Source organism: Grimontia sp. NTOU-MAR1 (assembly GCF_035758505.1).
Classification (GTDB): domain Bacteria; phylum Pseudomonadota; class Gammaproteobacteria; order Enterobacterales; family Vibrionaceae; genus Enterovibrio; species Enterovibrio marinus.
Genome location: NZ_CP142108.1, coordinates 2,478,906 through 2,536,576 on the forward strand (window position 1 = coordinate 2,478,906; position 57,671 = coordinate 2,536,576).

At 49.4% G+C, this 57,671-nt stretch carries 47 protein-coding genes, 10 tRNA genes and 3 rRNA genes (1 of these 60 only partly in view); 17 read left to right on the forward strand and 43 right to left on the reverse strand.

Annotated features, from left to right (window positions below):
• From VP504_RS11350 to rpmH, 31 genes are all read right to left on the reverse strand, one after another.
• Positions 1–372 (reverse strand): helix-turn-helix transcriptional regulator, encoded by a 372-nt coding sequence (locus VP504_RS11350; protein WP_062712247.1) that lies wholly within the window; start codon positions 370–372, stop codon positions 1–3.
• A 315-nt stretch (positions 373–687) separates the two neighbouring features.
• Entirely contained in the window at positions 688–2,523 is a 1,836-nt protein-coding gene (gene glmS, locus VP504_RS11355; protein WP_325891269.1) for a glutamine--fructose-6-phosphate transaminase (isomerizing), read from the reverse strand.
• Positions 2,524–2,537: 14 nt separating this feature from the next.
• A complete protein-coding gene (locus VP504_RS11360; protein ID WP_325891270.1) occupies positions 2,538–3,302 on the reverse strand; it encodes a DeoR/GlpR family DNA-binding transcription regulator in 765 nt (254 codons plus the stop codon).
• Between the two features lie 376 nt (positions 3,303–3,678).
• Positions 3,679–3,763: transfer RNA gene (locus VP504_RS11365), tRNA-Leu, on the reverse strand.
• A 45-nt stretch (positions 3,764–3,808) separates the two neighbouring features.
• Positions 3,809–3,895, reverse strand: a tRNA-Leu gene (locus VP504_RS11370).
• Positions 3,896–3,982: 87 nt separating this feature from the next.
• A tRNA-Met gene (locus VP504_RS11375) sits at positions 3,983–4,059 on the reverse strand.
• Between the two features lie 11 nt (positions 4,060–4,070).
• Positions 4,071–4,145 (reverse strand) — tRNA-Gln (locus VP504_RS11380).
• 36 nt (positions 4,146–4,181) lie between these two features.
• A tRNA-Leu gene (locus VP504_RS11385) sits at positions 4,182–4,266 on the reverse strand.
• A gap of 38 nt (positions 4,267–4,304) precedes the next feature.
• Positions 4,305–4,381: transfer RNA gene (locus tag VP504_RS11390), tRNA-Arg, on the reverse strand.
• Positions 4,382–4,386: 5 nt separating this feature from the next.
• A tRNA-Gln gene (locus VP504_RS11395) sits at positions 4,387–4,461 on the reverse strand.
• Between the two features lie 125 nt (positions 4,462–4,586).
• A complete protein-coding gene (gene glmU, locus VP504_RS11400; RefSeq protein WP_325891272.1) occupies positions 4,587–5,948 on the reverse strand; it encodes a bifunctional UDP-N-acetylglucosamine diphosphorylase/glucosamine-1-phosphate N-acetyltransferase GlmU in 1,362 nt (453 codons plus the stop codon).
• 330 nt (positions 5,949–6,278) lie between these two features.
• Complete coding sequence (locus VP504_RS11405; RefSeq protein WP_046303098.1) at positions 6,279–6,701, reverse strand: F0F1 ATP synthase subunit epsilon; 423 nt, start codon at positions 6,699–6,701, stop codon at positions 6,279–6,281.
• 18 nt (positions 6,702–6,719) lie between these two features.
• On the reverse strand, positions 6,720–8,123 hold the full coding sequence (gene atpD / locus VP504_RS11410) for a F0F1 ATP synthase subunit beta (protein WP_325891273.1): 1,404 nt from the start codon (positions 8,121–8,123) through the stop codon (positions 6,720–6,722).
• A gap of 35 nt (positions 8,124–8,158) precedes the next feature.
• The gene (gene atpG / locus VP504_RS11415; RefSeq protein WP_325891274.1) at positions 8,159–9,025 is read right to left on the reverse strand and encodes a F0F1 ATP synthase subunit gamma; all 867 of its coding nucleotides are present in this window, start codon (positions 9,023–9,025) and stop codon (positions 8,159–8,161) included.
• Between the two features lie 45 nt (positions 9,026–9,070).
• Positions 9,071–10,612, reverse strand: a complete 1,542-nt coding sequence (gene atpA / locus VP504_RS11420; RefSeq protein ID WP_325891275.1) for a F0F1 ATP synthase subunit alpha — start codon at positions 10,610–10,612, stop codon at positions 9,071–9,073.
• A 16-nt stretch (positions 10,613–10,628) separates the two neighbouring features.
• Entirely contained in the window at positions 10,629–11,162 is a 534-nt protein-coding gene (gene atpH / locus VP504_RS11425; RefSeq protein WP_002540814.1) for a F0F1 ATP synthase subunit delta, read from the reverse strand.
• A gap of 15 nt (positions 11,163–11,177) precedes the next feature.
• Complete coding sequence (atpF, locus tag VP504_RS11430) at positions 11,178–11,648, reverse strand: F0F1 ATP synthase subunit B (protein ID WP_002540813.1); 471 nt, start codon at positions 11,646–11,648, stop codon at positions 11,178–11,180.
• Positions 11,649–11,697: 49 nt separating this feature from the next.
• Complete coding sequence (gene atpE, locus VP504_RS11435; protein ID WP_002540812.1) at positions 11,698–11,952, reverse strand: F0F1 ATP synthase subunit C; 255 nt, start codon at positions 11,950–11,952, stop codon at positions 11,698–11,700.
• A 73-nt stretch (positions 11,953–12,025) separates the two neighbouring features.
• On the reverse strand, positions 12,026–12,829 hold the full coding sequence (gene atpB / locus VP504_RS11440; protein ID WP_002540796.1) for a F0F1 ATP synthase subunit A: 804 nt from the start codon (positions 12,827–12,829) through the stop codon (positions 12,026–12,028).
• An 8-nt stretch (positions 12,830–12,837) separates the two neighbouring features.
• Positions 12,838–13,227 carry a F0F1 ATP synthase subunit I gene (locus tag VP504_RS11445; protein ID WP_046303095.1) on the reverse strand — a complete coding sequence of 130 codons (390 nt, stop codon included), beginning with the start codon at positions 13,225–13,227 and terminating at the stop codon, positions 12,838–12,840.
• Between the two features lie 179 nt (positions 13,228–13,406).
• Entirely contained in the window at positions 13,407–14,300 is an 894-nt protein-coding gene (locus tag VP504_RS11450; protein ID WP_325891276.1) for a ParB/RepB/Spo0J family partition protein, read from the reverse strand.
• Positions 14,301–14,310: 10 nt separating this feature from the next.
• Complete coding sequence (locus VP504_RS11455) at positions 14,311–15,105, reverse strand: ParA family protein (RefSeq protein ID WP_062712225.1); 795 nt, start codon at positions 15,103–15,105, stop codon at positions 14,311–14,313.
• 22 nt (positions 15,106–15,127) lie between these two features.
• Positions 15,128–15,742: a 16S rRNA (guanine(527)-N(7))-methyltransferase RsmG gene (gene rsmG, locus VP504_RS11460; RefSeq protein WP_325891277.1), complete on the reverse strand. Its 615-nt coding sequence runs from the start codon at positions 15,740–15,742 to the stop codon at positions 15,128–15,130.
• Between the two features lie 6 nt (positions 15,743–15,748).
• Positions 15,749–17,638, reverse strand: a complete 1,890-nt coding sequence (gene mnmG / locus VP504_RS11465) for a tRNA uridine-5-carboxymethylaminomethyl(34) synthesis enzyme MnmG (RefSeq protein WP_325891279.1) — start codon at positions 17,636–17,638, stop codon at positions 15,749–15,751.
• Positions 17,639–18,056: 418 nt separating this feature from the next.
• Positions 18,057–18,503 carry an FMN-binding protein MioC gene (gene mioC / locus VP504_RS11470; protein WP_325891280.1) on the reverse strand — a complete coding sequence of 149 codons (447 nt, stop codon included), beginning with the start codon at positions 18,501–18,503 and terminating at the stop codon, positions 18,057–18,059.
• Positions 18,504–18,568: 65 nt separating this feature from the next.
• Positions 18,569–19,621, reverse strand: a complete 1,053-nt coding sequence (locus VP504_RS11475) for a GGDEF domain-containing protein (protein WP_325891281.1) — start codon at positions 19,619–19,621, stop codon at positions 18,569–18,571.
• A 167-nt stretch (positions 19,622–19,788) separates the two neighbouring features.
• Positions 19,789–21,153, reverse strand: a complete 1,365-nt coding sequence (mnmE, locus tag VP504_RS11480) for a tRNA uridine-5-carboxymethylaminomethyl(34) synthesis GTPase MnmE (RefSeq protein WP_325891282.1) — start codon at positions 21,151–21,153, stop codon at positions 19,789–19,791.
• Positions 21,154–21,273: 120 nt separating this feature from the next.
• Positions 21,274–22,893, reverse strand: a complete 1,620-nt coding sequence (gene yidC, locus VP504_RS11485; RefSeq protein WP_325891283.1) for a membrane protein insertase YidC — start codon at positions 22,891–22,893, stop codon at positions 21,274–21,276.
• Positions 22,894–22,895: 2 nt separating this feature from the next.
• Positions 22,896–23,156, reverse strand: coding sequence for a membrane protein insertion efficiency factor YidD (gene yidD, locus VP504_RS11490; protein WP_082111347.1), 261 nt, complete (start codon positions 23,154–23,156; stop codon positions 22,896–22,898).
• Positions 23,120–23,479, reverse strand: coding sequence for a ribonuclease P protein component (rnpA, locus tag VP504_RS11495; RefSeq protein WP_039850324.1), 360 nt, complete (start codon positions 23,477–23,479; stop codon positions 23,120–23,122). The genes yidD and rnpA overlap by 37 nt, the downstream gene beginning before the upstream one ends.
• Before the next feature lie 13 nt (positions 23,480–23,492).
• Positions 23,493–23,627 carry a 50S ribosomal protein L34 gene (gene rpmH, locus VP504_RS11500; RefSeq protein WP_002540783.1) on the reverse strand — a complete coding sequence of 45 codons (135 nt, stop codon included), beginning with the start codon at positions 23,625–23,627 and terminating at the stop codon, positions 23,493–23,495.
• 550 nt (positions 23,628–24,177) lie between these two features.
• On the opposite strand from rpmH, the gene dnaA reads away from it, so the two are divergent.
• From dnaA to gyrB, 4 genes are read left to right on the forward strand one after another with little or no spacing between them, the layout of a single operon-like run.
• Positions 24,178–25,563, forward strand: coding sequence for a chromosomal replication initiator protein DnaA (gene dnaA, locus VP504_RS11505; RefSeq protein WP_325891284.1), 1,386 nt, complete (start codon positions 24,178–24,180; stop codon positions 25,561–25,563).
• Between the two features lies 1 nt (position 25,564).
• On the forward strand, positions 25,565–26,665 hold the full coding sequence (gene dnaN, locus VP504_RS11510; protein WP_046303087.1) for a DNA polymerase III subunit beta: 1,101 nt from the start codon (positions 25,565–25,567) through the stop codon (positions 26,663–26,665).
• A 1-nt stretch (position 26,666) separates the two neighbouring features.
• Complete coding sequence (gene recF, locus VP504_RS11515) at positions 26,667–27,743, forward strand: DNA replication/repair protein RecF (RefSeq protein ID WP_325891285.1); 1,077 nt, start codon at positions 26,667–26,669, stop codon at positions 27,741–27,743.
• Between the two features lie 20 nt (positions 27,744–27,763).
• Positions 27,764–30,181 (forward strand): DNA topoisomerase (ATP-hydrolyzing) subunit B, encoded by a 2,418-nt coding sequence (gene gyrB / locus VP504_RS11520; RefSeq protein ID WP_325891286.1) that lies wholly within the window; start codon positions 27,764–27,766, stop codon positions 30,179–30,181.
• 100 nt (positions 30,182–30,281) lie between these two features.
• Here gyrB and VP504_RS11525 read toward each other — a convergent pair whose 3' ends face one another.
• The 4 genes from VP504_RS11525 to glyQ all read right to left on the reverse strand — a co-directional run bounded on the left by VP504_RS11525 (position 30,282) and on the right by glyQ (position 35,901).
• Entirely contained in the window at positions 30,282–31,169 is an 888-nt protein-coding gene (locus VP504_RS11525) for an alpha/beta hydrolase (RefSeq protein ID WP_325891287.1), read from the reverse strand.
• Between the two features lie 174 nt (positions 31,170–31,343).
• Positions 31,344–32,594 carry a valine--pyruvate transaminase gene (locus tag VP504_RS11530; RefSeq protein WP_325891288.1) on the reverse strand — a complete coding sequence of 417 codons (1,251 nt, stop codon included), beginning with the start codon at positions 32,592–32,594 and terminating at the stop codon, positions 31,344–31,346.
• A gap of 321 nt (positions 32,595–32,915) precedes the next feature.
• Entirely contained in the window at positions 32,916–34,982 is a 2,067-nt protein-coding gene (glyS, locus tag VP504_RS11535) for a glycine--tRNA ligase subunit beta (RefSeq protein ID WP_325891289.1), read from the reverse strand.
• Position 34,983: 1 nt separating this feature from the next.
• A complete protein-coding gene (gene glyQ, locus VP504_RS11540) occupies positions 34,984–35,901 on the reverse strand; it encodes a glycine--tRNA ligase subunit alpha (RefSeq protein WP_325891290.1) in 918 nt (305 codons plus the stop codon).
• A gap of 361 nt (positions 35,902–36,262) precedes the next feature.
• Here glyQ and VP504_RS11545 point away from each other — a divergent pair, with 361 nt between their 5' ends.
• A complete protein-coding gene (locus VP504_RS11545) occupies positions 36,263–36,820 on the forward strand; it encodes a TMEM165/GDT1 family protein (protein ID WP_325891291.1) in 558 nt (185 codons plus the stop codon).
• A 100-nt stretch (positions 36,821–36,920) separates the two neighbouring features.
• A complete protein-coding gene (locus VP504_RS11550; protein WP_325891292.1) occupies positions 36,921–37,184 on the forward strand; it encodes a hypothetical protein in 264 nt (87 codons plus the stop codon).
• A gap of 65 nt (positions 37,185–37,249) precedes the next feature.
• On the opposite strand, the gene tusA is transcribed toward VP504_RS11550, so the two are convergent.
• Positions 37,250–37,495 (reverse strand): sulfurtransferase TusA, encoded by a 246-nt coding sequence (gene tusA, locus VP504_RS11555; RefSeq protein WP_046303100.1) that lies wholly within the window; start codon positions 37,493–37,495, stop codon positions 37,250–37,252.
• 323 nt (positions 37,496–37,818) lie between these two features.
• Between tusA and VP504_RS11560 the strand changes: the two genes are divergently transcribed.
• Entirely contained in the window at positions 37,819–38,760 is a 942-nt protein-coding gene (locus VP504_RS11560) for a LysR family transcriptional regulator (RefSeq protein ID WP_325894038.1), read from the forward strand.
• Between the two features lie 59 nt (positions 38,761–38,819).
• On the opposite strand, the gene acuI is transcribed toward VP504_RS11560, so the two are convergent.
• From acuI to fadB, 3 genes are all read right to left on the reverse strand, one after another.
• Complete coding sequence (gene acuI, locus VP504_RS11565) at positions 38,820–39,800, reverse strand: acrylyl-CoA reductase (NADPH) (RefSeq protein ID WP_325891293.1); 981 nt, start codon at positions 39,798–39,800, stop codon at positions 38,820–38,822.
• 180 nt (positions 39,801–39,980) lie between these two features.
• Positions 39,981–41,144 (reverse strand): acetyl-CoA C-acyltransferase FadA, encoded by a 1,164-nt coding sequence (fadA, locus tag VP504_RS11570; RefSeq protein WP_325891294.1) that lies wholly within the window; start codon positions 41,142–41,144, stop codon positions 39,981–39,983.
• 27 nt (positions 41,145–41,171) lie between these two features.
• Positions 41,172–43,337: a fatty acid oxidation complex subunit alpha FadB gene (gene fadB / locus VP504_RS11575; protein ID WP_325891295.1), complete on the reverse strand. Its 2,166-nt coding sequence runs from the start codon at positions 43,335–43,337 to the stop codon at positions 41,172–41,174.
• Between the two features lie 253 nt (positions 43,338–43,590).
• Here fadB and VP504_RS11580 point away from each other — a divergent pair, with 253 nt between their 5' ends.
• From VP504_RS11580 to VP504_RS11620, 9 genes are all read left to right on the forward strand, one after another.
• Complete coding sequence (locus VP504_RS11580) at positions 43,591–44,217, forward strand: YigZ family protein (protein ID WP_325891296.1); 627 nt, start codon at positions 43,591–43,593, stop codon at positions 44,215–44,217.
• A 42-nt stretch (positions 44,218–44,259) separates the two neighbouring features.
• Positions 44,260–45,717: a TrkH family potassium uptake protein gene (locus VP504_RS11585; protein ID WP_325891297.1), complete on the forward strand. Its 1,458-nt coding sequence runs from the start codon at positions 44,260–44,262 to the stop codon at positions 45,715–45,717.
• 20 nt (positions 45,718–45,737) lie between these two features.
• A complete protein-coding gene (gene hemG / locus VP504_RS11590) occupies positions 45,738–46,262 on the forward strand; it encodes a menaquinone-dependent protoporphyrinogen IX dehydrogenase (protein WP_325891299.1) in 525 nt (174 codons plus the stop codon).
• A gap of 568 nt (positions 46,263–46,830) precedes the next feature.
• Positions 46,831–48,383, forward strand: a 16S ribosomal RNA gene (locus VP504_RS11595).
• Between the two features lie 67 nt (positions 48,384–48,450).
• A tRNA-Ile gene (locus tag VP504_RS11600) sits at positions 48,451–48,527 on the forward strand.
• Positions 48,528–48,631: 104 nt separating this feature from the next.
• Positions 48,632–48,707, forward strand: a tRNA-Ala gene (locus tag VP504_RS11605).
• A 352-nt stretch (positions 48,708–49,059) separates the two neighbouring features.
• Positions 49,060–51,945 (forward strand): 23S ribosomal RNA (locus tag VP504_RS11610).
• 123 nt (positions 51,946–52,068) lie between these two features.
• A 5S ribosomal RNA gene (rrf, locus tag VP504_RS11615) occupies positions 52,069–52,184 on the forward strand.
• Together the 16S, 23S and 5S rRNA genes with 3 tRNA genes alongside form the textbook arrangement of a ribosomal RNA operon.
• 15 nt (positions 52,185–52,199) lie before the next feature.
• A tRNA-Asp gene (locus VP504_RS11620) sits at positions 52,200–52,276 on the forward strand.
• Between the two features lie 240 nt (positions 52,277–52,516).
• Here the strand turns inward: VP504_RS11620 and VP504_RS11625 are convergent.
• Positions 52,517–52,810 carry a SemiSWEET transporter gene (locus tag VP504_RS11625; RefSeq protein WP_325891300.1) on the reverse strand — a complete coding sequence of 98 codons (294 nt, stop codon included), beginning with the start codon at positions 52,808–52,810 and terminating at the stop codon, positions 52,517–52,519.
• A 94-nt stretch (positions 52,811–52,904) separates the two neighbouring features.
• Positions 52,905–53,789 carry an HTH-type transcriptional activator IlvY gene (ilvY, locus tag VP504_RS11630; protein ID WP_325891301.1) on the reverse strand — a complete coding sequence of 295 codons (885 nt, stop codon included), beginning with the start codon at positions 53,787–53,789 and terminating at the stop codon, positions 52,905–52,907.
• A 154-nt stretch (positions 53,790–53,943) separates the two neighbouring features.
• On the opposite strand from ilvY, the gene ilvC reads away from it, so the two are divergent.
• On the forward strand, positions 53,944–55,428 hold the full coding sequence (gene ilvC, locus VP504_RS11635; protein ID WP_325891303.1) for a ketol-acid reductoisomerase: 1,485 nt from the start codon (positions 53,944–53,946) through the stop codon (positions 55,426–55,428).
• A gap of 67 nt (positions 55,429–55,495) precedes the next feature.
• Here ilvC and ubiK read toward each other — a convergent pair whose 3' ends face one another.
• Both ubiK and VP504_RS11645 read right to left on the reverse strand, forming a co-directional pair.
• Positions 55,496–55,756, reverse strand: coding sequence for a ubiquinone biosynthesis accessory factor UbiK (gene ubiK / locus VP504_RS11640; RefSeq protein ID WP_002535501.1), 261 nt, complete (start codon positions 55,754–55,756; stop codon positions 55,496–55,498).
• 142 nt (positions 55,757–55,898) lie between these two features.
• Positions 55,899–57,671, reverse strand: the 3' portion of a protein-coding gene (locus VP504_RS11645; RefSeq protein WP_325891304.1) for a multidrug efflux RND transporter permease subunit. 1,314 nt of this gene lie beyond the right edge of the window; 1,773 of the gene's 3,087 nt are visible here — the last part of the coding sequence; the start codon falls outside the window, past its right edge; it ends in the stop codon at positions 55,899–55,901.

Sequence of the window (57,671 nt, forward strand, 5' to 3'; positions counted from 1 at the left end):
TTAACTTCTTTGCGCTGATTTCGAGTAATTCACCAAGAATGATGCCATGTTTACGCTCTGATTTAGAATAGCAGTACGAGCCTCATGAGGCAGCTTGGAGAAATGTTCCAGCAAGCGATTAACATCCTGTTTGTACTGCACGTCGTGTAGTTCAACATCAGCATCACCATAAACGAACCATACCAATGGACGTTCAGTAATTTCTGCAATTTCTGATAACATTCTGACACGTGGCTCGGTTTTACCCGTTTCAATGTCCAGATATGTTTGGCGAGCTACTTCGAGTAGTTTGGCCATTTTCACCTGAGTGATCCCTTTCCACTCACGTGCTTCTTTGATACGTTTTGCTACTTGTGCTTTCGAGTCGATCATACTTCACTCCCTACGACTTACAGCTATCTGTTATGTAGTTGTGCTGTTTATCGACAATATGCACAATGCAGGCCAACTATTTGGGCATCGAATAATGCATTTAATATCAATTACTTATTTTTACATAAAATTGACATGTTAACATTTCTGGACTCAGTGTCTTATTATGACTGCGAAATGATTTGCAAAATGCAAATGAGACAGAGTCACCGACAGTTGCAAAAAGCAAATCAGACAGATCCTGTACTGTATACAAGACATAAAAAGGAGCCATACGGCTCCTTTTCGGTTTTTACTTCTCACTAATAAGCGGTTTTATTCCACTGTTACAGCCTTAGCAAGGTTTCGAGGCTGGTCGACATCTGTCCCTTTAATAAGGGCGACGTGATAAGACAAGAGCTGCATTGGCAAGGTGTAGAAAATAGGGGCACATACTTCATCAACATGCGGCATCGCCACGATAGTCATGCCTTCACTCTCTTCAAAGCCTGCATCTTTATCTGCAAACACATAAAGCTGCCCACCACGAGCACGAACTTCTTCAATGTTGGACTTGAGCTTTTCCAGCAACTCATTGTTCGGTGCCACCACAATCACCGGCATGTCAGCATCAATCAGTGCCAATGGGCCATGTTTAAGCTCACCTGCTGCGTAAGCCTCTGCATGGATATACGAGATTTCTTTCAGCTTCAGTGACGCTTCCATAGCGATAGGGTAGTATTCTCCTCTACCCAGAAACAATGCATGGTGCTTGTCCGCGAAATCTTCCGCCAGCAGTTCAATCTCTTTATCATACGCCAGCGCTTGCTCCATGGTCACCGGCAAGCGGTTCAATGCCTCTATGATGGTTTTTTCTCTCCCTGCATCAATGTTGCCTTTCTGTTTTCCCACTGCCGTCACCAACATCAACAATGTCGCCAACTGTGTAGTAAATGCCTTGGTAGATGCCACACCAATTTCAGCACCTGCGCGGGTCATAAACGCTAAATCGGATTCACGAACCAAAGAAGAGCCAGCCACATTACAAATGGTCATTGCGCCCATAAAGCCCCGCTCTTTGGCTTTACGTAGCGCGGCCAGCGTATCCGCGGTCTCTCCGGATTGGGAAAGGGTAATTAACAAACTGTTAGGACGGGTAGCAAAATTTCGGTAGCGAAATTCAGAAGCTATCTCAACATCACAACTCACACCAGCAATGTCTTCGAACCAGTAGCGGGCAACCATACCTGCATTGTAGGACGTACCACAGGCGACTATCTGGATGTGCTCGGCGCGCGCGAGAATATCTGCCGCGCCATGACCAATACTCTCCACCAGCACGCTGTTGCCATCAATGCGTCCTTCCAGGGTGTTGATAAGTGCTGAAGGCTGCTCAAAGATTTCTTTTTGCATGTAGTGGCGATATGGGCCCTTGTCAGCGGCATCATGCTCGATCGAAGACTCGTGTACCTGACGTTCAACACGCTCGCCATTCACATCGGTAATGCTGACTTCACGGCGGGTGATTTCCGCCACATCACCTTCTTCCAAGAAAATAAAGCGGCGGGTCACGTTTAGCAGCGCCAGCTGATCAGACGCCAGGAAGTTTTCGCCGATGCCAAGACCAATCACTAGTGGACTTCCCGAACGAGCAGCGATAAGCCGCTCTGGGTCACGTCTATCCATTACCACAGTGCCATAAGCGCCTTCCAGCTGTTTGACCGTGCGTTGGAAGGCTTCCATAAGGCAACCTTCCTGGCCCAATTCCCAATCCACAAGGTGGGCAATTACCTCAGTGTCAGTTTGGGATGTAAAAACGTAACCGCGGCCTTTAAGCAGCTCTCGGAGCGGTTCATGATTTTCAATAATGCCATTGTGAACGATAGCAATGTTATAACCCGACATGTGTGGGTGAGCGTTTGCTTCGTTTGGCTCACCATGGGTTGCCCACCGAGTGTGAGCAATACCGGTACCACCAAGAACTGGCGTTTCGACTAGAGCTTCCGCCAGATTCTGGACTTTGCCCAATCGGCGCAGCCGACGCAGTTGTTGTTCGCTGTCAGTCACCGCTAGACCCGCAGAATCATAGCCGCGGTATTCAAGTCTACGCAAACCTTCGAGTAAGATTTCAGCAACGTCCCTTTGCGCAACCGCGCCAACAATTCCACACATATTTTTCCCCGTATTTAGTCTGAGGCGCAGATCACCTCTGTGCCCGTCTCTTCAATAGCGAGTCTGGTGGTAGTATCAAGCTTACTGTCGGTGATCACTGTAGTGATAGCATCCCATGGCAATTCAAGGTTCGGAATTTTGCGGCCGATTTTATCGGATTCAATCAAAACCAAAACTTCCCGAGACACTTCCGACATGACCCTGCTCAGGCCGACAATTTCATTAAATGTTGTCGTACCGCGATTAACATCTATGCCATCGGCACCAATGAACAGCTGGTCAAAGTCATACGCACGCAATGCCTGCTCTGCGACCTGCCCCTGAAATGCTTCAGAGTGAGGGTCCCAGGTGCCGCCTGTCATTAGTAGCGTCGGCTCGTTTTCCAACTCCTTAATGGCCTGCGCCACATTCAGGGAATTGGTCATCACCACCAGACCACGCTTTTGATTAAGAAGCGGGATCAAAGCTGCCGTCGTTGAACCACTGTCCACCACAATGCGATTATGGTCGCGGATCCGGGTTGCCGCCATTTTTGCGATCGATAACTTTTGCTCCGAAACTTTTACTGCGTTTTCCGAAACCATTTCATGAGGAACCGGCACTGCTCCGCCATAACGACGCAGCAGAAGTCCATTTTTCTCAAGTTCAGCAAGGTCTTTACGGATCGTTACCTCTGATGTTTCAAACAGTGTTGAAAGCATATCTACGCTGACTTCGCCCTGCTCAGTCAGCATGGCAACAATCGCATGGCGACGTTGTTGAGTATTACGTTTCGACATGTAACCACCAAACTTTCGTTTCGAAAGATAATATAAACTTTAAATCAAAGATCAAGGATGAAATGCAATACATATCACTTTGAGCATGATCTGCAACACAGATTGAGAATTATACAGAGAGTTATACCAATCACAGTAGTTAGGTGATCAGAAATAGCGCAGGAAAAATGCTCGAGCACAAGGCGAAAAATTTCGATAAATAGTTATTCTACAATCAAATTTTTCAACGCAGTTATCGAGCATTTTAACAAGCTAAGATGAGCAGATATTTACTACGATTGGTATTACGCACTGAGAGCGCGAGAAATTGAAGTGAGAGAATGGGTTGCAAACTACAGATAGAAAAAAAGCAGGCTAAATAGCCTGCTTTCAATCATGGTGCGGAAGGAGAGACTTGAACTCTCACACCTTGCGGCGCCAGAACCTAAATCTGGTGCGTCTACCAATTTCGCCACTTCCGCAAATTGTTTTACCTAACCCATCTTGTTGAAGGCTTAAGTGATGTTTGGTGCGAAGGGAGAGACTTGAACTCTCACGTCCGTAAGGACACTAACACCTGAAGCTAGCGCGTCTACCAATTCCGCCACCATCGCAATTTTTTCGCCTGATATTGAGTTTATAACCCGCAGACACTGGTAGTGTGTCTTATCTGGCAGAAAGTCAGAGACTTTCGAAATAAGTGGTGGCTACGACGGGATTCGAACCTGTGACCCCATCATTATGAGTGATGTGCTCTAACCAACTGAGCTACGTAGCCAACCTGAAATATGGCTGGGGTACCTGGATTCGAACCAGGGAATGGCGGCATCAAAAGCCGCTGCCTTACCGCTTGGCGATACCCCAACAGCAACCACACTCGAAAGCATGATCTTTAAATAATGGTGCGGAAGGAGAGACTTGAACTCTCACACCTTGCGGCGCCAGAACCTAAATCTGGTGCGTCTACCAATTTCGCCACTTCCGCATACCTAATTGTTCATCTCACCTCTGGAAAGGAAGAGATGGCGCGTCCGGGAGGATTCGAACCTCCGACCGCCTGGTTCGTAGCCAGGTACTCTATCCAGCTGAGCTACGGACGCGTTGTTGGCTGGGGTACCTGGATTCGAACCAGGGAATGGCGGCATCAAAAGCCGCTGCCTTACCGCTTGGCGATACCCCAACAGAGGCGCGTATAATATTGCGGATTCAGAGGAGCGTCAACCCCCTATTTTTCGTTTGATGACGATTTAATCGCTTCAATAAAAAAACACCGCCTTTACGATGTTTTTTTACGCATAACAAGTGTTATTTCTGCTTAACAGGTCTCTTCCAGCCATCAATTACACGTGCTTTCGTGCGGGTAATAATGAGTTGGCCCTCTTCCACGTTACTGGTCAGTGTCGTACCTGCACCAATGGTCGCACCTTTTTTGATGGTCACCGGTGCCACCAGCTGACTATCAGAGCCGACAAACACGTCATCTTCAATCACGGTCTTGTGCTTATTGGCACCATCGTAGTTACAAGTAATGGTGCCCGCACCGATATTCACGCGCTCACCGATTTCCGCATCACCAATGTAAGTCAAATGATTCGCCTTAGAACCTTTGCCAATACGTGCATTTTTCACTTCGACGAAGTTACCCACATGTGTATCTTCCACCAGCTCAGCCCCCGGACGCAGGCGCGCAAAAGGACCGACTGTGCAGTCCTCACCAACGGAAGCACCTTCAATCACGCTGTATGGGCGAACAATAGTGTTGTCATCGATTTCACAGTCTTTCAGTACACAGCCAGTACCAATGACCACGTTGTCACCCAGAGTAACTGAACCTTCAATCACCACATTGACGTCAATTTCGACATCAGTACCACACTGTAGCTGACCACGCAGATCAAAGCGTGCCGGGTCACGGAGCATCACACCACTTTCCAACAACTTTTCTGCCTGAGCGGCTTGGTAAGCGCGTTCCAGACGTGCCAGTTGGATGCGGTTGTTGACGCCTTCTACTTCAATCGCGCTTTCCGGGTGAACTGCTTCGACAGCACGGCCTTCATCGTGGGCGATCGCAATCACATCCGTCAGGTAGTATTCGTCCTGTGCGTTGTCGCTTTTCACTTCGTTCAGCCAGCGGCGTAGATCACGTCCGGTTGCGACCATCACTCCAGTGTTTATTTCTTTGATCAGTTTTTGCTCTTGAGTGGCATCTTTATCTTCCACGATCGCCACCACAGGTCCGTTACGGCGAATGATACGTCCATAGCCGGCTGGCTTATCCAGTACCACAGTCAGCAATGCAATGCCGCCATCAGGCTGTGCATCCAACAGGTTTTCGACAGTTTGCTCTGAAATCAACGGCACATCGCCATATAGAATCAAAACCTGTTCATCATCAGCAAACTCAGGTGCAGCCTGATTAACCGCGTGTCCGGTACCTAGTTGTTCTGCCTGAAGGACCCAGTTTACCGGCTCTTCTGCCAGCGCTGCTTTCATGGCACCTCCACCGTGACCATAAACAAGGTGGACGTTTTTTGCGCCTAGTGAAGAGCAGGTATCGATAACGTGCTTAGCCATAGGTTTGCCAGCAAGGGTATGCAGTACCTTTGGCAGGTTGGAGTACATACGGGTTCCCTTACCCGCAGCCAGAATCACAGCACTGAAATTCATGGAGAATTGTCCTTGGTATTGAGGGTCTACTTCAAATAATGGCGCTTATTGTAACGGTTCGCTTTGTAAAACGGGATTCAAACCTATAAGAAATTCATAAATTTCCGTCATCTTGTAGCAATTTTCAGGCGATACCTCGCAGATAATCACTTAAGAAAACCCACACATAAATTCACATCAACTAATTGATAATTAACTCATAAAAACTGAACATATCTTTTTCTATCATGATTTAAAGACCGAAAAATTAGGCGATTTAAAAACGAGAAAAACAAGCATAAAAAAGGCGACCTCTCGGTCGCCATTCAGTCTTTGGGTGATACCTGGTACTCAGCGTGCCTTTTTGGTCAGCTCGATAACTCGTAGCTGGGCAATCGCCTTGGCCAGATCACTGGCCGCCTGAGCAAAGTCCATATCGCCATGTTTGTTGAGGATACGATCCTCTGCACGGCGCTTCGCTTCTTCTGCCTTGGCCTGATCCAGATCGACGCCGCGAATTGCGGTATCTGCCAGCACAGTGACTGCGCTTGGCTGCACTTCGAGCATACCGCCAGAAAGATAAATCACCTCTTCGTGGCCATGTTGCTTAGTAATGCGGATCATGCCCGGCGTGATAGCGGTCAGCAGCGGGGTGTGGCTTGGGTAAATACCCAATTCACCTTCGCTACCCGTTACCTGAATTGCTTCAGCACGGCCAGAAAACAGTTGTTTCTCTGCGCTTACTACATCCAGGTGAAAGGTCATCGCTGCCATGTCGCCTCCTACCAGCTATTACAGGTTCTTCGCTTTTTCCAGTACTTCTTCGATACCGCCACAGTACAGGAATGCCTGCTCAGGGATATCGTCGTACTCACCGCTCAGCAGACCTTTAAAGCCTGTGATGGTTTCTTTCAGCGAAACATAAACACCTGGCTGACCTGTGAAGACTTCTGCTACGTGGTAAGGCTGAGTCAGGAAACGCTCAATCTTACGTGCACGGGCTACTGCCAGTTTGTCGTCTTCAGACAGTTCATCCATACCCAGAATCGCGATGATGTCTTTCAGCTCTTTGTAGCGTTGCAGTACAGACTGCACACCACGTGCAACATCATAGTGCTCTTGACCTATAACCAGAGGATCCAGCTGACGTGACGTCGAATCCAATGGGTCGATTGCTGGGTACAGACCCAGTGCAGCGATGTTACGCGAAAGTACAACGGTCGCATCCAAGTGCGCGAACGTGGTTGCTGGAGATGGGTCAGTCAAGTCATCCGCAGGTACGTATACTGCCTGTACAGATGTGATAGAACCACTCTTGGTCGAGGTGATACGCTCCTGAAGAACACCCATCTCTTCTGCTAGTGTAGGCTGGTAACCAACCGCAGATGGCATACGACCCAGCAGTGCCGATACTTCGGTACCTGCAAGGGTGTAACGATAGATGTTATCGATGAACAGCAGTACGTCACGGCCTTCATCACGAAACTTCTCAGCCATTGTCAGGCCAGTCAGTGCAACACGCAAACGGTTACCCGGTGGCTCGTTCATCTGACCGTAAACCATCGCTACTTTCGATTCTGCTGGATTCTCAACGTTTACAACGCCCGCTTCCTGCATCTCGTAGTAGAAGTCGTTACCCTCACGAGTACGCTCACCAACACCTGCGAATACAGACAGACCAGAGTGTTGAAGTGCGATGTTGTTGATAAGCTCCATCATGTTAACGGTCTTACCAACACCTGCACCACCGAACAGACCGATTTTACCACCCTTCGCGAATGGACAAACCAGGTCGATAACCTTAACGCCGGTTTCCAGCAGTTCGGTTGCATTTGATTGGTCTTCGTAGCTTGGCGCTTCACGGTGAATAGAGTAACGCTCTTTCTCACCGATATCGCCACGCTCGTCGATTGAGTCACCCAGTACGTTCATGATACGTCCCAGGGTCTCAGTGCCTACTGGCACTTCAATCGGCTTACCAGTATTTTCTACTTCCAGTCCACGACGCAGACCATCAGACGAACCCATTGCGATGGTACGAACGATACCACCACCAAGCTGCTGCTGAACTTCCAGCACCAGACGCTCGCCTTCACGTTTCACGTTCAGGGCGTCATATACCTGAGGTACAGACTCCTGTAGAAACTCTACGTCGACTACCGCACCGATGATCTGAACGATCTTACCTGTAGCCATCGTTATTCCTCTAAAATAGTTCGTTGGCCCTTGCCTTACACCGCAGCAGCACCGGAGACAATCTCCGACAACTCTTGGGTAATTGCAGCCTGACGGGCTTTGTTATACACCAGTTGCAGTTCATCAATCAGATTCCCTGCATTATCTGTTGCAGCCTTCATCGCAACCATTCGCGCTGCTTGTTCACACGCGAGGTTCTCTACCACGCCCTGATATACCTGTGATTCAACATAGCGAACCAATAGGGTGTCCAGCAGTGGTTTAGGCTCAGGCTCATAGATGTAATCCCAAGCATGGTTGCGCTGCATCTCTTCGTCTTCCGACTTAGGCAAAGGCAGCAATTGATCGATCACTGGATCCTGCGTCATGGTGTTCACAAACTTGTTGTAAACCAGATACAGGCGGTCCAGTTGGCCTTCATCATATTTCTTCAGCATCACACCGACGGTACCGATCAAGTCTTCCAGTGAAGGGCTGTCACCCAGACCAGAAACTTGCGCGGATACGTTGCCGCCGTAGCTGTTAAAGAATGCAGTGGCTTTAGAGCCGATCAGTGCAGTTTCAACTTCTACACCTTTTTGGCTGTAAGCCTGCATATCTGTGATGGCACGTTTGAACAGATTGATGTTCAGGCCACCACACAGACCGCGGTCTGAAGATACGATGATGTAACCGACGCGCTTGGCTTCACGCTCTTCCAGATAAGGATGGCGATACTCAAGTTTACCAAGTGCGACATGACCGATCACTTTGCGCATAGTAGTCGCGTATGGACGGGAGGCTTCCATGGCGTCTTGCGAACGACGCATTTTAGAAGCGGCAACCATTTCCATCGCTTTGGTGATCTTCTGTGTACTTTTTACACTTCCGATCTTGTTACGAATTTCTTTTGCGCCGGCCATCGTTACTCTCCGTTATTAGAAGGCCGCTGAGCGGCCTTCTACGCATTACCAGGTTTGCGTTGCTTTGAAGTCTTCAACCAGCTTAACCAGTTGCGCTTCAATGTCGCCGTTGTAGTCGCCAGTTTCATCGATCTGTGCAACCAGCTCAGCAAACGTACCTTTAGCGTATGCAAGCAGAGCAGATTCGAAATCAGCCAGTTTGGTCAGCTCAATGTCTGCCAGATAGCCTTTTTCCGCAGCAAAAATCATCAATCCCTGCTCAAACACAGACATTGGTGCGTATTGCTTCTGCTTCATCAGTTCAGTTACTTTCTGACCGTGATCCAGCTGCTTCTTGGTTGCCTCGTCCAGGTCAGAAGAGAACTGAGCAAAGGCTGCCAGTTCGCGGTACTGAGCCAGAGCGGTACGAATACCACCAGATAGCTTCTTGATGATCTTGGTCTGTGCTGAACCACCTACACGAGATACTGAGATACCTGGGTCAACTGCCGGACGGATACCTGCGTTAAACAGTTCCGATTGCAAGAAGATCTGACCATCGGTGATCGAGATAACGTTGGTTGGTACGAACGCAGATACGTCACCCGCTTGGGTTTCAATGATTGGCAGCGCGGTCAAAGAACCAGTTTTGCCAGTCACTTCACCATTGGTGAACTTAGCAACATAATCAGCGTTAACACGCGCAGCACGCTCCAGCAGACGAGAGTGGAGGTAGAAAACGTCACCTGGGAATGCTTCACGGCCTGGTGGGCGACGTAGCAACAGAGAAATCTGACGGTAAGCAACAGCTTGCTTAGACAGATCATCGTATACGATCAGCGCATCTTCACCACGGTCACGGAAGTATTCACCCATCGCACAACCTGCGTAAGGCGCAAGGTATTGCAGTGCCGCTGCTTCAGAAGCAGATGCAACAACAACGATGGTGTTTTTCAGTGCGTCGTGCTCTTCCAGTTTGCGAACCACGTTAGCGATGGTTGACGCTTTCTGGCCGATAGCAACATAGATAGAGTAGATACCAGAGTTTTTCTGGTTAATGATCGCATCGATTGCCAGCGCCGTTTTACCGGTCTGGCGGTCACCGATAACCAGCTCACGCTGACCACGGCCGATTGGGATCATTGCATCAACTGCTTTGTAACCGGTTTGTACTGGCTGGTCTACCGACTGACGAGCGATTACGCCAGGTGCAATCACTTCTACAGGAGAAGTCAGTGCTGCGTTGATAGGACCTTTACCGTCAATTGGCTCACCCAAGGTGTTAACCACACGGCCCAGTAGCTCAGGACCTACTGGAACTTCAAGAATACGACCAGTACCGGTTACCTTCATGCCTTCCTGAAGGTCGGCATAAGGACCCATAACAACCGCACCTACAGAGTCACGCTCAAGGTTGAGCGCGAGTGCGAAACGGTTGCCAGGTAGTTCAATCATTTCACCTTGCATAGCATCTGCAAGGCCATGGATGCGAATGATACCGTCGCTGACTGACACGATGGTACCTTCGTTGCGTGCTTCACTAACAACGTTGAATTTTTCAATACGCTGTTTGATCAGATCACTAATTTCCGTGGAATTAAGTTGCATGCTCCAATTCCCCAAATCAAGACTGCAATGCATCGCTCAGACGGCGCATACGGCCGCTAACTGAGTTATCGATGATCAAGTCTCCAGCTCGAATCACAACCCCGGCAACCAGGGTCTCGTCTACACTACAGTTCAGCTTCACTTTTCGCTCAAGGCGGGCTTCCAGTTTGCTTTCAATAGCATCCAGTTGCGCTTGTTCCAGCGCGACAGCAGAGGTGACCTCGACGTCAACTTGCTTTTCTAATTCACGGCGAAGTGCCATGAACTGGACAGTTACTTCCGGCAACGCTTTTAGGCGCCCATTTTCAGCCATCACCTTCACCAGGTTCTGGCCGAATTCATTGAGCTGCTCACCGCACACTGAGAGAAAAATCTCAGTCAACTTTTCAGCTGAATAAGAGCCATCGAGAAAATCTGCGATGGTTTCATTGCGGGCAACTTCAGCAGCAAAAGCCAGCATTTCAGACCATTGGTCCAATTCGCCTTTTTCTACTGCCAGATCGAAGGCTGCTTTAGCGTAGGGGCGTGCGATGGTAGTCAGTTCAGACATAGCTGCCCCTCCTTCTTAAAGTTCTGCAGTGATTTTATCGAGAATATCTTTATGAGCATTTTCGTCGATTGAACGCTCAAGGATTTTCTCAGCACCGATTACGGCCAGAGTTGCAACTTGTTTGCGCAGTTCATCGCGGGCACGGTTGCGCTCAGCTTCCAGTTCAGCCTTTCCTTGGTTAAGGATATTTTCACGCTCAGAAGATGCTTCTTCGCGGGCTTCATCAAGAATTTGTGCTTTACGCTTATTCGCCGAATCGATGATCTCAGTTGCAGCGCGCTTTGCTTCTTTCAATTGATCAGAAGCATTAGCCTGGGCCAAATCCAGGTCTTTCGCGGCACGCTCAGCCGCCGCAAGACCGTCAGCAATTTTCTTCTGACGTTCTTCAATCGCTTGCATGATTGGTGGCCACACATACTTCATGCAGAACCACACAAACATGGAAAACGCGATCGCCTGGCCGATAAGAGTAGCGTTCATATTCATAACTGCTTCTCCATCTCCCAATAGTTAACTACAGGTATAATCAGGCGACTTAACCCAGCTGACCAACGAATGGGTTTGCGAAGGTGAACAGCAGTGCGATTACGATACCGATCATTGGAACCGCATCCAGCAGACCAGCGATGATGAACATCTTAACTTGCAGCATTGGAGCCATCTCTGGTTGACGAGCCGCACCTTCAAGGAATTTACCGCCAAGCAATGCGAAGCCGATCGCTGTACCCAGGGAAGCAAGACCTACAATGATGCCAACGGCAATTGCAGAAAAGCTCAATAAAGTTTCCATCACTATCTCCAGTTTCTTGTTGTCGGCTTATATGCCGGAAGGTCTAACAAAGTTGCTTACTAAAAATCTTTTATTAATGCGAATCTTCATGTGCCTGAGACAGGTACACAATGGTCAACATCATAAAGACGAACGCTTGGATGGTAATAACCAGAATGTGGAAGATTGCCCACGGTAATGAACCCAACCATTGCGCCCACCACGGCAGAAGAGCCGCAATAAGGATAAATACCACTTCACCTGCAAACATGTTACCGAACAGACGCATGCCGAGTGAGATTGGTTTCGCCAGTAGCGATACCACTTCAAGCAGCAGGTTGAACGGGATCATAAGTGGGTGATTGAACGGGTGAAGAGCCAGCTCTTTTGCAAAGCCACCTAGGCCTTTGATCTTGATGCTGTAGTATATCATCAAGAAAAACACGCCCAGCGCCATTGCCAGTGTGATATTTACATCAGCTGTTGGTACGACCTTCATATAAGGAATACCAAGCTGTTCCGCTGGATAAGGAATAAAATCGATAGGAACAAGGTCCATCGTATTCATCAGAAATATCCAAACGAAAATGGTCAGAGCCAAAGGCGCGATCAGTGGATTCTTTCCATGGAAGGTTTCGCGAACGTTTTCATCAACGAACTCCACCAACATTTCCACAAAACACTGAAGCTTGCCTGGAACTCCTGTTGTAGCTTTTTTCGCTACTGCGCGGAACAGCCATAGAAAGCCGATACCGATGGCAATAGAGAAAAACAGGCTATCAATATGCACCGACCAGAAGCTACCTTCCTCCACCAGACCAAGCTTGTCAGAAGACAGGTTGGTTAAGTGGTGGGAGATATAACCGGAGGGTGTAAGCGCTTCACCTGGCGCAGCCATAACTCATCCTATTTGTTGTTGTTAATGAATAAAACTGGCGCGAGGATATTAATTCCAAGTACCAGCAAATAGGTCAGTTTGAGGGGAACAAGTTCCACCTCGGCATACAGGTAAACAACGGAAAACAGCGCGACGGTAAGTAGAATTTTAAGCACTTCCCCGCTGTAGAAGGATGCCACAACGAGCTTTGCTGCTCTCGCTCCACTAAAGAGGAATGCACACAATGCAAAGGCTGCGTTGGCGATTACGAAAATGCCACCGCCTATGAGTGCGGAAATTCCCCAGTCGACATTGATGGTGGTGACCATCAAGATTGCCGTTGCTAACACGACGCACGCCTGTAACAGCAGCAACCTTTTCGCAAGCTTGCGACCTGGTCGCGTGAGCGTCGATACCATGTATTCGTTCCTCGATTCCTTTCCTCTTAGCACCTTGTCGTGCTGGGAAAACTGCGAAAATTATACGGCTCGCCCTTTTGAATGCAATCTCATCACATCAAAAAGGGAAACTAAATTTTACAACAGGGTAACCTGATCACAGTAAGCAAAAATATGTAACAAAAACCCAACGCGTCACGTCACAGTTCCTCACCTAGAATTGCAAGAATTTGCATAAGTTTTTCGTTCTGATCAAAGCTGATAACCAACTTACCACTACCACTCCTGCTTTGGGACAGACTAACAGATGTGCCTAGCTTGTCCGTCAGCCTATCCTGTAACGCCACCAATTTTGGCGATACGGGTTCCTGTGTTTTTTCTACCGCCGGGGTCAGGACTTTTTTGACTAAGGCTTCGGTCTGCCTAACTGTGAGTTTTTTATTGACGGAGACCAATGCAGCCTCGATCTGTGCATTGCCGTCTAATGCCAGCAAAGCACGCGCATGACCCATTTCCAACTGACGTCCAGACAACAGTTTCTTTACGCCAGCTTCAAGGCCGTTCAATCTCAGCAGATTACTGATGGTAGTACGGGATTTGCCCAGTGCTTCGGCCAGTTGTTGGTGGGTGAGAGAGAAGTCATGGATCAAACGATCTAGCGCCTCCGCTTCTTCCATGGCGTTAAGATCTTCACGCTGGATATTCTCAATCAGTGCGATGGCGCTCGCAGCTTTGTCATTTAGATCTCGGACCAGACAAGGAACATGGGTCAAGCCAGCGATTTTTGATGCTCTGAAACGGCGCTCACCGGCGATAATTTCGTACTGTTTGTCACCGAGGTGACGCACAACCAAAGGTTGGATAACGCCTTGTGCGCGAATAGACTCCGCCAGCTCTTCCAATGCTTCCTGCGCCATATCCTGACGAGGTTGATACACACCAGGACGCAATGCCGCTAATGGCAAATGCTGCAGCTCACTGTTGTTAACGGCTTCCTGAGTATCGTTATTCAGATCGACACGCGCTTGTGCCCTGGCACTGGTGGCCAGTAGCGCATCGAGTCCTTTACCCAATCCACGTTTGGTAGCGTTCATTCACGTTCCTTTAAGACGCGTTGGCAACAGCCTGCCTGGCCTGCTCTTCCCGTCGCAATATTTCACCGGCTAATGCCAAATAGGATTTGGCACCGCTGGAATATTTGTCGTAGTACATGGCAGGTTTGCCGTGACTAGGCGCTTCAGCCAAACGGACGTTACGCGGGATAACTGTACGGTAGACCTTGTCTCCAAAGTGTTTTTTGATCTGTTCAGACACTTCTGTCGCCAGACGATTTCGCGGATCGTACATGGTTCTGAGCAAGCCTTCCACATGCAAGTCAGCGTTCACTACGCTTGCAAGCTTACTGATGGTGTCCATCAGTGCGGTCAGGCCTTCCAATGCAAAGTATTCACACTGCATCGGCACCAGTACGGAGTTTGCCGCCGTCATGGCATTGATTGTAAGAAGGTTAAGAGAAGGGGGACAATCAATGAAGATGAAATCATAGTTTTCACGAATGTCGGCTAATGCGCTGCGCAGCCTCACTTCGCGGGCAAACACTTCCATGAGTTTGATTTCTGCCGCAGTAACATCACCATTGGCCGCTATCAAGTGATAACCGCCCGTCGTTTCTGTCACCACCACATCGTTAAACGGGGTCTCTTCAACCAGCAAATCGTAGGCAGTGGCATGAACGTCGTATTTATCCACACCACTCGCCATGGTTGCGTTGCCCTGCGGGTCTAGGTCAATTACCAATACCTTACGCTGAGTCGCTGCCAGCGAAGCAGCCAGGTTGATACAGGTCGTTGTTTTACCAACGCCTCCCTTTTGGTTTGCTATAGCAATGACTTTTCCCACAAGACGACCTCGCCTAATAATCCTATCTAGCCAAGACTACTAGATGACGTTGACCTTCCAATCCCGGAACAGTCAAAGGTTTGATATCTGTCACAGAACATCCGGCAGGAAGTTCATCAATTTCGACTTGATCCACTTGTCCCTTCAGAGCAAGAAACCTTCCTTGCGCTGAAGGCAGGTGATGACACCAGTTTACCATGTCACTCATAGATGCAAATGCTCGGCTTAATACGCCGTCAAATCCCTGTTCAGGTTGAAAATCTTCTACGCGGCTCTGTACCGGCGTGACATTGGTGATTTTCAGCTCATGAAGAACCTGACGGATGAAACGGATGCGTTTACCAAGACTATCGAGCAGCGTGAAGGATTTTTCCGGATTAACGATCGCAAGCGGGATACCGGGCAATCCAGGACCTGTCCCCACATCAATGTAACTTTGGCCATCGAGGTGCTGACTCACCACGATGCTGTCCATGATGTGTTTGACTATCATCTCATTTGGATCACGCACTGAAGTTAAGTTGTACGCTTTGTTCCATTTGTTGAGCATTTCAACATAGCCAATCAGTTGGGCTTGTTGCTCAGCAGGGATATTCATCCCTGCCTGTTCAATCAGTTGTGCTAGACGTTGTTCCACAGAAACTCAGGCCCCTTTTTTCAGCATGCCTTGTTTTTTCAGATGCACCAGCAGTATAGAAATTGCTGCTGGCGTAATACCGGAAATACGTGACGCCTTGCCAATGGTTTCTGGCCGACTGTCTTTCAGTTTTGCCACCACCTCATTCGACAAGCCTTTGATTTGTGAGTAATCCATATCCATTGGCAAGCGGGTATTTTCGTGACGGATAGATTTTTCAATCTCGTCTTTCTGGCGGTCGATGTAACCAGCGTACTTCACCTGAATTTCTACCTGCTCAGAAGCTTGAATGTCTTCATGCGCTGGCGAGAATGGTGGAATTTTCACCAGATCGTTGTAAGTCACTTCCGGACGACGCAATAACTCTTCACCGTTTGCTTCACGGGACAACGGCGTTTTAAGGATCGCGTTCAGTGCTTCAGCGTGCTCTGAAGTAGGGTGGATCCATGAACTGCGAAGACGCTGCGCTTCCTGCTCCATGTTTTCCAGTTTCTGGTTGAATCGGGCCCAACGTTCATCGTCAACCAGACCGAGCTCTCGGCCAGTTTCGGTTAAGCGCATATCCGCGTTATCTTCACGTAGCAACAGGCGATATTCAGCACGGGAAGTGAACATGCGGTAGGGTTCTTTGGTGCCCATGGTCGACAAATCGTCGATAAGCACGCCCATGTAAGCCTGATCACGGCGAGGACACCAGCCCTCTTTGTCCTGAGCAAACAAGGCGGCGTTTGTTCCTGCGAGCAAGCCTTGTGCTGCAGCCTCTTCATAGCCAGTTGTACCGTTGATTTGACCGGCAAAGAACAGGCCTTTTATAAACTTGGTTTCAAAAGTCTGTTTCAGATCTCGCGGATCGAAGAAATCATACTCGATTGCATATCCCGGACGGATCACACGTGCGTTTTCGAAGCCTTTGATCGAGCTAATGATCCCCATCTGGACGTCAAATGGCAGGCTGGTAGAGATCCCATTGGGATACAGTTCATTGGTCGTCAGACCTTCCGGCTCAACGAAAATCTGGTGTTTATCCTTGTCCGCAAAGCGCATTACCTTGTCTTCAATTGACGGGCAATAGCGTGGGCCAATACCTTCAATCACACCGGCATACATAGGACTACGATCTAGATTACTGCGGATCACGTCATGCGTTTTTTCATTGGTGTAAGTGATGTAGCAAGGGACCTGACGAGGATGTTCAAACATATGGCCCATGAAAGAAAACACAGGGCATGGGTCATCGCCATGTTGAGTTTGCATCACACTGAAATCAACCGTACGCGCGTCAATACGTGGTGGCGTACCGGTTTTCAATCGGTCAACACGGAATGGCAGTTCACGGAGGCGATCAGCCAGCGCGATCGAAGGGGGATCGCCAGCACGGCCACCGGAATAACTCTCAAGACCAATGTGGATTTTTCCGCCGAGGAACGTACCTACGGTCAATACCACCGATCGGGCACGGAATTTCAGGCCCATTTCGGTCACAACGCCAATAACTTGATCCTGTTCAACGATCAGATCATTCACTGCTTGTTGGAACAACATCAGATTTGGCTGGTTTTCCAATGCCTCTCGGACAGCCGCTTTGTACAGTGCACGGTCTGCCTGTGCTCGGGTAGCACGGACAGCAGGGCCTTTCGATGCATTCAGGGTACGGAACTGAATACCACCTTTGTCAATCGCACGCGCCATCAGACCGCCTAGTGCGTCGACCTCTTTCACCAGATGTCCTTTTCCGATCCCGCCAATGGCAGGGTTACATGACATTTGCCCCAATGTATCGATGTTGTGTGTCAGCAGAAGGGTTTGCTGACCCATACGTGCAGCGGCCAGTGCGGCTTCCGTACCTGCATGACCACCACCAACAACGATGACATCAAAGTTATCCTGGTAAAACATGGTGTGACCTCAATAAGGAATGTGTTGATCGGTTGATTGAGCAAAAGAGGATCATTCTACCGCTTTTCAGAAACGGAGAGAACCAAAAGTGTGATCTTTGATCGAGGGTGTGTCTATTAAAATATATAAAGATCTTTATATAGATCTTTATTTTGATCTCTTATTATGGAAGACGATCCTTGTGGGTAACTGATAAATGATCAACATGATCATGCGTTTAAGGAGGATCATTTTCTGTGTGTTTGCTTGGATCTAGTCTGGTACTGCTTGGGATCAAAATGGCATGTTATCAACAGGCGGGGAAATAGAGGAAAGTTGTTATTGGGATAACTATAGGTTAATCACCGATTAGATCTATAGTTATCCACAATGTGAAGATCACATTTTTGAATAAATTTTCTGTCTATATACCGCTGACTTATTCACAAAATGCCGATTTGTTCTGGGATAGCCATGATTCGGCTGCTTCTTCAGGGAGGGGGTGCTCAAGAATATCTATCTCCAGACGCGGGACGATAGTCTGGGCTCCTAACCCCTTTAGCAGTTCATCTGCTTGAATGCCGGCACCGCAAAACGTGTCGTAGCTGGAGTCCCCAATCGCAATCACTGCATACTTCAGAGCGCTCAAATCCGGGGTGCTGAACTTAAGGGCCGCCATCATTGGTGCGAGGTTATCAGGATAGTCACCGGCACCATGGGTTGATGTCACCAGCAGAAGGCTGGAAGCTGCTGTGACATCGGTAATTTCCCCTTCATTGATCACATTCACTGTGACGCCTTCTCGCTCAAGAAAATCGGCAAGATGATCGCCTACATATTCGGCGCCGCCCAGTGTGCTGCCTGTGATCAGAGTTAATTCAGACATAAGCTTGTTCTCTAACGGATTATTGATGGCCGTTAGTATTGAGTGGTGAGATGTTATACGTCAAGTCAGCTTGGTTGGTAGTGTTCGTTGCGATAAAGGGCATTTTTCCCTTTAGGTGAAAGGGTTTGTATCTTGTTTTTGCCACGTTTTTTGGCATTGCTTACGGCACTAAAAGCAGTGTCAATCAGTTGGAATCCCGCCAGACAGCTTTCGTTGGATGTGGTCACCCCGAGGCTTGCGGTACGTTTTACGGCCGTGTTATCGAGCAAAACCACACTGCGCCCGATGACCAATTTCAGTTGCTCGGCCACACGGACGGCTTCATTGGAGGAAGTGTTTCTCAATAGAACGGCGAAGCTATCTGCACATAGACGTCCAATAGGGGTGTCGGGTGGTAATTGTTCCCTTAATAAATTGGCGATGTGGACAAGTACCTGATCACCTGTAGGCCTTCCATGCATTTCATTGATTTGTCTGAAGTCATCGAGATCGATGGCGATGATAGATAGGGGCTCTCCCCGCCTCTGTGCCTGATAGAAAAGCTCATCAGCCTGATTATATAAACTTTGGCTATTTGCGGTTTCTGTCAGAAGATCTTCGTGCACCAGTTTTCTTGATGATTCATCAATATTATGAAGATCCACAAGGTAAAAATCGGTTAATGCCACGGAGGCAAGTACCAGGATCAGAATGACACACAGGTAAGCCGCTCGGGCATCGGTGTCTGTCAGCGCTAGAACGGGATCCGCAGAAGGAACTGTTTTTGCAAGGAAAAGTAAGAAGATAGCGATAAGTGATAAGCCGTAACGGGGCAAACGTTCATTGGGGTCAAATACCAACATAACGGTGGTAGGTACTACCAGCAACAGCAGTTCGGTTTCAAAATTGGCCGACAGTACGAATAGGGGAAGGAAGAGTTGCTGTAGGAAAAAGGTCACGAATATCCAATATTTCGCCATCCATAGAATACCCTCCCGGATCAGTAAAAAAGAGATCAGGTAGAGTGTGGCAAACAAGCCGTTTAATACCGCTGCGCTGGCACTGCCAAAGGCGAACCAGAATAAGGCTGAGAAAAGCAGCGTGCCACCTGCACAGAGGCAGGTAAGCAGATTCACCATACGAAGGTGATGTATCTGTAGTTTATCGCAGCGTGTTATACCCAAGTTAAGAATGGGGTTGAGGCTGTTTATCATCGCTTTAGCTGGTAGAAATGAGTTTGAAACAAGTGTAGCAAAATCGGGATGATTCGAAGGTAAAGAAGCCACCGGAAGGTGGCTCGAAAGCATTATTTGCCTATACAGAATGAGCTAAAGATCCTGCCGAGAAGATCGTCTGAGCTGAATTCTCCGGTGATCTCTGAAAGATGCTGCTGGGCAATGCGGAGCTCTTCCGCGAGGATCTCTCCCGCCATGTAGCCCTCGAGCTGATCTTTCCCGATATCGAGGTGTCGAGCGGTTGCATCCAGCGCTTCCAAGTGGCGGCGACGGGCCATAAAACCTCCTTCTGTCGCGCCGGAGAAGCCCATACAGGCTTTCAGGTGCTCACGCAGGGCATCGATACCAGCTCCTGTCTTCGCGCTTAAGCGGACAAGGGTAGGCTGGCTGGCATGGCAAATTCCCAGTATTTCTCCTGTCATTTCTGCCTTGTTGCGGATAACCGTCATACCGATGTTGTCTGGAAGGCGGTCGATAAACTCCGGCCAGATTTCTTCCGGCGATGTTGCGTCAGTCGTGGTGCCATCTACCATAAAGAGCACGCGGTCCGCCTGTGTAATTTCATCCCATGCGCGTTCGATACCAATACGTTCCACTTCGTCGGAAGCATCACGTAAGCCTGCTGTGTCGATGATGTGCAGCGGCATGCCATCAATGTGGATATGCTCACGGAGCACATCACGGGTGGTGCCGGCAATGTCAGTCACAATGGCGCTTTCTTTACCGGAAAGGGCATTGAGCAGGCTGGATTTTCCCGCATTCGGACGGCCGGCGATCACCACTTTCATGCCTTCACGCATGATAGCGCCTTGGTTTGCGGCTTTACGCACATCATCCAGTGAGCGGATGATGTTGTTGAGATCCGCGGCGACTTTGCCGTCAGAGAGAAAATCGATTTCCTCATCCGGGAAATCGATCGCCGCTTCCACGTAAATGCGTAGATGGATCAGCGCTTCCACCAGCGTATTAACTTTGCCCGAAAACGCGCCCTGAAGGCTTTGTAGCGCGCTTTTGGCCGCTTGTTCTGAGCTAGCATCAATCAAATCTGCAATCGCTTCTGCCTGCGCGAGATCGAGCTTGTCATTCAAAAAGGCGCGTTCGGAAAACTCGCCAGGACGGGCAGTGCGAACACCGTCGATATCTACAATACGCTTGATCAGCATATCCATGATGACTGGGCCACCATGGCCTTGCAGTTCCAGCACATCTTCACCGGTAAACGAATTCGGCGCCTGAAAGTACAGGGCAATCCCCTGATCAAGCGCGTTGCCCTGTTCATCGTTAAACGGCAGGTATTCAGCGCGTCGTACTGGAAGTCCACGTCCGGTGACCGCCAGGGCAACTTCTTTGGCTTTTGGGCCGGATACGCGGATGATACCCACACCACCGCGTCCTGGTGGTGTCGCCTGAGCAACAATGGTGTCTGAGTGAGTCATTAAACTTTACCTGCGGTTTGAAAACGTTGCTTAGTGTATACCAATTTTATCTGACCGCCTGTCGCGTCTTCAGAAAGAAGAAAGGCGGCCAGTTGGCCGCCTTATCAGTATCTAGTGCGATTAGGTGCGGCTGTGAAGGCCTTTTTTCTCCAGCGCACGGTAAATCATGGTCTGCTGAATGAGGGTCACAATATTCGATACCAACCAGTACAGTACCAGACCTGCCGGGAACCACAGGAAGAACACGGTGAACATCACTGGCATGAAGTTCATTATCTTCTGCTGCATTGGATCAGTCACAGTGCTTGGGCTCATCTTCTGGATGAGGAACATAGAAGCACCCATCAGCAGTGGAAGCACATAGTACGGATCCGGTGCTGACAAGTCTTGAATCCAAAGCATGAACGGCGCGTGGCGTAGCTCTACCGATTCCATCAATGCCCAGTAAAGTGCGATGAAGATAGGCATTTGTAGAAGCAGAGGTAAACAGCCGCCCAGCGGGTTTACTTTCTCTTTTTTGTACAGCTCCATCATTTCCTGGCTCATGCGCTGGCGGTCATCGCCGATACGCTCACGCATTTCCTGCAGTTTTGGCTGCAGCATGCGCATTTTTGCCATCGAGGTGTACTGCTTCTTCGTTAGCGGGTACATTGCGCCACGTACGATGAAGGTCAAAATGATGATTGCGACACCCCAGTTGCCTACAAAGCCAAATATCTTAGTCAATAACCAATGCAGTGGGCTTGCGATAAACCACAGCCAGCCATAGTCAACGGTCAGGTTAAGGTTAGGTGCCACTTCAGCCATTTTATCCTGAAGCTTGGGACCGACCCACAGGGTCGCGTCCAGTTGTGCCGTTGAACCTGCAGCTACCGTGGTGGTTGGGTAGCGAACACCGATAAAGCCCTGGCCGTTGCTGGTGCGGGTGTAGAGGTTCGCTTCACCTTCTGAATGTGGGATCCAGGCTGCAACAAAGTAATGTTGCATCATGCCTGCCCAACCTTGATTGGCGATAGTCAGGTTCAGGTTTCTGTCCTTCATATCGTCAAAGCTGTATTTCTCGTATTTCGCATCGTCAGCCGAGTACACACCACCGCGGTAGGTAGGCATGGTCAGGCTGCCGCCGTCATCCAGCAGGTTTTGTTTTAGCTGCGCATACATTTGTACTGTCGCTGCTTTGCCGCTTTGGTTGTCTACCGTGTAGTCAACGTCAATCGCGTAGTTGTCGCGTTTCAGTACAAAGGTTTTGGTGAAGGTAATGCCGTTTTTCACCAGTTTCAGAGGAACACGCAACTCATCCTGGCCATCAGCCATCACAAAATCGGTACCGTTTGCTGTGAACTGTGCACGGCCATCAAGAGTATCGATACCATCAGGACCGATCAGGCCGCTTTGAGCAACGAATACGTGATCTGGCTGGTTTTTGAGCATCACAAACTTGTCAGCAGAATCGAACTCTGCGTCGTAGTTGTTCAGTTCAGCACGAAGAATGTCACCGCCTTGTGTGTCAACGGTCAAAGTCAGTACGTCACTTTTGATGGTGATCAGCTTGTTTGAAACTGCGTCCTGCGTCAGAGGCTGAGACGCATCTGAGCTGGCAGGTACATCACCACTGTGTTGTGCTTGCTGTGTTACGCCCTGGCCCTGTGGTTGAGGGTTGGTTGCTTCCGTCCAGTTGAGATACAACATGAAGGATACAAACATTAGGGCAATCAACAGGATATTGCGTTGAGAATCCATTGTTAATTGTCTCGATTTTTAGGATGACGCGGGGGTACAGGATCATACCCACCATGATTAAGAGGGTGGCATTTTAATAAACGTTTGCTGGCGAACCAACACCCTTTTATCACACCGTGACGGTTGACCGCTTCTATGGCGTATTGGGAGCATGTCGGCGTGAAGCGACATCGGGGCCCCAGAAGTGGGCTGATGAAGAGTTGATACCCGCGAAACAGTCCAGTGACTATTTTTTTCGCGGCGGTCGAGACAAACGTTGCCATAACTTATCGAGCAGCTGACTCAGTTCTTCGTTACTGAGCTCATTCGCACTTTTCTTTGCTATCACAACATAATCTTTTGCCATCAGCGAGTGCTGGTTGAGACGAAAACTTTCACGTACCAGACGTTTAAAGCGATTTCGGTCAACGGCAAGTTTGATTTGTTTTTTTGGAACTGCTTGGCCTAGACGTGGGCGTCCAAGTTTGTTGTTACGAGCAAGAATGGTTAAGTGTGGAGAGCCAGCGCGGTGAGGTTGCTGGAAGACGAAGTTGAAATGTTCGGGAGTTAACAGACGTAACTCCCGAGAAAAAGCTAGCTTATTCACAAATCGCTAAGGATTATTTTGAAAGCTTGCTACGGCCTTTCGCACGGCGAGCGGCGATAACCTTACGACCGTTCTTAGTTGCCATGCGCGCACGGAAACCGTGAGTGCGCTTACGCTTTAGAACTGAAGGTTGAAAAGTGCGTTTCATGGTTTCTACCTTAATTACTGATCAGTTTTTAGGTTTGTTAACCCGACGTGGGACAAAGGTCCGACGCCTCTCAACAAAGAGGGCGGATTGTAATCACTGACTGACTTATAGTCAATGTTAAAACCACAGGTGGTTTTAATCCGAATCTCTCAGGGCGCGCAATTATACGTGGTCGCCTGTTAAGCGCAAGGATCCTTTGCCGATCTTATCTACATTTCCTTGTGTATTTCATGTGCGATCGTCAGGGATAACCCAGTATAGGGTGTGCAAATTTGATCAGGATGAATTTTTTGAGAACATCGATCATCCGTGACGTTTTACGGAGTGGGGGAGTCAACGCTGTGATCGGATCATCGGATTTTTGAGCCAAAATCGGATAATTTTGTGAGTAAGTGGGGTGTTAGCTGTGCCGATCTGCAAACTAAATGTGCGATCTGTGTGTATAACTTAGATCTTATTCACTGCAAAAGGGATCTCTTCGCTAGCGATCCTCCTCGTACAAGTATAAACTTACTTCCCTTTTCATTAATAAATAAGTGTGGAGTCAGACGTGTCATCTTCGCTTTGGTTGCAGTGCCTTCAGCGCCTTCAAGAGGATCTTCCTGCAACAGAATTCAGCATGTGGGTTCGACCGCTTCAGGCGGAGTTAAATGACAATACCCTGACTTTGTTCGCGCCAAACCGTTTTGTACTGGATTGGGTTCGCGATAAATATCTAAATAGTATCAATCAGTTACTGAATGAATTTTGTGGTAACGATTTGCCTGTCCTGCGCTTTGAAGTCGGCAGTAAACCGGTGGCCCCGGTTGCGCCGCCAAGCCAGCCTGCAGCACCAGCCCCTGTCGCACCGGCCGCTAAACCTGTTGGGCGTATCTGGGAGCCCGCACCTTCTCCTGTGCAATCAGATGTGAATCACCGCTCTAACGTGAATCCGAAGCACAAGTTCACTAACTTCGTAGAAGGTAAGTCGAACCAACTGGCATTGGCAGCAGCTCGCCAGGTCGCAGATAACCCCGGTGCGGCATATAACCCACTTTTCCTTTATGGCGGCACAGGTTTGGGTAAAACCCACTTGTTGCACGCTGTAGGTAATGCGATTTCTGATCGCAAAACCGATGCGCGTGTGGTGTACATGCACTCCGAACGTTTTGTTCAGGACATGGTTAAAGCGCTGCAGAACAACCAGATTGAAGAGTTTAAGCGCTACTACCGTAGCGTTGATGCGCTGCTTATCGATGATATTCAATTCTTCGCCAACAAAGAGCGCTCACAGGAAGAGTTCTTCCACACCTTTAATGCGCTCTTGGAAGGTAACCAACAAATCATCCTCACCTCTGACCGTTATCCAAAAGAGATCAGCGGTGTGGAAGATCGTCTGAAATCCCGTTTTGGCTGGGGTTTGACCGTTGCTATCGAGCCACCAGAGCTTGAAACCCGCGTGGCAATTTTGATGAAAAAGGCGGAAGACCACAATATTCGCCTGCCAGACGAAGTGGCGTTCTTTATCGCTAAACGTCTGCGCTCAAATGTTCGAGAGCTAGAAGGAGCGCTGAACCGCGTGATAGCGAATGCTAACTTCACCGGCCGTGCTATTACGATCGATTTTGTCCGTGAAGCCCTGCGTGATTTGCTGGCGCTTCAGGAAAAACTGGTCACCATCGACAACATCCAGAAAACCGTCGCCGAGTACTACAAAATCAAAATGGCGGACCTGTTGTCGAAACGTCGCAGCCGCTCTGTGGCACGCCCACGCCAGGTGGCGATGGCACTGTCAAAAGAGCTGACCAACCACAGTTTGCCGGAGATTGGCGACGCATTTGGTGGCCGCGATCATACTACGGTACTTCACGCATGCCGAAAGATTGAACAGCTGCGCGAAGAGAGCCACGATATAAAAGAAGATTATTCCAACCTGATCCGGACTTTGTCGTCTTAATATGAAATTTACAGTTACCCGTGACCAATTCTTGAAACCCCTGCAGCAGGTGTCTGGTGCATTAGGGGGACGACCTACGCTGCCTATTCTTGGCAATATCCTGCTGAAAGTAGAGTTCGGACAACTTTCCATGACCTGTACGGATTTGGAAGTTGAGCTGATTGCTAATCTGCCGCTGGAAAGTGAAGCAGAAGATGGGGCAGTGACCGTTCCATCTCGTAAGTTTTTAGATATTTGCCGTGGTCTGCCAGACAGCGCACCTATCAGCTTTACGCTCGAAGGTGATCGCGCAGTAATCCGTTCAGGCCGCAGCCGTTTTACTTTGTCGACATTGCCAGCTGCTGACTTCCCGAATATCGAAGATTGGCAGAGCAACGTGGAGTTCACGGTGCCACAAGGCAAGCTCCGCCAGTTAATTGAAAGCACTGCATTCTCCATGGCTAATCAGGATGTCCGTTATTTCCTGAACGGTATGTTGCTGGAGACTGATGGCACTACACTTCGCTCTGTGGCCACTGACGGTCACCGTATGGCGGTAGGTACAACTGCGCTCGACAATGAACTGGCTGGCCAACAAGTGATTGTTCCGCGCAAAGGCGTGACTGAATTGATGCGCATGCTGGATAACCCAGAAGCGCCAGTGACCATACAGATTGGCAGTGCCAACATCCGCGCTCAGGTGAACCAGTTTGTGTTCACCTCTAAGCTGGTGGATGGTCGATTCCCTGATTACCGCCGTGTTATGCCGCAATCTTCCAACAAAATCATGGAAGCAGATTGTGACGAACTGCGTCAGGCATTTTCACGTGCAGCGATTTTGTCGAATGAGAAATTCCGCGGTGTGCGCTTGAACTTGAGCTCAGGCCAGCTTCGTATTTCTGCGCATAACCCTGAGCAGGAAGAAGCGGAAGAGTTTGTTGACGTTAATTACGATGGCGAAGACTTGGAAATCGGATTTAACGTCAGTTACGTGCTGGATGTATTAAATACGCTTAAGTGCGAACAAGTACGCTTTTCGATGACAGATGGTACCGCGAGTACACTGGTAGAAGATGTCAGTAATGATGACGCCATGTACGTCGTGATGCCTATTCGTCTGTAATATGGCGCTATCCCGACTCTCTATCCATGATTTGAGAAATATTGAAGCCTGTGACCTTAGCCTGTCATCAGGCTTCAATTTTCTTGTAGGGCCTAACGGCAGTGGAAAAACCAGTGTGTTGGAGGCGGTTTACTATCTGGGGCATGGCCGTTCGTTTCGAAGCCAGCTGACCGGAAGGGTGATCCGACACCAGCAAGACAGATTAGTTGTACACGGTCGCGTGCAAGCAGGTGAGTCCTTACTACCAGTAGGACTCCAGAAAAACCGCGACGGTTCGACAGAAGTGAAAATTGGTGAGGAAAAAGGGCAGAAGCTGGTGCAGCTTGCCGAAGTCTTGCCGATGCAACTGATTACCCCGGAAGGGTTTGAGCTGTTAACCGGTGGTCCGAAATTCCGCCGGGCATTTATCGACTGGGGTGTGTTTCACGTGGAACCCCAGTTTTACCCTGCGTGGTCTAGGGTGAAACGGCTTACCAAGCAACGCAATGCGCTGATGAAAACAGCGCGTAACTACCGTGAGCTTAGTTACTGGGATGCGGAATTAGCGCCTTTGGCCAACCAAATTGACCAGTGGCGTAAAGACTACATTGAAAAGCTCTCAGAACGTGCTTCCAAGCTATGTGAAGCGTTTCTGCCTGAGTATGAAATCAAACTCAACTACACGCGTGGTTGGGATAAAGAGACAGATTACGCCGAGTTGTTGCGCGAGAACTTTTTACGCGATCAGCAACTCGGGTACACGGTCAGTGGTCCTCACAAGGCAGATCTTCGCCTTCGCGTGGGCGGCACCCCGGTGGAAGATGTACTTTCCCGTGGGCAGTTAAAGTTGATGGTTTGTGCACTTCGTTTAGCACAGGGCCAACAACTGACCGAAGACAAACAAAAGCAATGCATCTATTTGATAGATGACTTTGCGTCCGAGTTGGATAGCCAACGACGGGCGCTATTGGCTGAGCAGTTAAAAGCCACAGGTGCACAGGTATTTGTAAGTGCCATTAGTGCCGATCAGGTCGCTGAAATGTGCGACGAAAATAGTAAGATGTTTCATGTGGAAAACGGTAAAATAGCCGCAGAATAAAATTAAGCGAGAGTAACTCAATGTCCAACAATTACGATTCATCGAGTATCAAGGTACTCAAGGGTCTGGATGCAGTACGAAAGCGTCCGGGGATGTACATCGGTGATACTGACGACGGTACCGGTCTGCACCACATGGTCTTTGAGGTGGTCGATAACTCTATCGATGAAGCTCTCGCTGGTCACTGTAATGACATCGTGGTCACCATCCATGAAGACGGTTCGGTATCTGTAAAAGATGACGGTCGTGGTATTCCTGTCGACATCCACGAAGAAGAGGGTGTATCAGCAGCGGAAGTTATCATGACGGTACTTCATGCCGGTGGTAAGTTCGATGACAACTCGTACAAAGTCTCCGGTGGTCTTCACGGTGTAGGTGTTTCGGTAGTAAACGCCCTGTCTGAGAAGCTTGAACTGACCATCTGGCGTCACGGCAACATCCACCAGCAAATCTACAAAATGGGTGTGCCTGAGCAGCCTCTGGAAGCGATTGGTGATACTGAAGAAACTGGAACCCGTATCCGTTTCTGGCCAAGTGACGAGACTTTCTCTGACACTACATTCCATTATGACATTCTGGCTAAACGCCTGCGTGAGCTATCATTCCTGAACTCTGGCGTGTCTATCAAATTGATTGATGAGCGCGAAGAGAATAAGCAAGACCACTTCATGTATGAAGGTGGTATCCGCGCATTCGTAGAGCACCTCAACCGCAACAAAACACCTATTCACCCAACTGTGTTCCACTTTGAACATGAACGCGAAGATGGTGTGTCGGTAGAAGTGTCAATGCAGTGGAACGATGGTTTCCAGGAAAACATTTACTGTTTCACCAACAACATTCCTCAGCGTGATGGCGGTACTCACCTTGCCGGTTTCCGTGCAGCTCTGACCCGTACGCTGAACTCCTTCATGGACAAAGAAGGCTATTCGAAGAAAGCCAAAGCAGCGACTTCTGGCGACGATGCCCGTGAAGGTTTGACTGCCGTTGTGTCTGTGAAAGTGCCGGATCCGAAATTCTCAAGCCAGACTAAAGACAAACTGGTTTCTTCAGAAGTCAAGTCTGCGGTTGAGTCAGCAATGAACGAGAAACTGTCTGAGTTCCTGATTGAGAACCCACAAGACTCGAAGATCGTTTGTAGCAAAATCATTGATGCGGCGCGTGCGCGTGAAGCGGCACGTAAAGCACGTGAAATGACCCGTCGTAAAGGCGCACTGGATTTAGCTGGCCTGCCAGGCAAGCTTGCAGACTGTCAGGAAAAAGATCCTGCACTGTCTGAACTCTACATTGTGGAGGGTGACTCTGCGGGCGGTTCCGCGAAGCAGGGTCGTAACCGTAAGAACCAGGCTATCCTGCCACTGAAGGGTAAAATCCTGAACGTTGAAAAAGCGCGCTTTGACAAGATGCTTTCTTCGCAGGAAGTCGCAACGCTGATCACTGCACTAGGTTGTGGTATTGGCCGCGACGAGTACAACCCTGATAAGCTGCGTTACCACAGCATCATCATCATGACCGATGCGGACGTCGACGGCTCGCACATCCGTACGCTGCTGTTGACCTTCTTCTATCGTCAAATGCCTGAGCTGATTGAACGCGGCTATGTCTACATTGCTCAACCGCCGCTTTACAAAGTGAAGAAAGGTAAACAAGAGCAGTACATCAAAGATGATGAAGCGATGGAGCAATACCAGGTATCTATCGCGCTGGAAAACGCTTCACTCTTCGTTAACCAAGATGCACCAGCACTGAATGGTTTGGCGTTAGAAGAGCTTGTTAAGCAGTACAACGGTGTCATGAAGCTGATTAAGCGCATGAACCGTCGTTACCCATACGCGATGCTCAACGAGCTAGTTTACCAACCGCGTCTGAGTGTAGATACGCTGAGCAACGAGGGTGAAGTACGCGCCTGGATTGGTACGCTGGTGGATGTTCTGAATAAGAACTCGACCGGTGAAAGCCAGTACCGCGCTGAGGTGAAGTTTGATGAAGAGCATCAGGCTTACCAACCAGAATTGATTGTTCGTACCCACGGTGTCGATCATGAGTATCTCATCAGCTACGACTTGCTGAACTCAAAAGAGTACGGACGTATCGCTGATCTGGCAGAAGCACTTGATGGTCTCCTGGATGATACTGCGTACATTCAACGTGGTGAGCGTAAGCAACCTGTTAAGAGTTTTGCAGATGCACTGGCTTGGTTGATTAAAGAATCTAACCGTGGTCTTAGCCGTCAGCGCTACAAAGGTCTGGGTGAGATGAACCCTGATCAACTTTGGGAAACCACCATGGACCCAGAATCACGTCGTATGATGCGCGTGACCATTCAGGATGCGGTAGCAGCAGATGAGCTCTTCACGACATTGATGGGTGATCACGTTGAGCCACGTCGTGCGTTTATCGAAGATAACGCCCTGAAGGTTGCCAACCTCGACGTGTAACCACGTGATTCTACGTAAAATCTGAGTACCAAACGCCGCATTAGCGGCGTTTTTTTTACGTAGCGTGACGTATCTGTTTAAGTTATTGAATTATAAAACTTTAAGCGTGTTCAATAATACTGTTTATCAATTCTTCATGAATGGCTAAAGACGGATTCTGATAAGACGCCAAGTTATCTTCTAGGTTGTCATTTACCACCACCAGAACGTGATTCATCGAATCGGTTAATCTTAGGGTTACTTGTTTTTCGTTATCCGTATAAAGTGCAAGCGCATCTTCTTTTGTCACTTGTAAATCATGCTCCCCTTGAACAATTTGAGTTTTACCTTTTCTTTGGGATATTAGAGAGCAGGGATCCAGTCTCAGTAAGGATTTCATATAAGCCTGGGCTGAGGGTCTAAATAGCTGAAATAGGCTCTCGCTGATGTGAGTGACGTTTTCACCGTATTTTAATGCATCGATAATGGCTTCGGCTTCATTAACAAGTTGGGGAGCTCGCGCTGAAAGTTGTTCCAGTATGATTTGGTCTATTGGGCGACCCGGTGTGGCGACGAGCACAAGCGTATCAATGTCTGTTTTCAGTCCGGCAGCCAGACCGATGAGCCCGCCTTCACTATGACCAATGACACCCACTTTAGATGTTGGATATTTTTTTCGCAGCCAATCAATCACGTAAACAGCGTCATCAATATAGGTATCAATGGTGAGGGCTTCTTCTTTTAACCCGTCTACCTTACTTTCACCGACACCTCTTTTGTCATAGCGGTATGAAGCGATGTTTAGTTGAGAAAGGGCTTGTGCGAGCTTTTTGTACGTGTCCGTTATTATCGATTGTTGATTACCATCTCTATCCGTAGGTCCACTTCCGGCAATGATCAAATACACTGTTTTGCCATGTTGAGAGGATTCTGGTTCGACTAAAGTTCCTGTCAGAACTCCAACTTTCACATCAGTTTCTGCCACACAATTTGCTTTATTCACTGTCATTGAATCCTCCCAATCGGTGTTTCACGTGAAACACTAGCGGTTAAATTCAAATGACTAAAGAACACGTTTTGCTGTTTGCGAGCAGATTAGTGAGTCCAATTATAAGATGAGCACAAAGAAGCCCAGTCGATTTACCAACTGGGCGATGTTTCACGTGGAACCTTTGGTGGAGAATTAAGACTCAGCGTAAGCCTTTTCCACTTCCTCTTTAAGTATCTCGATACCCCGCGCAATGGCGTCGTCATCCTGAACATAGTTCATTCTTAGGCATTCACGGGTATGATCCCAATCCAGGTCTGAACCAATAAAGAAGTATTCGCCAGGTACAATCAGTAAACCGCGTTGCTTTAGGCGCTGGTATAGTTCTTTGGTGCTGATGGGTAGCCCCTCAAACCATAGCCAAAGGAAGATAGCACCTTCTGGTTTGTGTATTTTGAATCGGTTATCAGGAATCGCTTTTTGAAGAAGCTCGATACTACGTTTGGCTTTCTTCTGATAGAAGGGCTTAATGACGGTTTCACTGAGCGACAGTAAGTCGCCGGTTTTAATCATCTCAAGTGCGAGTGCAGGGCCAACACCACAAGGTGACAAGCTGACAATGCCATTGATGTTGGATAGGGCAGTGATAATGTCTTCCTGCGCAATGATGATGCCGCAGCGTACACCTGGTAAACCTAACTTTGATAAGCTTGAACACAGGATAGTGTTCTCATTCCAGAAAGGCTTCACATCTTCGAAGATGATGTTAGGGAAGGGGACGCCATAAGCATTGTCGATGATGAGGGGAATATTGTTCGCTCGTGCCAGCTTATCAAGCTTTGCGATCTCTTCATCAGTAAGTACGTTTCCGGTTGGGTTTGTTGGTCGTGAGGCACAAATAGCCGCAACTGACTCGTCAATTTCCAGCGCATCAAAATCTACATGGTATTTAAACTGGCGGTTATCCAGATGCTCGATAGTCGGTTTGAAGCTGGTAAAGATATCAGGGTCCAAACCCGAATCGGCGTAACCAATATATTCAGGTGTTAAAGGCAGGAGGATCTTCTTAAAGCTGCCGTCATCATACTGCCCGCCGAAAAGGTTGAAGAGATAAAAGAAGGCGCACTGACTGCCATTGGTCAGCATGATGTTTTTAGATGTCACCTGCCATCCAAATGTCTTATTCAACATCTCTGCCAATGCTGCGATAAAAGCTGTTTTCCCTTGCGGGCCATCGTAGTTTGAGAGTGCTGCGACAAGAGAGCCATCATCTAGCATCCGTCTACTCAAGTCTTCAAAATGCTCAAGCATTTCAGGAATCGCCGCTGGGTTGCCACCACCAAGCATAATGGCATCCGGGTTTCTTAGTCCGTCATTGAGATCGTCCATCAACTGTGTGATGCCGGAATGCTGAGAAAACTTATTTCCAAACTTAGAAAACTGCATAGCGCGAAACCTATTTAATCCTTTGTTCCTTCAGGTTAGTCGACAAACCATAACTGATTCATTGCACAAAATGAATGCAATTTCTGCTTTCTTTTTAACATGTAGCGGACGGCGGAAAGGTTGTCGTTTCAGATAAGGGAAGGAGGGAGTTTAGAAAGCGTTTCGAGAGATGTTCCACGTGAAACATGCAGACAATTTAAGATTAAACAGGGTTGAAGATATCGCTTTAGAGGCTATGAATGAGGCTGGTGGAAAGACTTTTATATCGATACAAAAAAGCCCCGTTCAAACGGGGCTCTTGATTTACTTTTCTTGCCGAACTTATTTCTGAAGCAGAGAGATATCTGCAACATTCATAAACTGGCCTCGCAGGGTATTGAGCAGTGCCAGACGGTTCGCCTTCAGCGCTTCGTCTTCAGCCATTACCATCACGTTGTCGAAGAAGGTATCAACAGGTTCGCGCAGGTCTGCCAATTGGGTCAGTGCAGCTTGGTAATCACCAGCGGCAAAGACAGGCTTCAGCGCTTCAACCATTGCGGTGACTTTTTCAGCCAACGCCTTTTCTGCATCTTCAACCAACAGCTCACTGTTGATGGTGTCAGACAATTCGCCGTCGTATTTTGCCAGGATGTTACCAACACGCTTATTCGCAGCCGCCAGAGACTCAGCAGCATCCAGTGAACGGAAGTGCGTTACAGCTTTCACGCGCTTGTCGAAATCAGCCGGTTGGGTAGGGTTCATTGCAAGCACGGCTTGGATGGCATCTACGCTATGGCCTTCGTCCTGATACCATGCACGGAAACGACCCAGCATGAATTCGATAACGTCAGCTTCAACCTTATCGTTAGTCAGACGGTCGCCGAACAGCGATTTGGCTTTGGCAATCAGATCGGTCAGATCCAGATCGTAACCGTACTCAACGATAATGCGAAGGACACCCAGAGAAGCACGACGCAGCGCGAATGGGTCAGAACCTTTTGGTGCCTGGCCAATACCGAAGATACCTACGATGGTATCCAGCTTGTCTGCCATCGCCAGTGCTGAAGAAACACCATTGCCTGGCAGTTCATCACCTGCGAAACGCGGCATGTATTGCTCATTCAGGGCAACGGCAACGTCTTCTGCTTCGCCATCATGACGCGCGTAGTGCATACCCATCACGCCCTGAGTTTCGGTGAATTCGAAAACCATGGAGGTCATCAGGTCGCATTTCGCCAGAAGGCCTGCACGTTTTGCTTTTTCGACGTCAGCACCAATCTTGTCAGCAATGTAGCCGGCAAGCTCAGTGATGCGGTCTGTCTTGTCTTTGATGGTACCCAACTGCTTTTGGAAAATAGCCGTTTCCAGCTGTGGTAGACGGTCAATCAAAGGACGCTTACGGTCGGTGTCGAAGAAGAACTCTGCATCCGCAAGACGTGGGCGAACCACTTTTTCATTACCTTCGATAACGTGGCGAGGTTCCTTCGATTCGATGTTTGATACGAAGATGAAGTTAGGCAGAAGCTGCTTGTCTTCGCTGTAAACAGGGAAGTACTTCTGGTCGCCTTTCATGGTGTAAACCAAGGCTTCTGAAGGAACCTTCAGGAACTTCTCTTCGAAGGTTGCAGTCAGTACCACTGGCCACTCAACCAGAGACGTGACTTCCTCAACCAAATCATCTTCCAGATCAGCAATACCACCCACCAGCTCCGCTGCCTTTTGGGCATCAGCGATGATAGTGGCTTTACGTGCTTCGTAATCGGCAATGACTTTACCGCGCTCTTCCAGAATCGCTGGATACTGGTCAGCATTGTCGATAGTAAATTCCGCTTCGCCCATGAAACGGTGACCACGGATGGTACGCGCTGAATCAACACCCATGATGGTGCCTTCAATCAGCTCGTCACCCAGCAGGATAGTCAGGGTCTTCACCGGACGGATGAACAGGGTATCTTTGTCACCCCAGCGCATTGGCTTCGCGATTGGCAGATTCGCCAGCGCTTTGTCGGCCAGCGCAACAACGATGTCTTTGGTGTTATGGCCTTTAACTTCTTGCTTGAACAGCAGCCATTCACCTTTATCAGTCACCATACGATCGGCTTCTGATACATCGATACCACAACCACGCGCCCAACCTTGTGCGGCTTTGGTTGGGTTGCCGTCTGCGTCAAAAGCGGCAGAGATGGCAGGGCCTCGTTTCTCAACCATCTTGTCAGCTTGTTGGTCAGCCAGCGCAGTGACTTTCAGTGCCAGACGACGAGGGGTTGCGTACCAAACTACACCCTCGTGGGTCAGTTCAGCGTCTTTCAGCTCTTGCTCAAAGTTTGCTGCAAATGCTTCTGCCAGTGTACGAAGTTGCGTTGGTGGCAGCTCTTCAGTACCCAGCTCAATCAGGAAATTGTTCGCCATCTTACTTCTCCTCACCCTTTTTACACATTGGGAAGCCAAGAGCTTCACGGGATGCGTAGTACGCTTCAGCAACTGACTTGGTCAGGTTGCGGATACGCAGGATGTAGCGTTGACGCTCGGTCACTGAGATAGCTTTGCGTGCGTCCAGCAGGTTAAATGCATGGCCTGCTTTCAGGATGCGCTCATACGCTGGCAATGGCAGAGGCTTCTCTAGTTCAAGCAGAGATTTACACTCTTTCTCGCACTGGTCGAAGTAAGTGAACAGGAAATCTACGTCAGCGTATTCGAAGTTGTAGGTCGATTGCTCTACTTCATTCTGGTGGAAGATATCGCCGTAGGTTACTTTGCCAAATGGGCCTTCGGTCCATACCAGATCGTAAACTGAATCGACGCCCTGGATGTACATTGCCAGACGTTCGATACCGTAAGTGATTTCGCCGGTAACAGGCTTACACTCAAGACCACCTACTTGTTGGAAGTAAGTAAACTGGGTGACTTCCATGCCGTTCAGCCAAACTTCCCAGCCAAGACCCCAGGCACCCAGCGTCGGGTTTTCCCAGTTGTCTTCTACGAAGCGGATGTCATGAACTTCAGGGTCAATACCCAGCACACGCAGCGAACCAAGATACAGTTCCTGAATGTTGTCTGGGGACGGCTTCAGGATGGTCTGGAACTGGTAGTAGTGTTGCAGACGGTTAGGGTTTTCACCGTATCGGCCGTCAGTTGGACGACGAGAAGGCTGAACGTAAGCTGCTGCGATTGGCTCTGGACCAATTGCACGCAGACAAGTCATTGGGTGAGAGGTGCCTGCACCTACCTCCATGTCGAGCGGTTGTACGATGGTACAACCTTGTTGGGCCCAGTAATCCTGCAGCGCGAGGATCATGCCCTGAAAAGTTTTAACGTCGAATTTTTGCATCGTCAGGTTCGCGCGATTTAATGAAGTGAAAATAACACGCGATTATAGCGCGCAAGGCTTGGGATAAGTAGGGGTAATGGCGGTTTTTTGTCCTTTGGTTTCAAAGGTGGCGAGCGGGGTCGAAAGGTAAAACGGGCAGAGGTTGTATTCCGTCAGGCGTTGAGGCTAAAATGCGCTCGCTCTTGGGGAGTAGTCTCTCGCGCCAGCGAGGCCATTATCAACATATTTGAAGCTCAATCTTCATGGTAATGGCGACACACGATAGTGGGTTTGACGAGACCAATGACACTTTACGCGAACCGGGCGGGGCGCGTGGGTTGTCATGGTTTTCGAATAATAATCCTCGCCCTGGAAAACAATAATGAGCGTGTTAGCGATATCTATTGCCACCGTTGCGTTGGCAGAAATTGGTGATAAAACCCAACTCCTTTCCCTGTTACTGGCCAGTCGATACCGAAAGCCAGTGCCTATTATTCTTGCGATATTTTTCGCCACAATCCTTAACCATGCGGTTGCTGCTTGGCTGGGTGTGGTTGTTGCCGATTATCTTACCGAAGATGTCTTGCGTTGGGTGCTGATCGTCAGCTTTGCGGTGATGGCAGTATGGGTGCTAATCCCTGACAAACTCGATGATGAAGAAAGTGTGTCAAACCGGGGCCCGTTTGTGGCGAGTTTCATCGCGTTCTTTATTGCGGAAATTGGCGACAAAACCCAGGTGGCTACAACTGTACTCGGTGCTCAAAATGCTGAAGCGCTGACCATGGTTATTATTGGCACGACTATCGGTATGCTGCTGGCTAATGTCCCGGTGGTATTGCTGGGTCACAAGGCAGCAAATGCATTGCCATTGAACGTTGTACGGTATGTGACGGCAGGGTTGTTTGCGGTACTCGCGATCGGTACTTTCTTTATGCGATAAGAAACATAACCAGACGCCTGAATGTGTGATTTCATCAGCAACCTCTCCGACGGTTCCATGGTAGTTTGGCGTTAGTGTCATCGTGATTAAGGAGCGTGTTATGGACAGGTTTCTGGCGATCAGCCCTAAAAGCCAGATGTGGCTGTTCCACTTTGCACTGGCGCTGAATATTCTTGGAATGGTGTTAACTGATATGTGGTTTCCTATGGTGGTTGGCGCAATAGTAACCACTTACTTATCGATTGATGCTATGGTGAGGGTGCGCTACGTATTACCAATGAAAAAGGCCGTGCGGGAACTGGAGCATGAAAACGCCACGCTCAGGCGGAAAGTGAACGACGTTGAGCAAGCATCAGATTACTGACAGACACGAAAAAGGCAGCCTTGGCTGCCTTTTTCATTTCCGTTCGTTTGTCCGTTCAGAAGGTCTTAAAGACCTTTCTTGATCAGATAGCGGAATGGGCTTGTTTCTGACTCATGGGCAACAAGGGTGTGGTCCATAAAACGGCAGAAACTTGGGATGTCGCGTGTCGTGGACGGATCGTCCGCCGTCACCAGCAAGGTTTCCCCCTCCGCCATGTTGCGGATTGTTTTTCTTACCATCATGACCGGTTCCGGACAACGCAGGCCTTCTGCGTCTAAAAAGTGATCCGGATTTTCAAATTCTGAACTCATCTGCATTTATCACATTGAAAACGTCGACCCGATCATACTTATGAAGACTAAATATTCAACAGGGGTTGGTTTTGTAAAAAACATGTGTAACTTAATTAACAAGTTGTTAACGAATGATGTTCAAACGAACGTGAACATGGCGAAACAGCTAGGCTAACTCACTCATCGACTACACTCACACCCAGTTTTCTTGGGCTTCCCCGCTTTAATGCGGGATTTTTTTTATCTGGCGTTCGCCAAATATCAATAAACGCCTTTCTTAATCACCCTTATCGGTGACCGGCATGCTTATAATGGCAACGTTACCACTCTTTGGGCATGTTATGGAACTTGAAGATATCTACCGCCGCGACTTAAACCTGTTAATAGCGCTTCGTGTGCTGTTGGAAGAAGGTAGCGTGAGTAAAGCGGCTATCCGTTTAAGCCTTAGCCAGTCAGCGATGAGTAGGGTGCTGGGACGATTGAGAAGCCTTACAGGCGATCCCTTGTTTACCCGGCATGGACAACAGCTGATCCCAACCCAAAGAGCGTTGGAGTTGAATGCTCAACTGACAGCGCCACTAGATACACTTCGTCATGTCCTTTCGCCTGAAGAGTTTGATCCGGCCATGTGTGGGCAGTCTTTTAAGATCGCGACGACTGATTACGCTATGCAAACCATTTTGCCATTTGCATTGCCGCGTATTTATGAGGAAGCGCCAGGTTTGTCACTGGAGTTCGCCCCTTTGCAGCATGACCAGTTAATGCGTCAGTTAACTTCGGAAGGTTGCGACATGGCGATTTGCCGCCCGACAGGTCCCGTTGACCCGCTTCAGTCTGACAGGTTGGGACTGGTGAGCGTATTTTGCATGGTGTCGAAACATCACCCTTTGGCCGATAAAGCGCTGACGCTCGAAGACTACATGGCTTACCCACATGCAGTGATTGCTATCAGTGACGGCGTGAAAGCGCTGATCGATGAAGCGTTGCGTGGACACCCAGAGCCGAAACTGGCTCTACGTGCTTATCACCTGGAAGCGGCGGTGGCGATGCTGGATAGCCTGCCACTTATCATTACCGTTCCTGCTGACTTGGCGTATCTCGTGGGTGAAAAACACGATTTGGTGATTAAACCATTACCGTTTGAATTTAAGCCGTTTGATTACTCCCTAATTTGGCACCCAAGGACGGAGCATTCTGCGGCGCAGGTATGGCTTCGAAACTTGATTAAAGAAGAGTGCAGCCGCCTTATCGATACACGGATTAAAGACATGGGGTTTGTTTGACCCTATCAAACAAAAAACGGAGCCGATAGGCTCCGTTCTTTTTATACCGCAAAGAAGGCTTACAGCTTGATCACCACACGGCCAGTGATTTGACCATTGGTGATGGCTTCTGCTGCGTCTGGCACTTCTTCCAGCGAGATTTCGCGACAGCCGTTATCGTAGTAGCTTGCTGGCAATATCTCAGAGATACGCTGCCACGCTTTCTGGCGACGCTCGAAAGGCGCGTATACAGAATCCACACCCAGCAGTTTCACGCCGCGTAGGATAAATGGCATGACTGTGGTTGGCAGATCGAAACCTCCTGCAAGACCACATGCTGCGACTGCGCCGTCGTAATCAACCTGCGCCAGCACTTTTGCCAGCATTTTGCTGCCAACGGTATCTACCGCGCCTGCCCAAATTTGTTTTTCCAATGGACGAGCTGGTTCTTCAAATTCGCTACGCTCTACCACGCGCGACGCGCCCAGAGATTTCAGCCACTCACCGTTCTCGCTTGAACGGCCTGTTACTGCTACCACTTGATAACCCAGTTCAGACAGCAGCGTCACCGCCACTGAACCGACACCGCCACTTGCGCCTGTCACCAGGATTTCACCTTTCTCTGGTGTGATGCCAGCATCTTGAAGTGCCTGTACACACAGCATGGCTGTCAAACCCGCAGTACCGATTTTCATTGCCTGATCGCCAGAGAGCTTTTCTGGCAGTGGAACCAACCAGTCAGCTTTGAGGCGCGCTTTTTGTGCCATGCCACCCCAATGGGTTTCACCAACGCCCCAGCCAGTCAGTACCACTTTCTGTCCGGCGGTAAAACGTGAATCTGAAGATTCTGACACTGTCCCTGTCAGGTCGATACCTGGGACCATTGGGAACTCGCGACAGATCTTGCCCTTGCCTGTAATAGCAAGGCCATCTTTGTAGTTCAGTGAGGAGTAATCCACGTCGATCAGCACATCGCCTTGTGGCAGTCGGCTTACGTCGAGTTCTTGAATGCTTGAAGTGGTGATTTTGTCAGCTTGGTCCAGTACCAGTGCTTTGAACATGGGATGTCCTCCGGAAAGGGGAATAAACGTATGAAATACAGTGTAGAACCAAAGTGGTCATGAAAATAATGAAACTAAATCATGATTAATATGCGTTATGCGCATGGCTCTATAGCAATGCTTCGCTACAAATAACAAAGCCGGGTATTAAACCCGGCTTTGATGACGACACGTTTTTGTTTAAACGCGCTCAAACACCGTAGCAATACCCTGGCCTAATCCGATACACATGGTGGCAAGGCCCAGCTCGACATCATTGTGCTCCATCAGGTTGATAAGCGTAGTAGAGATACGTGCGCCTGAACAACCCAGAGGGTGACCCAGTGCGATCGCGCCACCGTTGAGGTTCACTTTTTCGTCGACTTTATCCAGCAAGCCCAGATCTTTTGCGCAAGGCAGTGACTGTGCAGCGAAGGCTTCGTTGAGCTCAATCATGCCGATGTCATCAATACTCACGCCTGCACGCTTCAGTGCTTTTTGCGTTGCCGGTACAGGACCATAACCCATGATAGAAGGATCGCAGCCTGCGACTGCCATCGAACGCACGCGAGCACGAATAGGCAGACCGAGCGCTTTGGCTTTGTCTTCGCTCATCACCAGCATGGCTGCCGCACCATCAGACAGTGCGGAAGACGTACCTGCGGTTACTGTGCCGTTGGCTGGGTCGAATACAGGGCGCAGGCCTGAAAGGGTTTCCACTGTGGTTTCCGGACGGATAACTTCATCGTTTTCCATCAGGAACAGTCCGCCTTTCTCATCATGGCCTTCGGTAGGCATGATTTCGTTCTTAAAGCGGCCTTCCACGGTGGCGGCATATGCGCGCTGGTGGGAGCGGGCAGCAAAAGCATCTTGCTGCTCACGGCTGATACCATGGATGCGACCTAACATCTCTGCGGTCAGACCCATCATGCCGGCGGCTTTTGCCACAGACTTGGAAAGACCCGGGTGGAAGTCGACACCGTGGGTCATTGGAACATGACCCATGTGCTCAACACCACCAATTAGGCAGACATCAGCATCGCCCACTTGAATGGCACGCGCGGCATCATGCAGTGCCTGCATGGAAGAGCCACACAGACGGTTAACCGTAGTTGCGGCTACTGTGTGTGGAATGCCAGCGAGCAGCGCTGCGTTACGGGCAACGTTGAAGCCTTGTTCCAGTGTTTGCTGCACACAGCCCCAGTAGATATCCTCGATTTCTGTTGGATCTAATTGTGGGTTACGTGCCAGCAGTGATGCCATCAGGTGCGCTGACAAATCTTCCGCACGGGTGTGGCGGAAAGCACCGCCTTTGGAGCGGCCCATCGGGGTTCGAATACAATCGACAATCACGACGTTTTTCATGTTGTTTTCCCTCTCAATTCCTTGTGGTTAGGCAGACTGTCGTTGGGCATCGAAATACCCTTCGCCTTTGGCAGCTTTGTCGCGAAGACCTTGTGGCACTTTATAAGCAGGGCCCAGGTTGGCCAGTTGGTCAGCCATAGCAACATAGTTTGCCAGTCCAATGGTATCCAGATAGCGGAATACACCGCCTCGGAATGGAGGGAAGCCAAGGCCGTAAACCAGCGCCATGTCTGCTTCCTGAGGAGTCGCGATAATGCCTTCTTCCAGACAACGCACTACTTCGTTGATCATCGGCACCATCATGCGGTTGATGATCTCTTCGTCGCTATAATCGGTTGCTGAACCGAGTACTGATGACAGCAGGCCTGCGACATCGGCATCCACGTCTTTCTTAGGCTTGCCTTTACGGTCGACTGAGTATTTGTAGAAACCGACGCCATTCTTCTGACCAAAGCGCTCGGACTCAAACATCACATCGACAGCATCGCGGTAGCTTTTCGCCATACGTTCTGGGAAACCTTCTGCCATCACAGCCTGTGCATGGTGTGCAGTGTCAATGCCTACAACATCAAGTAGGTAAGCAGGGCCCATTGGCCAGCCGAACTTCTTCTCCATCACTTTGTCGACTTTGGTAAAGTCAGCACCGTCACGAAGCAGCATGCTGAAACCGGCAAAGTAGGGGAACAGCACGCGGTTTACGAAGAACCCTGGGCAATCGTTGACGACAACAGGGCTTTTACCCATCTTGGCGGCATATGCCACCACGCGTGCCACGGTTTCTTCTGAGGTATCCTTACCGCGAATGACTTCTACCAGTGGCATGCGGTGCACGGGGTTAAAGAAGTGCATGCCGCAGAAATTTTCTGGTCGCTTGAGCGATTTTGCCAACAGATCGATAGGAATCGTGGAGGTGTTGGAAGTCAGCACTGCACCTTCTGGTAGCAAGGCCTCCACTTCGCTCAGTACTGCCGCTTTCACTTTCGGATTCTCTACCACGGCTTCAACAACCACGTCAGATTGCTCGATACCTGCGTAGTGAAGGCTAGGGGTAATAGAGGCAAGTACCTCTGCCATTTTCAGACCGTTAAGACGACCCCGCTCCAATTGCTTGTTCAGCAGTTTGGAGGCTTCTTTCATGCCGGTTTCAAGCGAGGCCTGGCTAATGTCTTTCATCAGTACCGGCACACCTTTGCTGGCTGACTGGTAAGCGATGCCGCCACCCATGATGCCTGCGCCCAATACAGTGCCACGCTCAGTTGGCTTGCCTTCTTTAGCGGCTTTCTTGGCTTTGGATTTCAGGTACTGATCATTGAGGAAAATACCAACCAGTGCCTGAGTGACATCGTTCTTCGCCAGTTTGACGAAGTGTTTGTTCTCAACCAACAAGGCACCGTCGCGGTCGGAGCGTGACGCTTCTTCAATCGCCACAACTGCAGTCATAGGAGCTGGGTAGTGAGGACCTGCCACACGCGCCACCATGCCTTTGGCCATGGTGAAGCTCATGGTGGCTTCTATCTTGTTCAGTTGCAGTGGCGCTTTTTTCTGTGCGCGACGTGATTGCCAATCCAACTTGCCTTCAATGGCTTGCTTAGCAAGGGCAATCGCAGCATCACGCAGGTCATCCGGTGCCGTCACGGCATCAACCAGACCGATTTTGAGTGCGGCATCGGCTTTGCTTTCTTTACCAGCGGTGATGAGCTCCATCGCGGTATCAGCACCCACCAGACGAGGCATTCGCACGGTTCCGCCAAAGCCCGGCATGATGCCAAGTTTGGTTTCTGGCAGGCCGATGCGCGCGGTGGAATCAGCAATACGGAAATCAGTAGCAAGAATGCACTCGCAGCCACCACCTAGCGCGAAACCGGAAATGACGGAAACGGTAGGGAAAGGCAGATCTTCGAGTTTGTTGAAGATATCGTTCGCGTGCGTGACCCAATTTGAGAGCTCTTCCTCTGGCTTGGCAAACAGGCCAAGGAATTCAGTGATATCTGCGCCTACGACAAACGCTGGTTTGGCAGACGTCAGCAGCAGGGCTTTTACGTCGGACTTTTGCAAGAGAGCATTAAGCGCCTCGTTGAGACTTTCCAGTGTTGCAAGGTCGAATTTATTAACAGAGCCGGGTGCATCGAGGTTCAGCTCCGCGAGGCCATCTTCTAGATAGCGCACGGACAGGGTGTCACCTTGGTAAATCATGTTCTATCTCCGTATTGCCAGATCTTTGTCTGGTTTGGTTTACCTTTAGGTAGAGGGTAGTCGTTATAGTCAGCTTTAGTCTGAGCCGGGCTGAACAAAAAGGCAATAGAAATGTTAAACAGATGTTTGAAATTTGTGTTTAAACTATCTGTTTGAATCTTGCGTTCTCACTATTTCAACGAGTTAGCGCTTTTGCTGTGTTACGATTTTCTTGTGTTAAAATCCCGCGCCTTTTCAATTTATGGTGACTCGCATGAATATCTCGCCCTATCTGATCCCGTTATCACCCGTGATATCGGAAGAAGAGATAAAGAAGAGCCGCTTTATTACCTATCTCGCCCATACGCCAGGCATCGAAAGTGCCAAAGCGTTTGTGGCAAAAATCAAAGCGAAGCATGCTGATGCACGCCATAACTGTTGGGCATTCGTTGCTGGGCGTCCTGAAGACTCGATGAGTTGGGGCTTTAGTGATGACGGAGAACCTTCCGGCACGGCCGGTAAACCTATCCTTGCGCAGCTATCTGGCAGTGGTGTGGGTGAGGTCACTGCAGTGGTGACGCGCTACTATGGTGGTATCCGGCTGGGGACTGGTGGGCTTGTCAAAGCTTATGGTGGCGGTGTGCAACAGGCGCTACTGCAACTGGCAACGAAAGAGAAGGCGATTACGGTTCAGTTCACAATAAGCTGTGAATACCCTCACATTGCCTTGATCGAATCGATACTGGCTTCCCATAACGCGGTTCAGGTTAATACTGAATTCAGCCATAATGTGGAGATGACAGTGGAATTGGATGCACGGAGTGCCGAACAGATCGCAGCGGAGATTTTTAATCGCTCCCGCGGTCAGGTTAGCGTGGCCGGGCTTGATAAAAATACATAATTCAGGCTCACCCCTGAATATAAGGATGAGCCGTCCAAGGCTATGCAATTTCGTTCAATTATCCGGATTGTCGGGCTTCTTCTTGCCCTTTTCAGTATCACCATGCTGGCGCCAGCCGTGGTGGCATTCATTTACCGCGATGGTGAAGGTTTCCCTTTTGTTCTCACTTTCTTCCTTCTTCTCGCGGGCGGTGGTCTTCTTTGGTTTCCTAACCGACGTTTCAGACATGAATTGAAAGCCCGTGATGGCTTTTTGATTGTGGTGCTGTTCTGGACGGTAATCGGCAGCGCGGGGTCTATTCCGTTCATGCTGTCAGAACAACCCAATATGTCGGTAACCGACGCCTTCTTTGAATCTTTCTCAGGTCTTACGACGACCGGGGCAACGGTGATGGTGGGGCTCGACAACCTGCCAAAAGCGGTACTGTTTTATCGTCAGCTTCTGCAATGGTTCGGGGGCATGGGTATCATTGTGCTCGCAGTCGCCATTCTACCAGTGCTTGGTATCGGTGGTATGCAGCTATACCGTGCTGAAATCCCGGGCCCGGTTAAAGACAGCAAGATGACACCGCGTATTGCAGAAACGGCGAAAGCGCTTTGGTATATCTATCTTGCGCTGACCGTTTCCTGCGCATCGGCTTACTGGCTGGCGGGGATGTCGGTATTCGATGCTATCAGCCACAGCTTTTCTACAGTCGCGATCGGCGGATTCTCAACCCATGATGCAAGTATCGGCTATTTCAACAGCCCGGCGATTAACTTCATCACAGTGTTCTTCCTCTTTATTTCAGCGTGTAATTTCTCGTTACACTTCGCCGCTTTTGCCAGTGGCAAGCTACATCCCGGTTTCTATTTCAAAGACCCAGAGTTCCGTGCGTTTATAGTGATCCAGCTTATCTTGCTGGCGATTGTGTTCGGCATGTTGATCAACCATGGCACTTACGAGTCTGAGTTCGAAGCTTTTAACCAAGCCATCTTCCAGACAGTATCAATTTCCACGACAGCGGGTTATACCACGACGAGTTTTTCTGAATGGCCATTATTCCTGCCGGTGCTTTTACTGTTTTCCTCTTTTATAGGTGGTTGTGCAGGCTCAACGGGTGGCGGTATGAAAGTGATCCGAATCCTGCTGCTGTCACTGCAAGGTTCTCGTGAACTGAAACGTCTGGTGCACCCAAGGGCGGTGTACACCATCAAAGTGGGCAACAAAGCATTGCCTCAACAGGTGGTGGATGCAGTCTGGGGATTCTTCTCGGCCTATGCACTGGTATTTGTCATCTGTATGCTAGGGCTTATCACGACAGGTATTGATGAGTTAACTGCGTTCTCTGCGGTTGCAGCAACCCTTAACAACCTTGGTCCTGGTCTCGGTCAAGTAGCGGTTCACTTTGGCGATATAAATAGTGGCGCGAAATGGGTACTGATAGTCTCCATGCTTTTTGGACGTCTCGAAGTGTTCACCTTACTGGTTCTTTTCACGCCGACCTTCTGGCGTAGCTAACAGCTTTTATAGGAATAATGATGAAAAAGGCGCTTTTACTTCACTCAAGCCGTGAAGGACAGACAGTAAAGATTCTTCGTTCTATTGAAAGCGAATTGGCAGGTAATTACGAATGTGAGCTGGTGGACCTGCACGACATGCCGAAGCTGAATTGGGCAGAATATGATAAGGTACTGATTGGTGCGTCAATTCGCTATGGTCACTTGAATAAGAAGCTGTACCGTTTTATCGAAAACAACCTCTCTGCGCTCAATGAAAAGAAAGCTGCCTTTTTCTGCGTAAATCTGACAGCTCGCAAACCTGGTAAAGACACACCGGAAGGTAGTGTCTATATGAAGAAGTTCAGAAAGCTGTCGCCTTGGCAGCCAGAACTGCAAGATGTGTTCGCCGGTGCGCTCTATTATCCCCGCTATAAGCTTTTCGATCGTGTCATGATTCAGTTCATTATGAAGATGACAGGTGGCGAAACTGACCCAACCAAAGAAATTGAGTACACCAATTGGGATAGAGTGAAGAACTTTTCAGAGCGATTTCGTTCACTTTAATGCTGTTTTGGGCGAAAAGTAATCGAACGCATCGTTTTTCATAAAAAACTTCAAAAAAGGCCTTGCCAGAATTTCAGACCTCCCTATAATGCCGCCTCACCGACACGGAGAGCGGCTCCCACCGCGGAAACGCCCACTCAAATCGGTACGGCGAAGGCCTCAAAAATTGAGTTGAAATAAACGCTTGACGCGCTGTTTCGAATCAGTAAAATGGCCGCCCGCTTCGAAGGGGAATTCACCCCGAGAGGCAAGTCAACAAGGTGTTTTGAGGGTTGCGAAAGCAACGCTGAAAAATCTCAAAATTTCTTCTTGACTTCATCGCCCGGCAGCGTAAAATTCGCAGCCCTGACGGTGAGAAGCGACGCTTCTTCAAGTCAACGTTCTTTAACAATTTGACCTATGCAATCTGTGTGGGCACTCGTGATTGATAGACAAAAGATTTATCGATGTTTACTGAGTGACCAAACGAAATAACTTCGGTTATATCGGCACAGTCAATTCGTTTTGCTTCTGCTTTTTTAAAAAGCGGAGACAAAACAACAACAGTATTTCATCGAGCCAAAAACTTTAATTGAAGAGTTTGATCATGGCTCAGATTGAACGCTGGCGGCAGGCCTAACACATGCAAGTCGAGCGGCAGCGACAATAAAGATTCTTCGGATGATTTATTGGGCGGCGAGCGGCGGACGGGTGAGTAATGGCTGGGAACCTGCCTGGTAGAGGGGGATAACCACTGGAAACGGTGGCTAATACCGCATGATGTCTTTGGACCAAAGAGGGGGACCTTATGGCCTCTCGCTACCGGATGGGCCCAGTTGGGATTAGCTAGTTGGTGGGGTAAAGGCTCACCAAGGCGACGATCCCTAGCTGGTTTGAGAGGATGATCAGCCACACTGGAACTGAGACACGGTCCAGACTCCTACGGGAGGCAGCAGTGGGGAATATTGCACAATGGGCGCAAGCCTGATGCAGCCATGCCGCGTGTGTGAAGAAGGCCTTCGGGTTGTAAAGCACTTTCAGCCGTGAGGAAGGCATTGTACTTAATACGTGCAGTGTTTGACGTTAGCGGCAGAAGAAGCACCGGCTAACTCCGTGCCAGCAGCCGCGGTAATACGGAGGGTGCGAGCGTTAATCGGAATTACTGGGCGTAAAGCGCATGCAGGCGGTCTGTTAAGCAAGATGTGAAAGCCCCGGGCTTAACCTGGGAAAGTCATTTTGAACTGGCAGGCTAGAGTCTTGTAGAGGGGGGTAGAATTTCAGGTGTAGCGGTGAAATGCGTAGAGATCTGAAGGAATACCGGTGGCGAAGGCGGCCCCCTGGACAAAGACTGACGCTCAGATGCGAAAGCGTGGGGAGCAAACAGGATTAGATACCCTGGTAGTCCACGCCGTAAACGATGTCTACTTGGAGGCTGTAGTCTAGAACTGTGGCTTTCGGAGCTAACGCGTTAAGTAGACCGCCTGGGGAGTACGGTCGCAAGATTAAAACTCAAATGAATTGACGGGGGCCCGCACAAGCGGTGGAGCATGTGGTTTAATTCGATGCAACGCGAAGAACCTTACCTACTCTTGACATCCACAGAAGCCGGAAGAGATTCTGGTGTGCCTTCGGGAACTGTGAGACAGGTGCTGCATGGCTGTCGTCAGCTCGTGTTGTGAAATGTTGGGTTAAGTCCCGCAACGAGCGCAACCCTTATCCTTGTTTGCCAGCGAGTAATGTCGGGAACTCCAGGGAGACTGCCGGTGATAAACCGGAGGAAGGTGGGGACGACGTCAAGTCATCATGGCCCTTACGAGTAGGGCTACACACGTGCTACAATGGCATATACAGAGGGCAGCGAGGCAGCGATGTGAAGCGAATCCCAGAAAGTATGTCGTAGTCCGGATTGGAGTCTGCAACTCGACTCCATGAAGTCGGAATCGCTAGTAATCGTGGATCAGAATGCCACGGTGAATACGTTCCCGGGCCTTGTACACACCGCCCGTCACACCATGGGAGTGGGCTGCACCAGAAGTAGATAGCTTAACCTTCGGGAGGGCGTTTACCACGGTGTGGTTCATGACTGGGGTGAAGTCGTAACAAGGTAGCCCTAGGGGAACCTGGGGCTGGATCACCTCCTTAACGATACTATTGATGCCAGTGTCCACACAGATTGCTACGGTCAAAAAGAAAAAGAACATACTTAGATGGGTCTGTAGCTCAGGTGGTTAGAGCGCACCCCTGATAAGGGTGAGGTCGGTGGTTCAAGTCCACTCAGACCCACCAACCACTTCCAACACTGCGTTGTGAAACTCGTCGTTTAGCGAACTAAACGTCCTTCTTTCACCCCTTGTTTTGAAAGCGGTTGGTCAATAGCTAAGTATCGGTGTGGGGCTATAGCTCAGCTGGGAGAGCGCTTGATTTGCATTCAAGAGGTCTGCGGTTCGATCCCGCATAGCTCCACCACTCTTTAAGCACACTTCTCTTCGAACAGAGAATGGTGAGTGTTCTTAAAAAGTGGTTGTTCACTAGAACACATCACATGCTCTTTAAAAATCTGGAAAGCTGACTAAACAAACTGATTCAGTTTGTTTGTAAAAGTTCTCAAATGTTGATTCTTCGGAATTAACACCAAACACATTCAAGTGTTCTTGGTTTCATCCTTTCCTAGGAAGTGATGAACAATATTTGAGTCCGGCGAAATCGTTCATCGCTTTATGTTTCCGCTTTTTAAGAAAAAGCAGAGGCAAAAAGGGTGAACATGTTCTTATAAGAACACCTTGGTTGTTTAAACCTACGAAACCTCTTGGGGTTGTATGGTTAAGTGACTAAGCGTACACGGTGGATGCCTTGGCAGTCAGAGGCGATGAAGGACGTAGTAACTTGCGATAAGCCCAGATAAGGCAGTAACAGCCATTTGAATCTGGGATGTCCGAATGGGGAAACCCACTGGCATAAGCCAGTATCCCACACTGAATACATAGGTTGTGGAGGCGAACTCGGGGAACTGAAACATCTAAGTACCCGAAGGAAAAGAAATCAATTGAGATTCCGGCAGTAGCGGCGAGCGACCCCGGATTAGCCCTTAAGCGTTTTATGAGTTAGTGGAAGCCTCTGGAAAGTGGCGCGATACAGGGTGATAGCCCCGTACACGACGGCTTGTTTAACGTGAAAACGAGTAGGACGGGACACGTGTTATCTTGTCTGAAGATGGGGGGACCATCCTCCAAGGCTAAATACTCCTGACTGACCGATAGTGAACCAGTACCGTGAGGGAAAGGCGAAAAGAACCCCTGTGAGGGGAGTGAAACAGAACCTGAAACCGTGTACGTACAAGCAGTGGGAGCCTACGTGTTAGGTGACTGCGTACCTTTTGTATAATGGGTCAGCGACTTACGTTATGTAGCAAGGTTAACCGCATAGGGGAGCCGTAGGGAAACCGAGTCTTAACTGGGCGATGAGTTGCATGACGTAGACCCGAAACCGAGTGATCTAGCCATGGGCAGGTTGAAGATTGAGTAACATCAATTGGAGGACCGAACCGACTAATGTTGAAAAATTAGCGGATGACTTGTGGCTAGGGGTGAAAGGCCAATCAAACTCGGAGATAGCTGGTTCTCCCCGAAAGCTATTTAGGTAGCGCCTCGGACGAATACTACTGGGGGTAGAGCACTGTTAAGGCTAGGGGGTCATCCCGACTTACCAACCCTTTGCAAACTCCGAATACCAGTAAGTACTATCCGGGAGACACACGGCGGGTGCTAACGTCCGTCGTGGAGAGGGAAACAACCCAGACCGCCAGCTAAGGTCCCCAAGTTATCGCTAAGTGGGAAACGATGTGGGAAGGCTCAGACAGCCAGGATGTTGGCTTAGAAGCAGCCATCATTTAAAGAAAGCGTAATAGCTCACTGGTCGAGTCGGCCTGCGCGGAAGATGTAACGGGGCTAAGCGATACACCGAAGCTGCGGCAGATATTTATATCTGGGTAGGGGAGCGTTCTGTAAGCCGTAGAAGGTGGTCTGTAAGGGCTGCTGGAGGTATCAGAAGTGCGAATGCTGACATGAGTAACGACAAAGGGGGTGAAAAACCTCCTCGCCGGAAGACCAAGGGTTCCTGTCCAACGTTAATCGGGGCAGGGTAAGTCGGCCCCTAAGGCGAGGCCGAAAGGCGTAGTCGATGGGAAACGGGTTAATATTCCCGTACTGCTGATAACTGCGATGGGGGGACGGAGAAGGCTAGGTGGGCCTCGCGACGGTTGTCGAGGTTCAAGTGCGTAGGTGGGTGTCTTAGGCAAATCCGGGACGCTATACACTGAGACACGATGTCGAGTCACTACGGTGATGAAGTCATTGATGCCATGCTTCCGGGAAAAGCCTCTAAGCTTCAGGTTATCAGGAACCGTACCCCAAACCGACACAGGTGGTCGGGTAGAGAATACCAAGGCGCTTGAGAGAACTCGGGTGAAGGAACTAGGCAAAATGGTACCGTAACTTCGGGAGAAGGTACGCTGCCCATGGTGAAGTCCCTTGCGGATGGAGCTGAGGGCAGTCGCAGATACCAGGTGGCTGCAACTGTTTATTAAAAACATAGCACTGTGCAAAATCGAAAGATGACGTATACGGTGTGACGCCTGCCCGGTGCCGGAAGGTTAATTGATGGGGTTAGACTTCGGTCGAAGCTCTTGATCGAAGCCCCGGTAAACGGCGGCCGTAACTATAACGGTCCTAAGGTAGCGAAATTCCTTGTCGGGTAAGTTCCGACCTGCACGAATGGCGTAATGATGGCCACGCTGTCTCCACCCGAGACTCAGTGAAATTGAAATCGCAGTGAAGATGCTGTGTACCCGCGGCTAGACGGAAAGACCCCGTGAACCTTTACTACAGCTTGGCACTGAACATTGAGCCTACATGTGTAGGATAGGTGGGAGGCTTTGAAACACAGACGCCAGTTTGTGTGGAGCCGACCTTGAAATACCACCCTTGTATGTTTGATGTTCTAACTTAGGCCCCTTATCGGGGTTGAGGACAGTGCCTGGTGGGTAGTTTGACTGGGGCGGTCTCCTCCCAAAGCGTAACGGAGGAGCACGAAGGTGGGCTAATCACGGTCGGACATCGTGAGGTTAGTGCAATGGCATAAGCCCGCTTGACTGCGAGAATGACGGTTCGAGCAGGTGCGAAAGCAGGTCATAGTGATCCGGTGGTTCTGAATGGAAGGGCCATCGCTCAACGGATAAAAGGTACTCCGGGGATAACAGGCTGATACCGCCCAAGAGTTCATATCGACGGCGGTGTTTGGCACCTCGATGTCGGCTCATCACATCCTGGGGCTGAAGTCGGTCCCAAGGGTATGGCTGTTCGCCATTTAAAGTGGTACGCGAGCTGGGTTTAGAACGTCGTGAGACAGTTCGGTCCCTATCTGCCGTGGGCGTTGGATGATTGAGAGGGGCTGCTCCTAGTACGAGAGGACCGGAGTGGACGAACCTCTGGTGTTCGGGTTGTCACGCCAGTGGCATTGCCCGGTAGCTAAGTTCGGCATCGATAACCGCTGAAAGCATCTAAGCGGGAAGCGAGCCTCAAGATGAGTCATCCCTAGGACTTAAAGTCCTCTAAAGGGTTGTTGGAGACGACGACGTAGATAGGTCAGGTGTGTAAGCGCTGCGAGGCGTTGAGCTAACTGATACTAATTGCCCGTGAGGCTTAACCATACAACACCCAAGGGGTTTTGACGGACTCAGAGAGAACCTTGAATGTGTAAGAACGAGAATAACAAACAGCTTTCCAAGATTTTGGTTTTCACCTTTTTAAAGGTAAAGACTTAGCAGAATTTGCTTGGCGACCATAGCGTTATGGACCCACCTGACTCCATGCCGAACTCAGTAGTGAAACGTAACAGCGCCGATGGTAGTGTGGGGTCTCCCCATGTGAGAGTAGGACATCGCCAGGCTTCCAATTTAAGTGTGGAGCGGTAGTTCAGTTGGTTAGAATACCGGCCTGTCACGCCGGGGGTCGCGGGTTCGAGTCCCGTCCGCTCCGCCACTTCTTAGAGAAACCTCAGTCGAAAGGCTGAGGTTTTTTGCTATCTGCGCTCCCTGAAAAGTGCTTCACACCTTGGGTGAGGGCACTGGCCGTGCGCAACTAGGCATCCCTATTGAGTCCTACCTGCTCCGCCTCTTACTAAGAAACCTCAGGCTGTACGCCCCGGTCGAGTGACAGAGGTTTTTCTATCAACATCATATGTGCAACCTCCTAATGAGTATCTGTATTAAAGGCTCCTGTTTAGAAGATGATGCCTACACGTGCAATGATCCCTGCGACCATGGCCAAATACATTAAAAACCCTAAGCCATTACCTACCCATATCGTTGGGTTCTTGTGGTAAAGCCCATAAATGGTCCAGAGCATGGCAATAAAAGAATAGAGCACCCAGGTTGTCAGGGATAACCCTGCGGCGTGCTCACTGTGTGAGAAGTAGAGTTTATAGATTTGAGGTAACGTTGCTAAAGGACTGACCAAGCCCATCACGAGCATCAAAGGTTCCAGTGCCTTCCCAATCTTTTCAACTACGCTCATTGCTCACCTCACTTGTGTTAATTTTTAGTGAGGATAGTCAGGAGATATGCCTGTTGCTGCTCTTCGAGATACCGATGCTGAGACAGTATCGCAACTAGATCGTTTTCCCTTCTGCTACGTCCCATAGCGCTTTAATAAGCGGGTTATCTATTTGCGATCGTAGACAGCACACTCCTAGCTCGAATGGCTTGATGGGGGCTAGCTTGAGCTTTTCGATTTTATCCCTGACAGGACTGTTATTGATTACCACATCCGGCGCAATTCCCACACCGCATCCAAGCGCTACCATGCTCACGATGGCTTCATGGCCGGAAACCTGCGCGTAGATATTGGGTTTGATTTTCATCTTTTTAAACCAGGTGTTCGCGCGCTCTCTGGCAGTTCCTGCTTCCGGCACGATAAATGGAATAGAAGACCAATCAGGATCTTCACTTTGCAGGGTATCGGCGAAACTGCTGACACCTGCAGGTGCGATAACAGATAGCGGGATATCACTGATAGGCTCAAATGAAACTTTAGAAGGAAGCTGTTCAGGCAACGCGGATATTGCAATGTCGGCTTCATCAGAGAGTACTTTATCTATCGCCTGTGCCGGGTCTCCGGTAGATACCTTAAGCTCAATAAGTGGGTGTCTTAAGCGAAACTCTGATAACAGCTCAGGTAAATGGCTATAACTTGCGGTGACTGAACAGAACAGCCTTATCTCGCCGACTAGCTCATTCCCTGAGGTATTAAACTGACTCTGGTATTGCTGCCATTCAGACAGAATTCTCATCGCGACAGGTAATAGCTTTTTCCCCGCCAGTGTTAGCTCTACGCTTCGGTTATCCCTCAGAAAAAGCTGCTGTTCAGCTTCCTGCTCAAGCTTCTGTATTTGTCGGCTTAGCGCTGAGGGACTGATGTGCATTGCCGCGGCTGTTTTGGAGAAACTTTTACTGTCACATAGGTGTATGAACAGCTGAAGATGTTTGATGTTCATCGCTTAACTTCCATGTTGCAAAAAATGCAATTACATGTTGTGAATATATCACTTTAAGCAACTAATTACCTGATCTATGATGGGGGCAATTCGATGCAACAGATTGTCATTTTCGCATCGCCAAAGGACAAAATTTTTTCACGGAGTATTCGACATGTCTAACTATTTCAATACCTTGAACTTGCGTGAGCAATTAGCTCAGCTGGGTGTTTGCCGTTTTATGGATAAAGCGGAATTCGCCAATGAAGCAGATTACCTGAAAGGCAAGAAGGTTGTTATCGTGGGTTGTGGTGCACAGGGCCTGAACCAAGGTCTTAACATGCGCGACTCGGGTCTGGACGTGTCTTACGCTCTGCGTCAGGCTGCGATTGACGAGCAACGCCAATCTTACAAAAACGCGAAAGAAAACGGCTTCAACGTAGATAACTACGAAAACCTGATCCCTCAGGCTGATCTGGTCGTTAACCTGACTCCAGACAAACAACACACTGCAGTTGTTAACGCTGTGATGCCTCTGATGAAAGAAGGCGCTGCGCTGGGCTACTCACACGGTTTCAATATCGTTGAAGAAGGTATGCAGGTTCGTAGTGACCTGACCGTTGTGATGGTTGCTCCTAAGTGCCCAGGTACTGAAGTGCGTGAAGAGTACAAGCGTGGCTTCGGTGTTCCAACACTGATGGCAGTTCACCCAGAGAACGATCCAAAAGGCGAAGGCCATGAGATTGCAAAAGCATGGGCAGCTGCAACTGGTGGTCATCGTGCAGGCGTTTTAGAGTCTTCTTTCGTTGCGGAAGTAAAATCTGACCTGATGGGTGAGCAAACTATCCTGTGTGGCATGCTGCAGGCAGGCTCTATCGTTTGTTACGAGAAGATGATTGCCGACGGTATCGATGCGGGTTACGCGGGTAAACTGCTGCAGTTTGGTTGGGAAACTATCACTGAAGCACTGAAGTTTGGCGGTATCACTCACATGATGGATCGCCTGTCTAACCCGGCAAAAGTAAAAGCATTCGAACTATCTGAAGATCTGAAAGACCTGATGCGCCCGCTGTACAACAAGCACATGGACGACATTATCTCTGGTCACTTCTCATCAACCATGATGGCTGACTGGGCGAACGATGACGTGAACCTGCTGGGCTGGCGTGCAGAAACTGCTGAAACGGCATTTGAAAACTACCCAGAAACTGACGCGAAGATTTCTGAGCAAGAGTACTTCGACAACGGTATCCTGATGGTTGCGATGGTTCGCGCGGGTGTTGAACTGGCGTTTGAAGCTATGACTGCATCAGGCATTATCGAAGAGTCTGCATACTACGAGTCACTGCACGAGCTGCCACTGATTGCAAACACCATCGCACGTAAGCGTCTGTACGAAATGAACGTGGTTATCTCTGATACTGCAGAGTACGGTAACTACCTCTTCGCTAACGTTGCAACGCCGCTGCTGCGTGAGAAGTTCATGCCGCTGGTTGGTACTGACGTGATTGGTAAAGGGCTGGGTGAAACTGGCAACCACGTTGACAACCAAACGCTGATCGACGTGAACGAAGCTCTGCGCAACCACCCAGTAGAGTGGATTGGTCAGGAGCTGCGTGGCTACATGACTGACATGAAGCGCATTGCAGTGGGTGACTAATCACCGCAATAGATAAATACGAAAAACCCGGCAATAGCCGGGTTTTTTTATGTCTTTCGTTTTGCGTTTAAGCGTCAGACTTCTCGTTAAGCTTCTGCTCAAACTCAGCCAGTTTCTGTTCCATTTCAGTCAGCTTTTGACGGGTACGAAGCAAAACCTGCGTCTGAACATCAAACTCTTCGCGACTGACAACATCCAGTTTAGCCAGCTGTGATTGGATCACCTCACGAACCTTCTGCTCAACATCATTACCCAGGTCTTTTACCGGCTTCGGCATAGACTCATGGATTTGCTTGGCAATTTGCTCCAACTTTTTTGGGTCGAACATGCGTTACTCCTTATTTTGATGCCGTTATTCTAAGCAACACCTGACCTTTTGTCGAAAGTGTCTTATCGCAAAAGACTACTACTCATTACGCTGAAAAAAGAAAAGGGTCTCAATCGAGACCCTTTACGATATTGGAAGAATATCAGTGCGCGGGTTTTTCCTGCGCTGAAACATCCAAATCTTCTTCAAACTCTGGCAGTGGCTCGTGCTTGCTCGCCAGATAGGTGTAGATCACCGGTAGTACAAACAGGGTGAACAGGGTACCAATCGCCAGACCGGCAACGATCACGATACCGATACTGAAGCGCTGTGCGGCACCTGCACCGGTGGCGTACATCAGCGGGATAAGACCTGCGATCATCGCTGCTGTGGTCATCAGGATTGGACGCAGACGCACTTTCGCGGCCTCCATAACGGCTTCCATCTTATTCATACCACGATGAAGCTGCTCTTCTTTTGCCACCTCACAGATAAGGATACCGTGCTTGGTGATAAGACCGATCAGCGTGATGAGACCTACCTGAGAGTAGATGTTCATTGATGCTGCGCCCCAAGCGAGGGCAATCAATGCGCCACAGATAGCCAGTGGTACAGAGACCAGAATCACCAGTGGATCACGCAGCGATTCGAACTGAATCGCCAGAACCAGGAAGATCACCGCCAGTGCCAGCATAAAGGTACCTACCAGTGCGCTACCTTCCGTCACGAACTGACGGGCTTCGCCGAGGTAATCGTGTTGGTAACCGCGGGGAAGTTTCTCTGCTGCGATATTCTCAAACCAGTTGATGGCATCGCCCATCGCAACGCCTGGCGCTGCAACGGCACCTATGGTTGCAGAGTTCAGCTGGTTGAAGTGAGGCAGGGCGCGAGGTTCGGCTACCACATCAATGGTGATCAGTGAGCCCAATGGCACAGCTTCACCGTTCGCCGAACGTACGTAATAACCTTTGATGGACTCTGGGTTCAGCCGGTACTTACGCTCAACCTGAGGGATAACCTCATAGGAACGGCCATCCAGATCGATACGGTTCACGTAACCGTCAGCCATCATGGTGCCTAAGGTGATACCGATGTCCTGCATGGTCACACCGTATGCGCCAGCTTTGTCTTTGTCGATGTTGATTTTCATCGTCGCCGAATCGAAGTTCAAATCCATGTCAGAATAAACAAACATAGAGTTGCTCTTCACCTCAGACAGTACGTCTGACGCTACCTGGAACAGGCTCTCGAAGTTGCTTGGTGTGGTGATGACGAACTGGATAGGCAGACCGGAAGACGCACCTGGAAGTTCAGGCATCTGGAAGGCAGTCACCGCCATACCCGGGATGTCTTTCACTTCCTCAGTCATACGCTTCACGATGTCTGCCTGGCTGGCTTCACGTTCACTCCAAGGCACCAAAGAGGCGATACCAAATGCCTGATTGGACTTTGGCACACCAGAGAATACCTGCGAGAAGGCCACTTCTGGCTGATCAGCCAGTTTCTGGTTAACTTCCGCCATGGTGTTCTGGATGTAATCTAAGTTTGCTGTCGATGGCGCTGTACCCATCATCACCAGCACGCCTTTATCTTCCGCGGGTGCAAGTTCACTAGGAATGAACTTGAACAGCAGTGGCAAGCTGACAAACACGATCACCGCGAAGGTAATGATGACAGGACGAACCTTCATCACGCCGCCCAGCATGCGGGCATAGCCCTCGGTCATGCGATCAAGGAAGTGATGCACTTTCGCTTCGAACTTGCTTGGCTGCTCGTTGGCTTTCAGCATCTTCGAACACATCATCGGCGACAGGGTCAGCGCGATAATACCGGAGACAAATACCGCACCAGCCAGCGTCAGGGCGAACTCTTTGAACAGCGAGCCAGTAATTCCCCCCATCAGCGCGATAGGTGCATATACCGCGGCCAGCGTCAG

What these genes read in the sequence shown, in the direction of transcription:
- mioC (WP_325891280.1), bottom strand. Translation starts at nt 18,503, where the DNA reads ATGTCTGAATTAACTCTGATCACAGGCAGCACACTGGGCGGCGCCGAA.
- atpF (WP_002540813.1), bottom strand. Translation starts at nt 11,648, where the DNA reads ATGAATATGAACGCTACTCTTATCGGCCAGGCGATCGCGTTTTCCATG.
- ilvY (WP_325891301.1), bottom strand. Translation starts at nt 53,789, where the DNA reads ATGAACATCAAACATCTTCAGCTGTTCATACACCTATGTGACAGTAAA.
- ubiK (WP_002535501.1), bottom strand. Translation starts at nt 55,756, where the DNA reads ATGTTCGACCCAAAAAAGTTGGAGCAAATTGCCAAGCAAATCCATGAG.
- VP504_RS11445 (WP_046303095.1), bottom strand. Translation starts at nt 13,227, where the DNA reads ATGGTATCGACGCTCACGCGACCAGGTCGCAAGCTTGCGAAAAGGTTG.
- ilvC (WP_325891303.1), top strand. Translation starts at nt 53,944, where the DNA reads ATGTCTAACTATTTCAATACCTTGAACTTGCGTGAGCAATTAGCTCAG.
- atpH (WP_002540814.1), bottom strand. Translation starts at nt 11,162, where the DNA reads ATGTCTGAACTGACTACCATCGCACGCCCCTACGCTAAAGCAGCCTTC.
- VP504_RS11530 (WP_325891288.1), bottom strand. Translation starts at nt 32,594, where the DNA reads ATGCAGTTTTCTAAGTTTGGAAATAAGTTTTCTCAGCATTCCGGCATC.
- tusA (WP_046303100.1), bottom strand. Translation starts at nt 37,495, where the DNA reads ATGAGTTCAGAATTTGAAAATCCGGATCACTTTTTAGACGCAGAAGGC.
- atpA (WP_325891275.1), bottom strand. Translation starts at nt 10,612, where the DNA reads ATGCAACTTAATTCCACGGAAATTAGTGATCTGATCAAACAGCGTATT.
- VP504_RS11545 (WP_325891291.1), top strand. Translation starts at nt 36,263, where the DNA reads ATGAGCGTGTTAGCGATATCTATTGCCACCGTTGCGTTGGCAGAAATT.
- VP504_RS11360 (WP_325891270.1), bottom strand. Translation starts at nt 3,302, where the DNA reads ATGTCGAAACGTAATACTCAACAACGTCGCCATGCGATTGTTGCCATG.
- yidD (WP_082111347.1), bottom strand. Translation starts at nt 23,156, where the DNA reads ATGGCAACGTTTGTCTCGACCGCCGCGAAAAAAATAGTCACTGGACTG.
- glyS (WP_325891289.1), bottom strand. Translation starts at nt 34,982, where the DNA reads ATGGCGAACAATTTCCTGATTGAGCTGGGTACTGAAGAGCTGCCACCA.
- mnmE (WP_325891282.1), bottom strand. Translation starts at nt 21,153, where the DNA reads ATGACTCACTCAGACACCATTGTTGCTCAGGCGACACCACCAGGACGC.
- mnmG (WP_325891279.1), bottom strand. Translation starts at nt 17,638, where the DNA reads ATGTTTTACCAGGATAACTTTGATGTCATCGTTGTTGGTGGTGGTCAT.
- atpE (WP_002540812.1), bottom strand. Translation starts at nt 11,952, where the DNA reads ATGGAAACTTTATTGAGCTTTTCTGCAATTGCCGTTGGCATCATTGTA.
- gyrB (WP_325891286.1), top strand. Translation starts at nt 27,764, where the DNA reads ATGTCCAACAATTACGATTCATCGAGTATCAAGGTACTCAAGGGTCTG.
- VP504_RS11585 (WP_325891297.1), top strand. Translation starts at nt 44,260, where the DNA reads ATGCAATTTCGTTCAATTATCCGGATTGTCGGGCTTCTTCTTGCCCTT.
- fadA (WP_325891294.1), bottom strand. Translation starts at nt 41,144, where the DNA reads ATGAAAAACGTCGTGATTGTCGATTGTATTCGAACCCCGATGGGCCGC.
- VP504_RS11580 (WP_325891296.1), top strand. Translation starts at nt 43,591, where the DNA reads ATGAATATCTCGCCCTATCTGATCCCGTTATCACCCGTGATATCGGAA.
- dnaN (WP_046303087.1), top strand. Translation starts at nt 25,565, where the DNA reads ATGAAATTTACAGTTACCCGTGACCAATTCTTGAAACCCCTGCAGCAG.
- VP504_RS11525 (WP_325891287.1), bottom strand. Translation starts at nt 31,169, where the DNA reads ATGACAGTGAATAAAGCAAATTGTGTGGCAGAAACTGATGTGAAAGTT.
- glmU (WP_325891272.1), bottom strand. Translation starts at nt 5,948, where the DNA reads ATGAATTTCAGTGCTGTGATTCTGGCTGCGGGTAAGGGAACCCGTATG.
- recF (WP_325891285.1), top strand. Translation starts at nt 26,667, where the DNA reads ATGGCGCTATCCCGACTCTCTATCCATGATTTGAGAAATATTGAAGCC.
- hemG (WP_325891299.1), top strand. Translation starts at nt 45,738, where the DNA reads ATGAAAAAGGCGCTTTTACTTCACTCAAGCCGTGAAGGACAGACAGTA.
- rpmH (WP_002540783.1), bottom strand. Translation starts at nt 23,627, where the DNA reads ATGAAACGCACTTTTCAACCTTCAGTTCTAAAGCGTAAGCGCACTCAC.
- VP504_RS11560 (WP_325894038.1), top strand. Translation starts at nt 37,819, where the DNA reads ATGGAACTTGAAGATATCTACCGCCGCGACTTAAACCTGTTAATAGCG.
- glyQ (WP_325891290.1), bottom strand. Translation starts at nt 35,901, where the DNA reads ATGCAAAAATTCGACGTTAAAACTTTTCAGGGCATGATCCTCGCGCTG.
- VP504_RS11550 (WP_325891292.1), top strand. Translation starts at nt 36,921, where the DNA reads ATGGACAGGTTTCTGGCGATCAGCCCTAAAAGCCAGATGTGGCTGTTC.
- VP504_RS11450 (WP_325891276.1), bottom strand. Translation starts at nt 14,300, where the DNA reads ATGAACGCTACCAAACGTGGATTGGGTAAAGGACTCGATGCGCTACTG.
- glmS (WP_325891269.1), bottom strand. Translation starts at nt 2,523, where the DNA reads ATGTGTGGAATTGTTGGCGCGGTTGCGCAAAGGGACGTTGCTGAAATC.
- VP504_RS11350 (WP_062712247.1), bottom strand. Translation starts at nt 372, where the DNA reads ATGATCGACTCGAAAGCACAAGTAGCAAAACGTATCAAAGAAGCACGT.
- VP504_RS11475 (WP_325891281.1), bottom strand. Translation starts at nt 19,621, where the DNA reads ATGGTGAATCTGCTTACCTGCCTCTGTGCAGGTGGCACGCTGCTTTTC.
- acuI (WP_325891293.1), bottom strand. Translation starts at nt 39,800, where the DNA reads ATGTTCAAAGCACTGGTACTGGACCAAGCTGACAAAATCACCACTTCA.
- atpD (WP_325891273.1), bottom strand. Translation starts at nt 8,123, where the DNA reads ATGGCTACAGGTAAGATCGTTCAGATCATCGGTGCGGTAGTCGACGTA.
- VP504_RS11625 (WP_325891300.1), bottom strand. Translation starts at nt 52,810, where the DNA reads ATGAGCGTAGTTGAAAAGATTGGGAAGGCACTGGAACCTTTGATGCTC.
- atpG (WP_325891274.1), bottom strand. Translation starts at nt 9,025, where the DNA reads ATGGCCGGCGCAAAAGAAATTCGTAACAAGATCGGAAGTGTAAAAAGT.
- yidC (WP_325891283.1), bottom strand. Translation starts at nt 22,893, where the DNA reads ATGGATTCTCAACGCAATATCCTGTTGATTGCCCTAATGTTTGTATCC.
- fadB (WP_325891295.1), bottom strand. Translation starts at nt 43,337, where the DNA reads ATGATTTACCAAGGTGACACCCTGTCCGTGCGCTATCTAGAAGATGGC.
- VP504_RS11405 (WP_046303098.1), bottom strand. Translation starts at nt 6,701, where the DNA reads ATGGCAGCGATGACCTTTCACCTGGATGTAGTAAGCGCAGAGAAACAA.
- atpB (WP_002540796.1), bottom strand. Translation starts at nt 12,829, where the DNA reads ATGGCTGCGCCAGGTGAAGCGCTTACACCCTCCGGTTATATCTCCCAC.